This window comes from Paenibacillus phytorum (assembly GCF_013141715.1).
GTDB lineage: Bacteria > Bacillota > Bacilli > Paenibacillales > NBRC-103111 > Paenibacillus_E > Paenibacillus_E phytorum.
The window spans coordinates 1-57,671 of sequence record NZ_WHOA01000233.1 but is presented as its reverse complement, the minus strand read 5'-3'; the positions used below and the strand labels follow the sequence as shown (position 1 = coordinate 57,671).

The 57,671-nt window shown below is 43.3% G+C and carries 45 protein-coding genes and 6 pseudogenes (1 of these 51 running past the window's edge); 50 read left to right on the top strand and 1 reads right to left on the bottom strand.

What is annotated here, in order from left to right; translation table 11 throughout:
• The 29 genes and pseudogenes from GC098_RS31980 to GC098_RS40480 all read left to right on the top strand — a co-directional run.
• A protein-coding gene (locus tag GC098_RS31980; protein ID WP_171647825.1) for a sensor histidine kinase crosses the window boundary here: on the top strand, nucleotides 1-1,381 show its 3' portion. 428 nt of this gene lie to the left of the window's left edge; only the last 1,381 of its 1,809 coding nucleotides appear in the window; its start codon lies off the left edge, out of view; the stop codon is at nucleotides 1,379-1,381.
• A complete protein-coding gene (locus GC098_RS31975; RefSeq protein ID WP_171647823.1) occupies nucleotides 1,378-2,913 on the top strand; it encodes a response regulator transcription factor in 1,536 nt (511 codons plus the stop codon). Before GC098_RS31980 ends, GC098_RS31975 begins: the two co-directional genes overlap by 4 nt.
• A gap of 187 nt (nucleotides 2,914-3,100) precedes the next feature.
• Nucleotides 3,101-4,357: an ABC transporter substrate-binding protein gene (locus tag GC098_RS31970; protein ID WP_171647821.1), complete on the top strand. Its 1,257-nt coding sequence runs from the start codon at nucleotides 3,101-3,103 to the stop codon at nucleotides 4,355-4,357.
• A 78-nt stretch (nucleotides 4,358-4,435) separates the two neighbouring features.
• Nucleotides 4,436-5,383 (top strand): carbohydrate ABC transporter permease, encoded by a 948-nt coding sequence (locus GC098_RS31965; protein ID WP_171647819.1) that lies wholly within the window; start codon nucleotides 4,436-4,438, stop codon nucleotides 5,381-5,383.
• A 6-nt stretch (nucleotides 5,384-5,389) separates the two neighbouring features.
• Entirely contained in the window at nucleotides 5,390-6,214 is an 825-nt protein-coding gene (locus GC098_RS31960; protein ID WP_171647817.1) for a carbohydrate ABC transporter permease, read from the top strand.
• Between the two features lie 45 nt (nucleotides 6,215-6,259).
• On the top strand, nucleotides 6,260-8,344 hold the full coding sequence (locus tag GC098_RS31955) for an amylo-alpha-1,6-glucosidase (RefSeq protein WP_171647815.1): 2,085 nt from the start codon (nucleotides 6,260-6,262) through the stop codon (nucleotides 8,342-8,344).
• A gap of 4 nt (nucleotides 8,345-8,348) precedes the next feature.
• On the top strand, nucleotides 8,349-9,962 hold the full coding sequence (locus GC098_RS31950) for a glycoside hydrolase family 13 protein (protein WP_171647813.1): 1,614 nt from the start codon (nucleotides 8,349-8,351) through the stop codon (nucleotides 9,960-9,962).
• Nucleotides 9,956-10,161: pseudogene (locus GC098_RS40490) on the top strand (SulP family inorganic anion transporter); the annotation flags it as partial. The gene GC098_RS31950 and the pseudogene GC098_RS40490, both read left to right, overlap by 7 nt.
• Before the next feature lie 7 nt (nucleotides 10,162-10,168).
• Nucleotides 10,169-10,309, top strand: coding sequence for a hypothetical protein (locus tag GC098_RS39670; RefSeq protein ID WP_216625495.1), 141 nt, complete (start codon nucleotides 10,169-10,171; stop codon nucleotides 10,307-10,309).
• A 948-nt stretch (nucleotides 10,310-11,257) separates the two neighbouring features.
• Nucleotides 11,258-11,503 (top strand): annotated as a pseudogene (locus GC098_RS31945) (RNA polymerase subunit sigma-70); the annotation flags it as partial.
• Nucleotides 11,504-11,716: 213 nt separating this feature from the next.
• The gene (locus GC098_RS31940; protein ID WP_171647831.1) at nucleotides 11,717-13,048 is read left to right on the top strand and encodes an ABC transporter substrate-binding protein; all 1,332 of its coding nucleotides are present in this window, start codon (nucleotides 11,717-11,719) and stop codon (nucleotides 13,046-13,048) included.
• 13 nt (nucleotides 13,049-13,061) lie between these two features.
• Entirely contained in the window at nucleotides 13,062-13,943 is an 882-nt protein-coding gene (locus GC098_RS31935) for a carbohydrate ABC transporter permease (protein ID WP_171647811.1), read from the top strand.
• Nucleotides 13,943-14,767, top strand: a complete 825-nt coding sequence (locus GC098_RS31930; protein WP_171647829.1) for a carbohydrate ABC transporter permease — start codon at nucleotides 13,943-13,945, stop codon at nucleotides 14,765-14,767. The genes GC098_RS31935 and GC098_RS31930 overlap by 1 nt, the downstream gene beginning before the upstream one ends.
• An 85-nt stretch (nucleotides 14,768-14,852) precedes the next feature.
• Nucleotides 14,853-15,842 (top strand): LacI family DNA-binding transcriptional regulator, encoded by a 990-nt coding sequence (locus GC098_RS31925; RefSeq protein ID WP_171647809.1) that lies wholly within the window; start codon nucleotides 14,853-14,855, stop codon nucleotides 15,840-15,842.
• A gap of 20 nt (nucleotides 15,843-15,862) precedes the next feature.
• A complete protein-coding gene (locus GC098_RS31920; RefSeq protein WP_171647807.1) occupies nucleotides 15,863-16,795 on the top strand; it encodes an alpha/beta hydrolase in 933 nt (310 codons plus the stop codon).
• A gap of 104 nt (nucleotides 16,796-16,899) precedes the next feature.
• Nucleotides 16,900-18,618: a sensor histidine kinase gene (locus tag GC098_RS31915; protein WP_171647805.1), complete on the top strand. Its 1,719-nt coding sequence runs from the start codon at nucleotides 16,900-16,902 to the stop codon at nucleotides 18,616-18,618.
• Nucleotides 18,619-18,629: 11 nt separating this feature from the next.
• Nucleotides 18,630-20,219 (top strand): response regulator transcription factor, encoded by a 1,590-nt coding sequence (locus tag GC098_RS31910; RefSeq protein ID WP_171647803.1) that lies wholly within the window; start codon nucleotides 18,630-18,632, stop codon nucleotides 20,217-20,219.
• 148 nt (nucleotides 20,220-20,367) lie between these two features.
• Nucleotides 20,368-21,918, top strand: coding sequence for an ABC transporter substrate-binding protein (locus tag GC098_RS31905; protein WP_171647801.1), 1,551 nt, complete (start codon nucleotides 20,368-20,370; stop codon nucleotides 21,916-21,918).
• Between the two features lie 62 nt (nucleotides 21,919-21,980).
• A complete protein-coding gene (locus tag GC098_RS31900; protein ID WP_171647799.1) occupies nucleotides 21,981-22,910 on the top strand; it encodes an ABC transporter permease in 930 nt (309 codons plus the stop codon).
• Nucleotides 22,911-22,922: 12 nt separating this feature from the next.
• The gene (locus GC098_RS31895) at nucleotides 22,923-23,822 is read left to right on the top strand and encodes a carbohydrate ABC transporter permease (protein WP_171647797.1); all 900 of its coding nucleotides are present in this window, start codon (nucleotides 22,923-22,925) and stop codon (nucleotides 23,820-23,822) included.
• A gap of 30 nt (nucleotides 23,823-23,852) precedes the next feature.
• On the top strand, nucleotides 23,853-24,659 hold the full coding sequence (locus GC098_RS31890) for a Nif3-like dinuclear metal center hexameric protein (RefSeq protein WP_171647795.1): 807 nt from the start codon (nucleotides 23,853-23,855) through the stop codon (nucleotides 24,657-24,659).
• A gap of 44 nt (nucleotides 24,660-24,703) precedes the next feature.
• On the top strand, nucleotides 24,704-25,495 hold the full coding sequence (locus GC098_RS31885) for an alpha/beta hydrolase (RefSeq protein WP_171647794.1): 792 nt from the start codon (nucleotides 24,704-24,706) through the stop codon (nucleotides 25,493-25,495).
• A gap of 18 nt (nucleotides 25,496-25,513) precedes the next feature.
• The gene (locus GC098_RS31880) at nucleotides 25,514-26,470 is read left to right on the top strand and encodes a carbohydrate kinase family protein (RefSeq protein WP_171647792.1); all 957 of its coding nucleotides are present in this window, start codon (nucleotides 25,514-25,516) and stop codon (nucleotides 26,468-26,470) included.
• 11 nt (nucleotides 26,471-26,481) lie between these two features.
• Nucleotides 26,482-27,951: a sucrose phosphorylase gene (gene gtfA / locus GC098_RS31875; protein WP_171647790.1), complete on the top strand. Its 1,470-nt coding sequence runs from the start codon at nucleotides 26,482-26,484 to the stop codon at nucleotides 27,949-27,951.
• Between the two features lie 6 nt (nucleotides 27,952-27,957).
• Nucleotides 27,958-28,455, top strand: coding sequence for a hypothetical protein (locus GC098_RS31870; RefSeq protein WP_171647788.1), 498 nt, complete (start codon nucleotides 27,958-27,960; stop codon nucleotides 28,453-28,455).
• 67 nt (nucleotides 28,456-28,522) lie between these two features.
• Nucleotides 28,523-28,645 (top strand): annotated as a pseudogene (locus GC098_RS31865) (IS3 family transposase); the annotation flags it as partial.
• A 612-nt stretch (nucleotides 28,646-29,257) separates the two neighbouring features.
• Nucleotides 29,258-29,470: a hypothetical protein gene (locus GC098_RS31860; RefSeq protein WP_171647786.1), complete on the top strand. Its 213-nt coding sequence runs from the start codon at nucleotides 29,258-29,260 to the stop codon at nucleotides 29,468-29,470.
• The gene (locus GC098_RS40485; protein ID WP_246359092.1) at nucleotides 29,467-29,934 is read left to right on the top strand and encodes a glycoside hydrolase family 2 TIM barrel-domain containing protein; all 468 of its coding nucleotides are present in this window, start codon (nucleotides 29,467-29,469) and stop codon (nucleotides 29,932-29,934) included. The genes GC098_RS31860 and GC098_RS40485 overlap by 4 nt, the downstream gene beginning before the upstream one ends.
• Nucleotides 29,935-30,033: 99 nt before the next feature.
• Nucleotides 30,034-30,384 (top strand): hypothetical protein, encoded by a 351-nt coding sequence (locus GC098_RS40480; RefSeq protein WP_246359091.1) that lies wholly within the window; start codon nucleotides 30,034-30,036, stop codon nucleotides 30,382-30,384.
• A gap of 108 nt (nucleotides 30,385-30,492) precedes the next feature.
• Here GC098_RS40480 and GC098_RS31850 read toward each other — a convergent pair whose 3' ends face one another.
• Nucleotides 30,493-31,395: an AraC family transcriptional regulator gene (locus tag GC098_RS31850; protein ID WP_171647784.1), complete on the bottom strand. Its 903-nt coding sequence runs from the start codon at nucleotides 31,393-31,395 to the stop codon at nucleotides 30,493-30,495.
• Nucleotides 31,396-31,558: 163 nt separating this feature from the next.
• Between GC098_RS31850 and GC098_RS31845 the strand changes: the two genes are divergently transcribed.
• From GC098_RS31845 to GC098_RS31745, 21 genes and pseudogenes are all read left to right on the top strand, one after another.
• Nucleotides 31,559-33,325 (top strand): glycoside hydrolase family 35 protein, encoded by a 1,767-nt coding sequence (locus GC098_RS31845; protein WP_171647782.1) that lies wholly within the window; start codon nucleotides 31,559-31,561, stop codon nucleotides 33,323-33,325.
• 125 nt (nucleotides 33,326-33,450) lie between these two features.
• Nucleotides 33,451-34,145, top strand: a pseudogene (locus GC098_RS31840) (IS6 family transposase).
• 285 nt (nucleotides 34,146-34,430) lie between these two features.
• Nucleotides 34,431-35,372, top strand: coding sequence for an ABC transporter permease (locus tag GC098_RS31835; RefSeq protein WP_171647780.1), 942 nt, complete (start codon nucleotides 34,431-34,433; stop codon nucleotides 35,370-35,372).
• Nucleotides 35,373-35,376: 4 nt separating this feature from the next.
• Nucleotides 35,377-36,270 (top strand): carbohydrate ABC transporter permease, encoded by an 894-nt coding sequence (locus GC098_RS31830; protein WP_171647778.1) that lies wholly within the window; start codon nucleotides 35,377-35,379, stop codon nucleotides 36,268-36,270.
• Nucleotides 36,271-36,303: 33 nt separating this feature from the next.
• Nucleotides 36,304-37,914 carry an extracellular solute-binding protein gene (locus tag GC098_RS31825; protein WP_171647776.1) on the top strand — a complete coding sequence of 537 codons (1,611 nt, stop codon included), beginning with the start codon at nucleotides 36,304-36,306 and terminating at the stop codon, nucleotides 37,912-37,914.
• A gap of 156 nt (nucleotides 37,915-38,070) precedes the next feature.
• The gene (locus GC098_RS31820) at nucleotides 38,071-38,829 is read left to right on the top strand and encodes a sugar phosphate isomerase/epimerase family protein (protein WP_171647773.1); all 759 of its coding nucleotides are present in this window, start codon (nucleotides 38,071-38,073) and stop codon (nucleotides 38,827-38,829) included.
• A gap of 137 nt (nucleotides 38,830-38,966) precedes the next feature.
• Nucleotides 38,967-39,368: a glycoside hydrolase family 95 protein gene (locus tag GC098_RS31815; RefSeq protein ID WP_171647771.1), complete on the top strand. Its 402-nt coding sequence runs from the start codon at nucleotides 38,967-38,969 to the stop codon at nucleotides 39,366-39,368.
• Nucleotides 39,334-39,909: a glycosyl hydrolase family 95 catalytic domain-containing protein gene (locus GC098_RS31810; RefSeq protein ID WP_171647769.1), complete on the top strand. Its 576-nt coding sequence runs from the start codon at nucleotides 39,334-39,336 to the stop codon at nucleotides 39,907-39,909. The genes GC098_RS31815 and GC098_RS31810 overlap by 35 nt, the downstream gene beginning before the upstream one ends.
• Before the next feature lie 150 nt (nucleotides 39,910-40,059).
• Nucleotides 40,060-41,331, top strand: coding sequence for a Gfo/Idh/MocA family protein (locus GC098_RS31805; RefSeq protein ID WP_171647767.1), 1,272 nt, complete (start codon nucleotides 40,060-40,062; stop codon nucleotides 41,329-41,331).
• Complete coding sequence (locus GC098_RS31800) at nucleotides 41,328-43,616, top strand: family 43 glycosylhydrolase (RefSeq protein ID WP_171647764.1); 2,289 nt, start codon at nucleotides 41,328-41,330, stop codon at nucleotides 43,614-43,616. The genes GC098_RS31805 and GC098_RS31800 overlap by 4 nt, the downstream gene beginning before the upstream one ends.
• A 130-nt stretch (nucleotides 43,617-43,746) precedes the next feature.
• Nucleotides 43,747-46,932 carry a discoidin domain-containing protein gene (locus GC098_RS31795; RefSeq protein WP_171647762.1) on the top strand — a complete coding sequence of 1,062 codons (3,186 nt, stop codon included), beginning with the start codon at nucleotides 43,747-43,749 and terminating at the stop codon, nucleotides 46,930-46,932.
• A 174-nt stretch (nucleotides 46,933-47,106) separates the two neighbouring features.
• Nucleotides 47,107-48,021, top strand: a complete 915-nt coding sequence (locus tag GC098_RS31790) for an ABC transporter permease (RefSeq protein ID WP_171647760.1) — start codon at nucleotides 47,107-47,109, stop codon at nucleotides 48,019-48,021.
• Between the two features lie 25 nt (nucleotides 48,022-48,046).
• Entirely contained in the window at nucleotides 48,047-48,940 is an 894-nt protein-coding gene (locus GC098_RS31785) for a carbohydrate ABC transporter permease (protein WP_171647758.1), read from the top strand.
• Between the two features lie 67 nt (nucleotides 48,941-49,007).
• Nucleotides 49,008-50,636, top strand: coding sequence for an extracellular solute-binding protein (locus tag GC098_RS31780; RefSeq protein WP_171647756.1), 1,629 nt, complete (start codon nucleotides 49,008-49,010; stop codon nucleotides 50,634-50,636).
• 77 nt (nucleotides 50,637-50,713) lie between these two features.
• Nucleotides 50,714-52,288, top strand: coding sequence for a response regulator (locus tag GC098_RS31775; protein WP_171647754.1), 1,575 nt, complete (start codon nucleotides 50,714-50,716; stop codon nucleotides 52,286-52,288).
• Between the two features lie 10 nt (nucleotides 52,289-52,298).
• Entirely contained in the window at nucleotides 52,299-54,044 is a 1,746-nt protein-coding gene (locus tag GC098_RS31770; RefSeq protein ID WP_171647752.1) for a sensor histidine kinase, read from the top strand.
• Nucleotides 54,045-54,233: 189 nt separating this feature from the next.
• Nucleotides 54,234-54,755: pseudogene (gene sigK, locus GC098_RS31765) on the top strand (RNA polymerase sporulation sigma factor SigK); the annotation flags it as partial.
• A 63-nt stretch (nucleotides 54,756-54,818) separates the two neighbouring features.
• Nucleotides 54,819-55,483: pseudogene (locus tag GC098_RS31760) on the top strand (ABC transporter ATP-binding protein).
• Nucleotides 55,484-55,849: 366 nt separating this feature from the next.
• Nucleotides 55,850-56,557, top strand: coding sequence for a TniQ family protein (locus GC098_RS31755; RefSeq protein WP_171647750.1), 708 nt, complete (start codon nucleotides 55,850-55,852; stop codon nucleotides 56,555-56,557).
• Entirely contained in the window at nucleotides 56,487-56,945 is a 459-nt protein-coding gene (locus GC098_RS41860) for a TnsD family Tn7-like transposition protein (RefSeq protein WP_171647748.1), read from the top strand. Before GC098_RS31755 ends, GC098_RS41860 begins: the two co-directional genes overlap by 71 nt.
• Nucleotides 56,882-57,184 carry a TnsD family Tn7-like transposition protein gene (locus GC098_RS31745; protein WP_246359090.1) on the top strand — a complete coding sequence of 101 codons (303 nt, stop codon included), beginning with the start codon at nucleotides 56,882-56,884 and terminating at the stop codon, nucleotides 57,182-57,184. Before GC098_RS41860 ends, GC098_RS31745 begins: the two co-directional genes overlap by 64 nt.
• Nucleotides 57,185-57,671: the final 487 nt, after the last annotated feature.

Here is a 57,671-nt window from a genome sequence, read left to right as displayed (position 1 = left end):
TTACATGAATCATGCGTATTTGGAAACTGAGTTTCAACAAGAACCTTATGTCCGGAAGATCATTGAAAATAAAGGATTATTTGTACCGATCGGGGTGCATCCCGAAAAATTGATGTCCTATGACAATACTCCGGTCGTCTCCATCGGCCGGGCGATCGTCGACCCCTATTCGAAAGAAAATCTGGGTTTTATTTTGCTTAATATTAGTGTGGACAAGTTGAAGACGTTATGGAGCGACATTCGTTTTACGACGCACACCGGATTCTATTTGATCGATGAGGACAGAAGGATCATATACAGCAAAAATAAGCGAGAAATCGGAGAATGGGCAGCTGATGTTATCGGCAATGACTTTGTCCACATGGACGGGGAGCAAAAAGGATTACTGGAAAACAATAACGAGTATTTTATCGCCTCTACCTCTCATATTTCGAATTGGATGGCCGTTACGATTATCCCTAAGAACGAATTATTCGCTTTCGTCAACACGATCGTAAGAACGATAGCCATTTCCCTTTTGGTTCTGTTGGGTCTATCCATGCTCAGTTCGATTTATATTGCCACGGGCATTACTAAGCCTTTATTAAATCTTCAAAGAAAGATGAAGTTGGTCTCTCAAGGGAACTTGGATGTTACAATCGATATCCAGAAAGGGGAAGTCGGTAAAATCAGTGTTACGATCGACAATATGCTCAAGGAAATTCGCAGGCTGATTCAACAGATTTATCAAGATGAACAGGAGAAAAGGAATTTGGAAGCGCTGGCGCTTCAATCCCAAATCAAGCCTCATTTTATTTACAACACGCTTAATGTCATCAAGTGGATGGCGAAGATTCAGGGGGCATCGGGAATCGAAGAAGCGCTTACCGCTTTTACCTCCGTGATCAAGTTTACGGCCAAGACGGAGAGTGATTATGTAACCATTTCCGACGAAGTGGTGTTCATCAAAAGCTATACGAAAATTTTGGAGTTTCGTTATTTCAATAAATTCGAGGTTTCTTTCAACATAGATCCGGCTGTTATGGATTACAAAACATTGAAGTTTCTGCTGCAGCCTTTAATCGAAAATGCAGTATTCCATGGGTTTGATGAAATCCCTTATAAAGGTGAATTAACGGTTAGCATTTTTGAAGATTCCGGCAGCTTAAACATGATTGTTGCTGATAACGGCAGAGGATTTAATGCCGAACGCCGGAAAGATGAGCCCAGCAAAACAGGTGATCAGTTAAATGAGATCGGTGTGAAAAATATACGCAAACGGATTAAACTCCATTTTGGGGAAGATTATGGTTTATGGATCACAAGCGAAGAGGGGAGTGGTACAGTGGCTAAGATTGTTGTGCCTGTCATCAATAACAATCATGAAGGTGAAACGAAATGAAATTGATTATCGTAGATGATGAGCCACTTATTCAGATCGGAATTAAATCATCGATAGGCTGGCAGGGCTCTGGAGTGGAGATTGTTGGGGAAGCAGCTGACGGCGAAGAGGCGTTAAAGCTGATAGAGGAGAAGAACCCTGACGTCGTTCTGCTGGATATCAAAATGCCGAAAAAAGACGGCCTCGAGGTGCTGTCAGAAATGAAAGCCAAAGGAATGAAGGCGAAAGTCATCGTTCTCAGCAGCTTTGATGATTTCGCTTACGTGAAGAAGGCTATGAAACTGGGAGCCGTTGATTATTTTCATAAACCAAGCATGAGCATTGAGGAAATTCTAGACGTTTTAAATAGCCTCAAAGAAGATATCACAACGGATGACGAAAGCGAGCCTCAGGAGCCGAATGCCGAACAGGAACGGGACAGGCTGCTTCATCATTTGTTGGCAGGTAAAACGGATGATGCCCGACTGACCAAATTAAAGGAAGGCAATCTGTACGTAATCGTATTTACGGTAAAACAATACTACCAGGTTATGAAACGGTATACCAAAGAAAGTCCGGCGTTTCTGCCGAATACGATCCAAAACCTAATGAACGGGCTGCTCTCCAAAGAGAGCGAGATTGAATGTGTGCGGATGGAAGAAAATTTGTATGCAGTCATGGTTAGCTACAGCCGTTCCAAGAGTGTTAAGGAATCCTTCTCCCGCGTAAACGATATTCTGTATATGATCCATTCTTCACTTAAAAGGTTTATCAATATCGATACGGTATTCGGAATCAGCGAGGCGTTTCACTCTTTTGGAAACTTCAGTCAAGCGTTCAGACAGTCAAAGCAAGCTTTGGAAATGAAATTTTATCAACCGAACGATCTGGTTTTCTATTACCGTGCCCGAAATGAGGATGAAGAGCAGAAGCTCGAACAGATTCATGATTATGTCGTAGCTATGAAAAACGGATTAAAGGAAGAGAAATACGAAATGTTTGCCGTGAATTTGGAAGCGTGGGAGCAATATGTTGAGCAGCATGAATGTCTGACAGAGCGAGATGTGAAAAAAATTTATGAAGGACTTCATTTTATGCTGCAGGAAGGCGAAACTTATTCCGGAAATAACACGGATCAGCAAGAGATTGAGGATTTTGTTGAATTATCCACTTACTATCACGCGTTATTCAATGAAAAGCTGAAAGCTAAACTTTCCAGTACGAATAAGGAATATAATCCGCTCATAAGGAACATCATTCAATATATCGAAACGAACTATCAACAATCGATTTCATTAAAAATGTTAGGCGACATCTTTAAGGCCAGTCCGAATTATATTAGCCGTCTATTCAAACAAGAAGTGGACCGAGGTCTATTTGACTATCTAAATGAAATTAGAATTCGCAGGGCCAAAGAGTTACTGAAGGACTCCAATTATAAAATTTATGAAATCGCCGAAATGGTCGGATTCAACAGCCAGGTCCATTTCGCGATTGTGTTCCATAAATATGTCGGCATGGCTCCGAAAGAGTATCGCAAGGAGATAGGTTGATTACGATAAATAAAAGTAAATTTAAATAAATAATGCGCTTTTATGATGAACCCACTAGAGATCATGAGAAATAAGAATACTCCATTATATTAAATTAATCATAATTTGATTAATTTTTTTTTGTTTGCACAACCTTTAACATTACATGTAGAAAGTAAATACTCATCTTCATATAGGGGGAAGCATCATGAGAAAAAAAATAAAGCTAACGGCAATGCTTATGCTTTGTTTTACTTTAATCTTCGTTCTGGCGGCTTGCGGCGCCAACAAAGACAACGGCGGCAACGGTAACCAAGCCGGAGCTGACGGAAATGCAGGCAACAAAAAAACTACGGTAACGATGGGCTTCTGGGGTACCGCAGAGGATTTAAAGATTTATCAAACGGCGGCTGGTTCCATTTCGGAGCAGTATCCGAACATTGAGCTCAAAATAAAACAATACCCGAGCAGCGATCAATTCTGGAACGCGCTTCCAGGTGAAATCGCAGCGAAAGTGGCGCCTGACTTTATTAAAATCTCGAATGAAGGCTCTTATGAGTATATCAACAAAGGTTTGTTCGCCGCGCTGGACGATTTGATTCAACCCGCAGGCGTGGATATGAACAAATTCAGCAACGCATCGACTGATATTTGGAAAGTGGACGGCAAGTCATACGGTATTCCTAACAGCAGTTCTCCGGCCATGTTCTTCATCAACGAAGAGATGTGGAAGAATGCGGGACTGGGCGCTTATCCGACAACTTGGGAAGAAGTTCAGGCTGCAGCGAAAAAGTTGACAACGAAAGACGTACACGGTATCACAATCAATCTTGATCCTTACCATATTACAAATTACGCAAAAAGCTTCGGCGGTGGATGGGGTAACGGTAAAACGATCAACTCTCCGGAAAACGTACAAGCGCTGCAATCGATTTTTGACATGTATAAAGACGGTGTCGCAGTGACTCCTAAATCCGTCGGCTTTGGCTGGGATGGGGAGGTATTCGCGAACGGAAAAGCCGCTATGACAACGGGCGGGCATTGGTACAAAAGCTTCTTGAAAAATGCTGCTCCTGGCTTGAAATACGCGGTAGTTCCCGTACCGAAAGGAACCGTTGCAGGAAGCACGATGATCGCTGATGCTTATGTGGTCCTTCAAGATGCGAAGAACAAAGAAGCGGCAGTACAGGCAGCTTACTATATGACTAATGAGAAAACGCAAGCAGAATTCATGAAATTGGGGAGCAACTCGGCGGTAACAAGCCTTTCCTCCAAGTATTTCGCGGAAAACCCGGAATTCAAAGCGGTTGAACCTGCTCTTGCTTACAGCACGGACTTCGGATACCCGGCGGAAACGAAGAAATTCAAAGACGAGCTGGTGAATAAGTTAGAAGCGAACATTCTAGGCGGAGCGAAGAAATCGGCTCAAGAAATTCTCGAAAGCATTCAGTCGCAATTCAAATAATTGATCGGTTTCCGTTTCCATTTGTGAAACGGGAACCTTTTTTTCCACAGAACATTACAAGGTGAATGGAGGAATATAATGGCTGGCTATGAAAAACAGATTGCAAATGTTAGCGTAAATAGCGCAAAGAAGCAGTCATGGTTCCGTTCCGTCACGGATTCGGATATGGCAGTCGGCTGGTTGTTCTCTTTGCCTTTTTTAATATTATGGGCATGGTGGTTTTTTTATCCCTTTTTACAGTCTTTTATCAGAAGCTTTCAGGACGCGAATTTCGCTGCTTTGGATGAAGCGAATTTTATAGGTTTGCAAAACTATATCAACATATTGCAGGACTCGGAATTTTACAGGGCGGTTCTTCATTCCCTGCAAATTGTCTTGATTGCGGTACCGGTTCAAACAGCCCTCGGTTTGCTTATGGCGATTTTGGTCAATCAGAAGGTGAAAGGAAAGGGATTGTTCAGAACCATCTTTTTCATTCCCTATATCACTTCGCAAATCGCGGTGACAACCGTATTTATGACGCTGTTCAAAAAGGGCACTTTCGTCACTGAATTTTTTGCTCTTTTCGGTTTTGAGAATGTTACCTGGTATGCCAGTACCAGTTATGCCTTATTGTTCGTTGCGATCCTGTTCATTTTCCAACAGAGCGGATTCAGCATGATCGTGTATTTATCGGCCCTTCAGGAAGTGCCGAAAGATCTTTATGAAGCGGGACAAATCGACGGGGCATCGAAATGGTCTCAGTTCCGTTATATTACCGTGCCTTATTTGAGGCCGATCACCTTCTTTGTCGTTTCCGTCTCCACGATTCTCGGTTTTCAAATCTACGACCAAATTGCGGCGATTTCAAGGTATGGCGCCCTGGGGTCTCCGGCAGGCGCAACGAGCACGGTCGTAACTTATTTCTACCAAAACGGAATCCGTTATTTGAATATCGGTTACGGTAGTGCGGCCGTCGTCTTATTTTTCTTTATCATCATAATCATTACGTTTCTTCAGAAGAAACTGCTGGATGAAAAGGGGTGACGTTGAATGTCAGCTAAAAAAAGGGTTTCTAGTATTACAAATTACGCACTGCTTATCCTATTTGGATTTATCTTTGCCCTTCCGTTCTTGTACACGATATACACGTCGCTTGTCAGTTTGCAGGACGTCAACAAGTTTACGGCATTATCGGATTTGACCTTAAAAAATTACGCGCTGTTTTTTACGAATGAAGCCTATAACGTTCCGCAATGGCTAATTAATACCGTAATTATAACCGGTTTGGTTATTCTCGGAAATTTGATTATAAATCCGATGGCTGCGTTTGCTCTTGCGAAATTGGACTTTGCCGGAAAGCAAATCGTTTACTGGATTGTTGTTGGAACGATGATGGTTCCGTATCACATGATCCTCATTCCGGTTTACGTGAATGTAGCCCACTTGGGGTGGTTGAACACCTTTACGGCTTTGACGGTTCCTTTTCTTTATCAATGTTTGTACATTTTCATGTTAAGGCAGTTTTTCGTCAGCGTACCGGGTGAATTTATTGAAGCGGCCCGATTGGACGGACTGTCGAAAATGGGTGCCTTCTGGCGGATTGTTTATCCGCTCGCTAAATCGTCGTTGATTACGATGTCGATTCTTGCTTTTGCAGGGACGTGGAACAGTTACCTGATTCCGAGTACGTTGGTTAATATTCCGGAGAAATATGTGCTCGTTGTCGGTTTGAACAGCCTTAAAGACGCATTCTTCGAAAATACGCCGCTTATTATGGCAGGTGTAGTGCTGACCACGCTTCCGATTTTGGTCTTCTTCTTCATTTTCCAAAAACAATATATCGAAGGCGTATCCAGCACCGGTATCAAAGGATGAGCTAATGCTTGACTACATGAATTTACAGAGGAATGAGGGCGACAGATGGATTATCGTGTCATAAAAGAAGGCGGGTTATTTTTTCTTACAGATTTGAATGGCGATGTAGCCGGTAACGATGAAAAAGGACATGGGCTATATACGAACGATACCCGTTTTTTAAGCCGTATGGAGCTTTATATCGACGGAGAAAAACCGTCGCTGCTGTCTTCAGAAGCGGACAAGAGCTATTTTGCTGCCATTCGGCTTATGAAGTTGGAGAAAGATGCAGGCGCCATTGAAATTATCAGGGAACGTTATATCTATGACGGCACCCTGTACGAGAATGTGTCGCTCACCAATTATTTTCCTGCCGCGGTACAGTTTGATTTCGCTGTTCACTTTGATGTTGATTTCCAGGACATGTTTATCGTCCGGAAATACCGTACAGGTGACGTTGGGCATATAAGCGGCAGGGAACTGAACGAACAAAAGCTGTCCATCCGTTATGAAGGAAAGGACAACATTCAAAGAGAAACGCTTATCCGCTGGGATGAGAAGGAAACGGCAGCTGCTTTGAATGGGGAGATTCATTTCACCGTTGCGCTGGAGCCGAAGCAAACGAAGCAAATATGCTTCTTTATTGCACCTATATTGCAGGATCAACGTAAGACGAGTAAAAGAACATTCGAGGACGGGCTTCAGCTTCTGGAAACATCATACGAAGAATGGTATAAAGCAACAACCAGCGTTACGACGGACTCCGGCATTTTCAACGGATTATACCGGCGCGGAGTGCAGGATTTACGGATGCTTATGACCGACGTAGGCTATGGCGACATACCGGTGGCCGGGCTGCCATGGTTCGCCGTTCCTTTCGGACGGGACAGCCTGATCACATCATTGTTCATGCTTCCTCTCAATCCGGACAGCGTGAAGGGAACGCTTCGCACGCTGGCGGCTTATCAGGGAACGGCAAACGATGCTTGGCGGGATGAGCAGCCAGGAAAAATTATGCACGAAATCCGTTTCGGCGAACTTGCGAATACGAACCAGTCGCCGTTTTCCCCGTATTACGGTTCTGTAGATTCCACTCCGTTGTTTCTAGTGGTGATTGTAGAGTATGTACGCTGGACAGGTGATCTTGCTCTTGTGGAAGAGTTAATGCCGAATGTGATCCGTGCGTTGGAATGGATCGATGCAGCCGATCAGGCTGGCAATGGGTTCCTCACCTACCATCAAGAGGCGGAAAAAGGCTTTCCGAATCAGGGATGGAAAGACTCTGCAAATTCGATCGTGCATGATACGGGAGCGTATGCTGCTACTCCCATTGCACTTTCTGAGGTGCAAGGCTACGTATACCAAGCACGAAAAGGGCTGGCTCCGATTATGGAGAGGCTTGGAAAACAAGAATTAGCGGTTAAATTGCAGCGCGAAGCCGAGGCGGGCAAAGCTCATTTTGAAAGGTCCTTTTGGATGGAAGACGAACGATATTATGCGATCGCTCTCGATAAGGAGCAGCGCCAGGTACGTTCCGTTACATCCAATCCGGGACATTTGCTTCTGGCTGAGCTTCCCGATTCGGCACGTGCCGACTACCTTGTGAAAAGGCTGATCGCACCGGATATGTTTAACGGATATGGCATTCGTACGATGAGCACGGAGTCGACCGGTTACTATCCGATGAGCTATCATAACGGCAGTGTCTGGCCGCACGATAATGCGATGATATTGTTAGGCTTAAGCCGAATGGGCTATAACCGAGAAGCAGCCGAGCTTATGACAGGACTGCTTGCTTCATCGACTTTCTTTGAATACCAACGATTGCCGGAATTGTTTTGTGGCTATGATTCGGGTCTAGGCAGTCCTGTACCATATCCTACTACTTGCTCTCCGCAGGCTTGGTCGGCGGGAACGTCCATCGTCTTCTTACAAGTGATTTTAGGACTGATTCCGGATGCGTTAACCAAAACCTTTACCCTTGATCCGTTTCTGCCCAATACACTTAACGAGTTTAAAGCGGAGCATATCGGCGTCGGTGAAGGGCGCTTATCGGTTAAGCTGACACGGACAATCGATTCGGATCGTCCGACCGTTGAAATTATTGAAAATACAACCGGTTATCAATTGATAATGGGAATGGGAGCATAAATGTATGAAAAAAACATGGTGGAAGGAAGCCGTTGTTTATCAGGTATATTGGCGCAGCTTTTATGATACCGACGGAGATGGATATGGAGATTTGGAAGGTGTCATCCAAAAGTTGGATTATATTCGTGAATTAGGCGCTGATGTCATTTGGCTGAATCCATGCTACGGTTCCCCGGACGTCGATAACGGATACGATATCTCCGATTACCGGTCCATTATGCCGAAGGCAGGGACAATGGATACTTTCGAGCGGCTGTTGAAGGAAGTCCATGCCCGCGGAATGAAGCTGATCATGGACCTTGTTGTGAACCATACCTCGGATCAGCATCCATGGTTTATCGAATCACGCTCCTCCAAGGATAACCCGAAAAGGGACTATTACATTTGGCGGAAAGAAACCAACAATTGGCGGTCCTACTTCACTCCATCCACGTGGGAGTACGATCCGCGTACCGATGAATCGTATTTTCACTCTTTTGCGGTGGAACAACCGGACTTGAATTGGGAAAATCCGCAGGTGCGGGAAGAAATTTATGACATGATGCGCTTTTGGTTGGACAAGGGCATTGACGGATTCCGCATGGATGTCATCAACCTGCTCGCTAAACAGCAAGGCTTTCCTGACGCGGAACAACCGGAAAACATCTCGTATTTAGGGAACAACCCGGGTATACATGAATATTTGCAGGAAATGAATGAAAAGGTATTAAAGCATTATGACATTTTCGCCGTAGGCGAAATTCCTTTTGTCACACCTGAGGACGGGCTTCTTTATGTTGGGGAAGATCGGGCGGAACTTGATACCCTATTTCATTTTGAAGTATGCGACTACATGCCGCACTGGGACATGCACCGTTTCAAAGAGATTCAGAAGAGATGGTATGACGGGATGTGGGGAAAAGGGTGGAATTCGCAGTTTCTCAATAACCATGATCATACAAGACTCGTGACCAGGTTCGGCAACGACAGCACCTACAGGGTCGAATCGGCTAAATGCTTTGCTACATTGCTTCATACGCTCCCTGGCATGCCTTACATTTATCAAGGGGAAGAAATCGGGATGACGGGCGTGCGTTTCGAGTCGATTGATGACTACGACGATATTGCTATGAAGAATAAATATAAAGAGGAGGTGGAGAAAGGCCGCGATCCGCAAATGGTGTTCGAGGAACTTCTCCATCTATCGAGAGATAATTCCCGCACGCCGATGCAGTGGGATACGTTGGATCAGGCCGGCTTTACCCAAGGAACGCCCTGGATTAAAATGAATCCGAACTATATGAGCATTAACGTGGAACAGGCGCTGGCCGACCCGGATTCGATATTTTACTATTACCAAAACCTGATTCGGCTGCGGAAAGAAAATGAAGTTATGATTTACGGTTCTTATGAGCCATTGGTGGAACAAGACCCGGAAATTTACGCTTACTTACGGGTTTTGGGACAAGAACGTTGGTTGGTGCTGCTGAATATATCGGATCAGTCCGTCAAATTCGAGCTACCCGGGTCGTTATCTGGAAAGTTAGGAGAAATGCTTATTTGTAATTATTCTCAGCCGGAAGAGGATGATCTTAGATCAAGACCTTATGAAGCCCGCATATACCGGGTATCGGTTTGATTGTAGGGATTATAGCCATTCCACTCGGAAGGGATTTTTTCTCATTGCTTCGGGATTCAAGCCGGAGTATGGAATATACACAACGATCGTGACCGGGATCTTGATTTCCGTGTTAGACGATTCGAGATATAAGATTGGCGGGCCGACCGGGGCGTTTGTACCCTTACTCTTTGCGATTGTAATGAAGCATGGTTATGAGGGAAGTGATGGCAATAGACGGAATTCGCGAAGCCTTAGACCAACTCGAAATGTCGGATGGCTGGCAGATCGTACATCCTGTAGGTATTAGGCTACTGATATTTGGCCATAATGGAAAATATAATTACTTATTTTTAAAAGTGGAATAATTTATATGTCTACTGATCTCAAAATGAATTTTGAAAATTTTCTTAATTGCTCACCAGCTAGTTTCATGTTTGTCGATGGTTACTCAGGATTGGAACAACATCTTTTGCAAGGGAAATCATAAGAGAATTTAATTATATAAATGATGGCGAAATAATAGTTAGGTTAACCCAAGCTCCTTATATCGATAAAATGAAAGAGATTTTATAATTTCTTTATTAAGAGAAGACGGGATATATTCATGAAATATTCCTACCTCAGATTTGAAAACAATTTTATTAAGAAAATTATCGAGTTGTAAGTATGTGATAGTTGATGATTCACAAAATCTATTAAATTCATTTAAGCTAATGAAGAATCATTTCATGTTTATGTCATGGCTCGTAATATTAAAGTTTTGTACTTAGGTGGTACAGTTCCATTTCTACCCATGCTTGAAAATTACGAAACAATTAAAAGAAGAAGTATAATATACAATTTAAAGGTATCTTAGGATCACATTGATGAAAATTTAAACACGAACCAATTCGGTATCGTGTTTTTTTGTGCAGCGAAACACGATTTTAAGACAATTCATCTTACAATAATCATGCGAAACGACAAAAAATAATACAGAAGGCGCCAAAACCATATTACAAAAACATCAAAATTAGTGTAATAAAAACGACAAAACAAGTTACAGTTATCATTTTTTTTTTTTTTTTTTTATGTGTATTTCTATAATTCTTATTTCTCTTACAATGAATTATCTTTTCAGTAAATAAGCTCATTATTTAAGGAGTAAACCGACTTGGTTTACTTCTTCTTCTTTTTGTGAACTATGATGAATATACTTTCCTAGAAAGCTCATTTGGAGGATTTTGGTGCTTTTTATCGAATAATACTTAATATTGTTGAATTCGGAGGTTTAACTTATGAATGCCAGTATTCGCTGAAGTGTTGGCGACAAACATCTTCGCTCCTTGAAAAAAACGCGCAAAGATGTGTCCTTGCATGATCCCATCGGAACGGACAAAGAGGGGAATGAGATTACATTGATTGACATCCTCGGAACTGAAGCGGATGATGTCGCGGATAAGGTTCAGCTTAAGATAGAGAAGAGCAAAATCTATCGCAATTTGGAGATATTGGACGATCGAAAGAAGGAAGTTGTTGTTGGGCGGTTTGGGTTAGAGCTTGGCGGGGAAGAGCGGACGCACTATAGCTTTTGGCTGCTTAATGATGTTCAAAGATATAAAAGTGATGCCATAGGGATGCGAGAAAGCTCTCCACGTGCTTGTCAGAAATAAAGGTACCAAATAAAAACTAAGTGTATGTCAACCGGTTGACATACACTTAGTCAATCGGTTATCATAATTTTGGTAGCGCATTCAAAATACAGTTTCAAGGGGGAAAAGGGTTTGAAAAAGATGAAGAGTATCACCGCTGCGGGAATTTGTTCGATTTTGTTGCTTTCCTCATTGGTGGCATGTTCCCAGAACAAGGCCCCAAACTCCTCGCCGGGCGCCAGTCAACAAGCAAAAGGCGTCAAGCTTACTTTCTTTAATACTTCAGCTGAAGTAAACAACGTGTTCGAGGACCTTTTTAAAACTTATCACGAGCAGAATCCTAACGTAACGATTGAATTGATTCCGACGCCAATCGGAGGAGCGCAGTTAGAGAAATTTCAATCCCTGTTAGCATCCGGCAACCCGGCCACAATAGCCAATCTTGACCCGGGAACGATTCTTCAATATAAAGATAAGTTTATGGACTTAGAGACGGAGAAGGCGAAGTTTGAAAAACTAACGAAGCCTGGGGCGGTTGACGGTGCTTTGCTGGACGGAAAATTCCTTGGCGTTCCATGGACTGCTCAAGGCTATGGCTTGTTATATAACAAACGGGTAGTTGAGGAATCGATCGGGGGGGCTTTCGATCCGGCTTCCATCAAAACCCGTAACGATTTGGAAGCATTGTTCAAAAAAATCGAAGCTGCCGGCAAGGCGCCTGTGATGATTCACGGGGCGGATTGGTCCTTAGGCGCTCACTATCTGGGATTGGCCTATTCTTTGCAATCGCCAAAAGTGGAAGAGAACCGTAAGTTTGTAGAGGATATGAAAAATGGCAAGGCGAATTTGGCTGACAATCAGCCATTCAACGGTTTGATGGATACATTCGACTTATTAAAGAAATACAATGCCAGAAAAAATGATCCGCTTGTCGCAGATTACAATAAAGACAGCACTGATTTTGCAAAAGGTAATGCCGCGTTTTATTTTATGGGGGATTGGACCTGGGCTGTAATTGGCACTCTTGAAGGAAGAGATAAAGAATTTGGAATCATTCCTGTACCGATTAGCAACAATCCGGCTGATTACGGCAATGCTCAAGTGGCTTACACGGAACCGAAGTTGTTCGCTATCGATAAATCCGGATCTACTCCCGAGCAGCAGGCAGCGGCTAAAGCATTCGTCGAATGGATGGTTACAAGCGAGCAGGGGCAAAGTGCGATTGTGACCAAGATGGGCCTGTCCTTGCCCTACAAGGATGTAAAGGCAAAAGGGTCGAATGTGATTTCTGATGCCATAACGAAATATGTCGACCAAGGGAAGGTCCTGAATATCAGTGTCATTAATTATTTTCCGCAAGACTATTGGTCCAAGACAGGAGCTTCCATGCAAAAATATATGGTAGGAAAAACCGACCGAAAGGCTTTCACGACAGAGGTTCAGGATTATTGGAAATCGAATGCTGGGAAATAGGGGTTAAGGCGATATGAGGAGTAAGACTTATATAAGGAATACGGGGACCTTTCTGCTTTTTGGGGCTCCTTCCGTATTGGCATTTGCTGCTGTTGTTTTGATCCCGTTCCTGGTTGGATTATACTTGACGTTTACGAATTGGGATGTTCGAACGGCCGACATGTCAATTGTCGGCTTGTCGAATTATACGAAAGTTTTTCATGATAAAGTTTTTCTCGCCCAATTGTGGTTTACCATTAAGTATGTAGTGTTTACGGTATTGATCTCCAATGTGGCGGCTTTCTTTATAGCACTGGCGTTGACCAACGGGGTTAAAGGAGAGAAATGGCTTCGAACGGGCTTTTTTACTCCAAACTTAATCGGCGGAATCGTGTTAGGGTACTTGTGGCAGACGCTATTCTCGCAGATCATGCCCTATATAGGGAATAAATACGGCTGGGCATTGTTTAAATCGTCGTGGTTAACGGATACGGATACCGCATTTTGGGCGCTCGTCATCGCAACAGCTTGGCAATTAGTCGGCTATCTCATGATCATTTATATTGCCGGATTCTCAGGTGTTCCTAATGATGTGTTGGAAGCTGCGAGCATTGACGGGGCGAACGGTTATGCAAGACTTCGCAGAATCATATTGCCGCTTTCGATTCCGGCTATCGTCATCTGTATTTTTATTTCCATCTCTCGCTCATTTTTAACTTACGATATCAACCTTGCCCTAACGAAAGGCGGACCTTTTCATTCCACCGAATTAGCTTCCTATCATATCGTTCAAAAAGCTTTCTTGTCCAATCAATATGGAATCGGACAGGCGGAAGCAGTTGTCTTATTTGCTGTCGTAGCCTTGGTTGCGCTTACTCAATCTTACTTACTTAAAAAATTGGAGGTCGAATCGTGATGTCTTTTCGACAGTCCATATCAAGAATCAAAGCCGTAATCCTGTATGTAATTTTATTTGTATTTTTAATTCCTTTTTTGCTGGTTGTCATGAACTCTTTCAAAAAAACGCAGCAGTTCGTCGAAAATCCATTATCGATACCTGGTAATATTCATTTCGAGAACTACACCGCTGCATTTACCAACATGAAATTCATGCAAGGACTCTCCAATTCTATCTTCATTACAGTCGCTGCAGTTTTCATTATTGTTATTTTCTCGTCAATGACCGGGTATTTGTTTGTTCGTTATAAATGGAAACTGAATACTGTGCTATTTTTCATGATGCTTGGCTCCATGGCGCTTCCTTTCCAGGTTATCATGATTCCTTTGGTCATGCTGTACGGAAAGCTGGGTCTGCTTAATATGAAGGGAACGCTGCTGTTTTTATATTTGGGGTTTGGCGTTCCCTTCGGCGTTTTTACTTTCCATGGGTTTATCAAAGGGATTCCTTACGAATTGGAAGAATCGGCTTTTATAGAGGGCAGCTCGAGGCTGCGAACTTTTTTCCAGATTGTATTGCCCCTATTGAAACCGGTTTTCGTAACGCTCATCGTACTCAATGTACTCTGGATCTGGAATGATTATTTATTGCCCAGCTTGGTCTTACTGTCGCCGGAACAAAGGACATTGCCTCTTTCTACGTTTACTTTCTTCTCGTCGTACACTGTTGATTACGCACCCTTGATGGCAGGATTAATCATGACGGTTATTCCTGTGTTAGTTTTATATCTTTTTGTTCAAAACCAAATCATCAAAGGAATAACGGAAGGGGCCTTGAAATAATGGTCCTGTAATATGGAACGGAGTTCGGCTGAAAAAATTGCAAATTAAGCGTATAATGGCTTTAAAAAAGTCAGGTGGTCAAGCAATGCCTAAAATTGATGATGTAGCAGAAAAAGCCGGGGTTTCTGTTACTACGGTGTCCCGCGTGCTCAATAACCGGGGATATATCAGCCAGACGACACGGGATAAGGTATATCAGGTTATGAAGGAGCTAAATTATCATCCCAATGAAATGGCTCGTTCTTTGTTCAGAAAAAAATCGAATATGATCGGCCTCATTATTCCTACAGTTTCTCATCCTTTTTTTAGTGAATTAGCTCACTATCTTGAATATTATGCTGACCAAAGCGGGTATAAGATTCTATTGTGCAATTCGAATCGGGATGTAACGAAAGAACGCAAATACATCGACATGCTGAAAAAGAATCAAGTGGACGGCATCATTATGGGCAGCATGGTTTTGGATGTCGAGCATTATCGGAATCTGAACCTTCCTATCGTAGCTTTCGATCGAGTCGTAGATGATACGATTCCTGTTATTAACTCCGATAATCTGATGGGTGGCAAACTTGCAGCGCTGTTACTTGTGGGCAAAGGTTGCCGAAAGCTGGCATATATTCAAGGTGGAGTTGGCGGGCCGCATCATCATGGTCTGCTTGCTGGAGGAAGGTTACAAGGGTTTGCTGAGGAACTGCAACATGCAGGGGTTGAATATGTTCACTTGAATTTAGAGGTACACGACCTAGATACTGGGGCAAGTGAGGATACAATTGTTCGTTTCCTTCTGGAGCATCCGGAAGTAGACGGTGTTTTTGCCAGCAGCGATGTGATCGCAACTATGGTTATGCAAGCCTGTTATCAATTAAAAAAGAGGATTCCGGAAGACATGAAAATCATCGGTTATGATGATGTGAAGATCGCATCTTTAGTGGTGCCGCGTCTTACAACCATTAGGCAGCCTATTCAAAAGATGAGCGAGTTAACGATCGAATTAATTACAAAACAAATTGAAGGGGAGGAGGTTCCGATGGTCAATTCTTTACCGGTTACATTAATTGAACGAAGTACTACGTAAGAATAGTGGAGGCTTGTAGAATGGACTTTAAGAACAGAGTGTTACCGGAAATTAGGGAATCTTTGACGTCCCTCCCGCTTTTTCGGCTTCCGGATGATTTGGCAATTGTAAGGCAAAGCCCCTTACCGCAAGCGTTAAAGTCTGAAATTGTTCGAATCATCGACCGTAAAATTACCGGTGTAGGCAATCAAGAGATGCTGATCAAAATATTCGAACCGGTTCAGAGGGATGGGAAGAACCTGCCTGTTTTACTTTGGATTCATGGCGGAGGGTATGTGTTAGGCCACCCTAACGGTGAACAAAGTCTCTGTGAAAGTTTTGTTAAGGCTGCCAACTGTATTGTCATTTCCCCCGATTACCGGCTTGCCCCTGAACACCCGTTTCCGGCGGCAATTGAAGACTGCTACACTGCTTTGAAGTGGATAATTGGTGCTGCGGAGGAATGGAATATCGATTTGTCGAGGATTGCGATCGGCGGAGGAAGCGCGGGCGGTGGGTTGACCGCAGCTTTAGCATTGCTGGCTCGTGATAGAGGGGGTCCGTCCATCTGTTTCCAAATGCCGCTATATCCGATGATCGACGATCGGAATATGACGCCTTCCAGCCACGAAATCACGGATCCTGCGGTTTGGAATAGGGAAAACAACCTGGCGGCTTGGAAGATGTATCTTGGCGAACATGCCGATGGCGATATTTCTCCGTATGCAGCGCCAATGAGAACGGAGAGCCTGACCGGCCTTCCACCGACATATACTTGTGTTGGACAGCTTGATCCGTTTCGCGATGAGACGATCGAGTATGTTGCACGGCTGGCGCAAGCCGGCGTCGACGTGGAATTTCAACTTTATCCAGGATGTTACCATGCCTTCGAACACGTTGTACCCAATGCGGAAATCAGCCAACGTGCCCGAAACGGATATTTGGATGCTTTGGCAAGAGCTTTTCGGCGGTGAAAGCTGTATGATGATTTTAATAGGTTGAATTAATGGAGAGAGGCTTACGCCTCTTTTCGCTTATTTTCGAATCGAAAAATGTTTTTTTAAAGAGGAAGGCTGATATGTTCAAGAGGACAAAGCCGGTTTCGTTCGTATACAAATTTTCGCTCCAAATTACGTTGGTATTGGCCATACTTGTCGCGGTTCTGATCATTAGCAATGTATATTCTTTCAATGTGGTCGAAACGAATATCGTGAATAGCTCCAAATACACGATGGGGATTCACATTACGAATATCCAAAATCGATTGAACAGCGTCTCCAAAGATCTAAACGAAGTTTTTGAAAATCATATCGACGATGTCGTTCTGTATCCGAAAAAAGACGAAAGCAGCAAATACTTTGATGCCTTGCGATTAAAAAATGCATTGCTCTCGAAGGTGTCAAATAACGAAAGTATTGACGCGTTATTTATTTTGGAGCCCAGTGAACATCTCTTTTTGATGCAGTTCGGCAAAAACATACGTTCAAATGAAAATCAAACTTTATCCGATTATTTAAAGAGTGAACAATTCGCGAGAAATAAGATGATCGGAAGGGAATGGTCCTCGATTCAATTGAATGGAATTGATTATGAAATCAAATGCTTCAAATTGTCGGACATTATGATTGGCGCAGCTGTAAAAGCGGACACCCTGATGAATGTTGTGAAAAAAACGTCAGATTCCCAAAACCATTATGGATTAACCGATAAAAACGGAAGGTTGCTTTCTGCGACCGATCCATCCCTTATTCGTTTGAGCCCGCTACCGGACAACGGTAAGACTACGTACAAGCTCGATGGCAAATATTTTGTCATTTCAGAGGACATTCCGGAGATCGGGAAGCTTTCGAATATGATAGAACGGAAGAGCGTTTTATCGGGGTTGGATTTTATCCAATGGGTGATTATTTCTCTTGGAGTCGTTACCTTAATAATCGTGCCTGCTGTATTAACTTCGCTTTCACGCCAGATTATTAAGCCTGTTCTTGAACTTGTCAAAGCGACGAAAGAGTTGGAGAAGGGAAACTGGGACTACCAGCTGCCGCTGCATAAAGCATCCATCGAGTTCGCCAAGCTCTTTCATTCATTTACATCGATGATTAAAGAAATCAAACAATTAAAAATCCATTCCTATGAAGAGAAGCTGGAACGTAACAAAGCTGAGCTCAAGTATCTTCAAATGCAAATAAAACCACACTTTTTCTTGAATGCCATTACGACCATCTCAAGCCTTACGTATCACAATAAAAACGAAGAAATCAGGAAACTGATCAACTATTTGTCGGAGCATCTCAGATATATGTTCAAGGGAGGCTTAGTAAACGTAACGGTAAGGGAAGAAATCGATCACGTGACCAATTACATCCACATGCAAGAGATCAAATTTCCCAATCACATTTTCCATATGATCGATATCGAACCCAATTTGGAGCAACATAGGCTGCCGCAATTTCTTATCCAAACCTTTATTGAGAATACATTTAAGCATGCCTTAGTTTACGGTGATATTCTGTCGATATTTATGAAAGTGGAAACGTATTCGTATCATCAAGAGGACTTTGTCAAAATTACACTAGAGGATTACGGAGAAGGTTTTCCTGCGGAGATCATAGAAGAAGTGAATGCCACCGATACGAATGTCAATGATACGGGGCAAAGAATCGGCATTTCCAATATCAAAAAAACGTTGCGCTTACTTTATAAAAGGGATGGTTTATTAAAGATTTCCAACAACGAACCGTCCGGAGCAAAGGTGGAAATTTGGATTCCTTTTCAGTCATCCGTGGATCAGGCTTAGGAGGGAAAAGAATGAAGTGTCTCATGATTGATGATGATATTCCTACCATAGAGGTCATGTGTGATTTTATTAACTGGAATTCATTGGGAATTGGAGCCGTATCAACTGCGCATAATATTGCGGATGCCAAAGTTCTTATTAAAGCAGATAAACCGGATATCATCATTTGCGATATCGAAATGCCCAAGGGTTCTGGATTGGACATGATCAAATGGGTGCGGGATAACCATCATGACTGTGCATTTATTTTCTTTACTTGTCATGAAAATTTTGAATTCGCGTCGACGGCGATTTCTTACAATACGGACGCTTACTTAATCAAGCCTTTTGACAAAAGTAAGGTCGAAGCGGCTCTCGCCAAAACTGTAAATACGCTGAGGGCGAAAAATCGGCTGCAAGCATACAGCCAATTCGGTGCCAGTTGGTTAAAAAATAAATCGTTTGTCGAGCAAAGCTTTTGGAGGGATATTTTATTTGCCCAGATTTCCCCTCGTTTAGACCTGATTCATGGGGAAATTCGAAAGAGAGACTTACCTCTGGAGTTGGAACATGGTTACTTTCTAGTGCTAACGAGCATCGGCAAATCGGATATTGAGGATAACTGGAATGAAAGCACCTTCATCTATGCATTCTCCAACCTGACTTCAGAAACGATGCTGGACAATCTGCAACTCAGTCATGTTATCAATTATCAGCAAGACGATCGCTACTATATTGCGACGATCATCAGTGGAAGTAGTCCGCTGGAAGAGATTACAACGAGATGCCGTCAGCAAATCCGTTATTGCCGGGAGTATTTTCAGTGTACTGCGACCTGTTATATAAGCAAGAAAGTACCGATTGACGTATTGCATGCAACGAAAACTATCTTGGAGGTCATGGACAGGAATAACATTATTTATAAAGGTAATGTTCATTACCAGGAAGACCACTTTGATTATGAAACGAATGATTCCTATACGCTTGATGTGAACGGATTCGAGTCATTGTTTATCGAAGGCGAAAAAGTACAAATCGTGAACAAGCTAAAAAAAGATCTCGAATCGCTCACCAAAAGCAATAAACTTGACGCGGGCATCATGCATTCCATCAAACAGGACTTTATGCAGCTTGTTTATTCGATACTGTACAAAAATAAAATACATGCACATAAGTTGTTTTCCGATAACTTCTCCGGAATCTTGTTGCAGAAATCCGAACATAGTGTCATGGACATGATGAAATGGGCTGCTTTCATAACCAATAAAACAATCGATTATTTAAGAGAAGTGAAGCAGTCCGAAAGTGTTGTGGAGAAGGTGAAAACGTTTATCCACAATCATTACCATCAGGAACTGAGTCGTGAGGATGTTGCGGCAAGCGTTTATTTGTCACCCGATTATATGGCGAAAATGTTTAAAAACAAGACAGGATTATCGATGAAGGATTACCTGAATGAGTATCGTATTCTTATTGCAAAAGAACGGCTCATTCAAGGAAGCGAGAGCATCGGAACGATTGCCGTCGAGATTGGTTTTGACAGCATCTCTTATTTCTCAACGATTTTCAAAAAAATAACGGGTGAGACTCCGAATGCTTTTAGAGCCAAACATAAACAATAATGCAAAGAAGGCCGAAAGGGCCTTTTTCTTTTTCCGACATCACTGATTTTCACAAAAAAAGCGCTGATTTTTTAAAGATAAATATATCGATAAGGATTAAACTGAAATTGTATTCAGAAAGAGAAACTACTTCAGGAGGCTTCAAGATATGAAAAGGACAAGGGGTATCTTAGCATCAGTCATGTCTGTAACATTGTTCGGCACTGTCCTGACAGCTTGCTCGACCGGGACTGATAAATCGACCGAATCAACCGGTTCTAAGTCGGACGGGACCAGCAGTAAGATGGAAAAGGTTGTCATCGCCTTGCCATCATTCAATAAAATTCCCGATGATATGAGCAGCATAAATGAAGCGATCAACAAAATTACAACAAAGAAGATTAATGTGCAAGTAGACTTTAAAGTGTATGGACCTGCAGACTACGCGCAAAAAGTAAATTTGGCGCTACAAAGCGGCGAGCAACTGGATTTATTCACCAGCCCAGGTCAATTCCCGAGTTATGCTGCTAAAAAACAGCTGTATCCGCTGGAGGATTTAATCAGTAAATACGGTCAGGAAACAAAAACGATTCTGGACAAAGACTTCGGTGAGGGCCTGCTGAAAGCGACAACGATGAACGGGCATATTTATGGCATCCCCGCCAATAAAGGAATGTCGGTTCCGCTAAACTTTGTATATAACGCCGATTTGTTGAAAGAAAGCGGGTTAACGCCAGACGATATCAAGTCAGTCAGCGATTTACCGAAAATATTCGACGCTGTAAAGAAAAAGTACCCGGATGTGGTGCCTTTTGCTCCGATTAATGTCAATCCAAGCGATACCAATCTGGTTAGACTGTTAAGAGGAACAGGCGACATCGACCTGTTAACCGATGAGTCAGGGGTCGGTGTCGTTGTCGGAAATAATAATAAGGTAGTCAATCTTTATGAGACGGATGTTTTCAAAAATGGCGTTAACATGATGAGAGATTGGTACAATAAAGGCTATTTGCAAAAAGATGCGGCTACAACGTCAACCAATTATGCCGATTTAGTTTCGTCGGGGCGCGGATTCTCCACGCTAGGTGGTTATAGCGGTATGGAAGCCGGCAAAGCAGTAAGCGCACAGACCGGTAAGAATATCGCCATGAAACGAATTGCTCCGTTCTATTTTGATACACAAGCTGTGGATTTCGTTGTGTGGATGATGTCGAGTACAACCAAAGTACCTGATGCTGCCATGAAAGTTTTGAACTTGACTTATACGGATAAAGATCTGTTAAATACGATGCTCTATGGAGTCGAAGGCCGAGACTATGTCAAAGTGGACGATCATCACGTTAAATATCCGGATGGTAAGGATGCTGCAAGCGTACCGTATACTGCGCAGCTATCCTCCGGTATTCTCGGCTCCGAGTCGCTTCAATATCTGTTCGAAGGCGCGGATTGGAAGGATACCGAACTCAAACTGAAAGAAAACAAAGAAACGAAAAGATCGCCGTACTTCGGATTCATCTTCGACCAATCATCCGTAAAAACGGAGTTAAGTGCAGTAAACAATGTGGTTAACCAATACATTCCAGGCTTGGTCACCGGCGTGTTGGACCCTGAAACGACGATTACTAAATTTGTAAAAGCATTGAATGATGCCGGTGCTCAAACCATCATTCAGAAAAAGCAAGAGCAACTGGACAAATGGATTGCTGAGCAGAAAAAATAAAAAAATGGTGAAGAATGGAGCCGGAAACTGCTCCATTCTGTCTACCTTAAGGGGGGAGTGGCATGGAGAAGCCAATAAAAACATACAGGAAGAAAGTTAGCAATACGTTGCCGCTTTTACTAATTGCAGCTCCCGGTTTACTATATTTGTTGATCAATAATTACATTCCGATGTTCGGGGTATTTATCGCCTTTAAAGATGTTGATTTTGCCAAAGGCATATTCCGAAGCGATTGGGTTGGGTTGAAAAACTTCGAATTTTTATTCCGGACTTCCGATGCGTGGATTATGACAAGAAATACGATTCTATACAATGTCGCATTTATCATTCTCGGCACTATTGTTTCTATATTCATCGCGATTCTGATGGCAGAGCTTTTAAATAAGTTTTACTCGAAGTATTTCCAGTCAGGGCTAGTTCTTCCGAACCTGGTATCGATGGTCGTCGTATCTTTTCTCGTATTTGCTTACTTGAATGCCGATAGCGGGTTTATCAACCATTCGATTCTGGAGCCGCTTGGCATACCGGCTATTAATTGGTATTCGGAGCCTAAATACTGGCCCTTCATTCTTGTTATCATACAGCTTTGGAAGACGGCGGGATACGGCTCCATCGTATACTTCGGATTTATTGCGGGAATCGATAAGAGCATTTATGAAGCCGCCAAAATTGACGGCGCAGGCAAACTCAGACAAATTTCAATGATCACCTTGCCTTTGCTGACGCCAACCATTATCATACTGGGCTTAATGTCTGTAGGAAGAATATTCAATTCCGATTTCGGACTCTTTTATCAAGTGCCTTTAAATGCGGGTGCTTTGTACAGCACGACACAAACTATCGATACTTATGTCTATCGCGCTCTCGTGCAGGTTAATGATATTGGCATGTCGGCGGCTGCCGGCCTGTATCAGTCACTGGTAGGCTTTATTCTGGTCATTGTAGCCAATGGTATTGTAAGGAAAGTAAATTCCGACAATGCACTGTTTTAGGGGGGATCCATCATGACGAGTTTACAATCAAGAGGAGAACGGGCATTTACGATATTCTCTGCCGCAGCCATGTCCTTGGTGACCGTATTTGCCTTTTTGCCTTTTATATTGATGCTGCTGGCATCGTTTACCGACGAAAAGACGCTAATCAGAGATGGATATAGCTATTTCCCAAATAAAATGAGCATCGATGCCTATGTATCCTTGTTCAGCAATGTGTCGACTTTTGTGCGGGCATACGGAGTCTCAATCTTTGTGACTGTTGTTGGAACGGTCATCAGCCTCGCGATAACGGCAATGCTGGCCTATCCAATGTCACGAAAAGATTTCAAGTACCATAATGTCCTTGCATTTCTCGTATTTTTCACCATGTTGTTTAACGGAGGCATCGTGCCTTCCTACATGATGTGGACCAAAGTGTTTTCGATTAAGGATACGTTGGCCGCATTGATCGTACCGAACCTGCTCATGAATGGATTCAATGTTCTGCTGGTAAGGAATTTCTATAAGCATAATGTGCCTGCCGCGCTTATCGAATCGGCTCAGATCGACGGAGCTAGCGAAATAAGAACGTTCTACAGCATTATGCTGCCGCTTTCGGTTCCGGTTATGGCAACAGTCGGTTTGTTTACGGGACTTGCCTACTGGAACGATTGGATTAATGCCTTATACTTCGTCACGAAGCCTCAATATTACGGTATACAGAATTTGTTGATCCGTCTGATGAATAATATTCAATTTTTAAAATCGAGCCAGGCAAGCAGCTTGCTAGGAGCCGGTGCAGCCGAGCTTCCGACCACAGCGGTGCGGATGGCTATGGGGATTATCGGAGTCGTTCCAATCTTGATTGTACTTCCTTTTCTGCAGAAATATCTCACGAAGGGCGTCGTTGTCGGTGCCGTAAAAGGTTAATTGCTTTACGAAACGAAGGAGGGCAATAGCATGAATGTTCAGCAGGTCATAGATGCGATTATTACGGATTCTTGCGACAATTTCAGACTGGAAAAAACCGGCGATGTACTCGTGTCCGGAAGTCCGGATACAGAGGTAACCGGTATTGTAACGACGTTTATGGCGACGGTCGATGTGATTCGTCAGGCTGTAGCTTGCGGGGCCAATATGATTATCACACACGAACCTACCTTCTATACTGGAATAGACGAATTGGAATGGTTGCAGGACGACCCTGTATATCAAGCAAAGCGAAAATTGTTAGAGGATCACCAGATTGCTGTATGGCGGTACCATGATTACATGCATATGGCCAAGACAGACCGAATTTACGATGGACTGATTAAAGAGATCGGCTGGGAAGACAATTTGCTGGAAAAGCATCCGCCGCACACGTACCAAATTGATGAGGTCACTTTGACAGAATTGGCCGGTTTCTTTAAAGACAAAATGGATATGAACATCCTGCAAATCGTAGGCGATCCCGAGATGGTGTGTTCTAGAGTCGGAATTTTGGTAGGCGGAGGCAGTTTGGGTCTTGGCAGAGAGCAAATGCCGATGGAACTGATGCGAAATAAGAACCTGGATGTCATCGTCTGCGGTGAAATCGTAGAATGGACACTTTGCGCTTATGTCAACGATGCTCGTATGCTCGGACTTCATAAAGCTATGATCGTCGTAGGTCATGAGCGGAGCGAGGAATGGGGAATGAAGTTTATGGCCGAATGGCTGAAGCCATTGGCTAGTGGACTCCCGGTTACTTTTGTCGATGCGAAGGAGCCGTTTCTTTATTTGTAAGAGAGGACATAGTCCTGAAATGAGAGAAAAGGAGAATGGATACCATGGCGACACTGCAGGTTAATTTTTACTCAAAGGCTCTACGGAGAGAAGTCACGTTCAATGCACTTGTTCCGTTGGATGATTTTGAATTTCCAGGGATGCCGAAGGCGGAGAAGAAGCCGCTTAAAGCGATCTATTTGTTGAACGGATACTCAGGCAGCCATTCGGATTGGATCAGCTTCTCGAGAATTCGGGAGTTATCCGACAAACATCGTATTGCGGTTTTTATGCCAGCCGGAGAGAACCACTTTTATATGGATGATGTTGATAAAGGGTCATTATACGGAGAATACGTTGGAAAAGAATTGGTTGAGTTTACACGGAAAATGTTCCCTCTATCGGAGCGGAGAGAAGACACCTTCATCGGCGGTTTATCCATGGGGGGGTACGGAGCCATTCGGAACGGTTTAAAATATGCAGAGCATTTTAGCCGGATCATCGCGTTGTCATCGGCCATTATTACCTATAAAATCGTTAACGCAAATCCCGATTATAATGACGGCATAGCGGATTATAAGTACTTTACGAGAGTGTTCGGTGATTTGGCCCAGCTTCAAGGAAGCGATAAAGACCCGGAGGCTCTGGTTCTGGGCTTGAAAGAGAAGAAGTCGGCAATTCCAGCGATCTACATGGCTTGCGGTACCGAAGATTTTTTGCTCGACGTCAATCAGCGGTTTCACGATTTCTTAGTTTCGGAACAGCTTGAGAACACGTATGTGGAAAGCAAGGGAGGGCATACCTGGGATTTTTGGAATGAATACATTGAAAAAGCTTTATTATGGGCGATGCAATAAAAGTCGGGAGATGGAAACGTGTTTGAATTCGAGGCTAGTATACCGTTGAGTGATAAGAAGCATGATATTTTGACTGTCGGTGAGCTTCTGATCGATATGATGACAACGGAATATGACGATAGCGATCAATGTGATACGTACCAAAAGTTGTTTGGAGGTTCTCCTTCCAATATTGCTTTGAATGTTAAAAATTTAGGGATCAACCCGCTTGTCGCTTCCGCAGTCGGAGATGACGGGTTGGGTAGATTTCTCGTAAATCAGCTGCAACAAGCGGATATCGCTACGAATCTCATTCAGAGTGTCGATGATTCAACGAGCATGGTCGTCATAACCAAGAGTGTAGCTACGCCGATTCCAATATTTTATCGGGGTGCGGATTATCAATTAGCTTACACATCCGGGTTGGCGGATGCAGCAATCAACTCCAAAATCGTCCATTTCTCCTGTTGGCCTATATCAAGAGTTCCGTCCCGTTATACGATTGAAAGTGTGATGGATACGGTGCGAAAACATGGTATATTGCTCGGTTTCGACCCTAACTATCATCCGATGATATGGCAAAAGGGCGAGAGTGGAATCGACTATGTAAAATCGATGATCGGTAAAGTTGATATTGTCAAGCCTTCAGAGGACGATGCAGAGAGATTGTTTGGGAAAGCGTCACCTGAGCGTTATCTCGAACATTTCTTAGAGCTAGGTGCTAAGCTGGTTATTTTGACATTAGGGAAGGAAGGGGCCATCGTTTCTAATGGAAAAGAGACGATTGTATTCGACTCTTTGGCTACGCAGGTTGTGGATACTACGGGTGCCGGCGATGCATTTTGGTCGGGATTTTATGCGGCGCTCGTTAAAGGTTATCCATTGAAACAAGCTCTTTTCCTGGGATTTGCCGTCAGTGCCTATAAATTAAAGTATACCGGAGCCATCGTGGATTTACCGCATCTCGAGGTTATCAAAGAAAAATACGGACTATAGGGGATTATTTTATGCCAATAAAAAATCAAGTGCAGCTGATCACGTATCCCGACTCCTTGGGTGGTGATTTAAAAGCGCTGAAACAGGTGCTCTTTCAATATTTTTCCGATGTATTTAAGGGCGGCGTTCATATTTTGCCTCCTTTCCCGTCTTCCGGAGATAGAGGCTTTGCCCCGCTTACCTATCTGGAAATTGAGACGGGCTTCGGCACATGGGATGATATTAGAGCTATTGGAGAACGGTTTGATATATTGGTCGATGTGATGGTCAACCATATTTCGAGCCAGTCCGAATATTTCCGGGATTTCCTCAAAAAAGGTCGTCAATCGGCATATGCAGATTTCTTTTTGACTTTGGATAAAATATGGGCGGATGGGAAGCCGGTTCAAGAAGATATTGACAATATGTTCCTTCGCAGACCCGTCCCCTATTCTACTTTTACCATTGAAGAAACCGGTGAGGAAGAGAAGGTTTGGACGACGTTCGGCAAGCAGGATCCATCCGAACAGATTGATCTGGATGTCCGGTCGTATGCTGTAAAGCAGTTATTAATCGATATTTTCAACAATTTCAGGCAGCAAAATGTCAAGATCGTTCGCTTGGATGCAGTCGGGTACATCGTCAAGAAGCTGGGAACAAGCTGCTTTTTTGTTGAGCCAGACATCTACGAATTCCTGGATTGGATGATGGTAGTTGCGAAATCGCTGGAAATCGAATTGCTGCCTGAGGTTCACGCACATTACACTATTCAGTATAAGCTAGCGGAGCACGGCTACTGGATTTATGATTTTATACTGCCATATACGGTGCTCGATACTTTGACCAATAAATCTAGCGAGCGTCTCTATGATTATTTGAAGACTCGACCTGAGAAGCAGTTTACTATGCTGGATTGTCATGATGGTATACCTGTTAAGCCTGACATGGACGATTTGATCGATACGAAAGAAGCCAGAAACTTGGTTGATCTGTGCGTGGAGAGAGGCTCGAACCTCAGTCTTATTGTATCGGATAAACATAAGGCCGCAGACGGCTTCGACGTTCATCAAATTCGATGCTCCTATTATTCTGTGCTCAATTGTAACGACGATGCCTATTTAGCGGCAAGAGCAATTCAATTCTTCGTACCGGGAATCCCTCAAGTGTACTATGTCGGCCTTCTGGCAGGTGAGAATGATCTGGAGAATGTGAAGAAGACCGGGGAAGGGCGGGAAATCAATCGGCATAACTTCAGCCTTGAGGAAATCGAACAATCGCTGGAGAAGGAAGTTGTTCAAAGATTGATTAAGCTTATTCGATTCAGAAATGAATATGATGCTTTTGGCGGCGAGTTTGTTGTTATTCCTTCGGCGCAAGACGAAGTTCGGTTGGCTTGGCGCAAGGACGATAAGGAGTGCCGCCTTTTTATTGATCTGCAAACCTGCAAGACATTAATTGAATATATCGGACAGAACGGTGAATTAGCTCAACTTGCCGTATAGTTCAAATTGAAGAAACGCGGTCATAATGTCCATTTTTTAGGCCATGCGAAATTCTGCATCGCTTCGTGTTCACAATGTCAAAAGGTTGTGTACAACAAGCAACGCGCCAATAAATTAGAATTGAATTTCATCAAAGTAGAGAATAAAATCGTACTTTCTATTGCAACAAGAATTAATGCGGAAGTATATATGATACAGAAAATAAAAGATCCAAGTTTTGTTTCGAGTATTAATAGTAATCAAACAGGTAAGCTATTTGGTCGGTTTAAAAATAACTTTAGTAGAGAGACAGAGGCAATTAAGATACTGGAGAAGGTCAATTTAATGACTCCCGAGAACATACATTTGAACTCATTCATGTATGAACCAATATTAGATTTATCTGAGCAGCATTTAAAAGATTTATATAAAAGTATAAAGGAATTGATATATGCAGAAGAAATTACCCTAGAAAACGTTGCAGTAGCAGCCGAAAATCTTGAAAATGATCAAAAGAAGCACTAATTATTTGTGGAATTGGAAAATCGTTTTTTTTTGATATCTGAAGAAGAAACAACAATATTTAAATTGTATCGAACATTTCAAAGTAGAACTGGAAACATACATCGAATACTACAATCACAAACGAATTAAGGCAAAACTAAAAAGCAAGAGCCCAGTACAGTACCGGACTCTTGCCCTCGAAGCTGCCTAACCATATAATGTCTAACTTTTTGGGGTCAGTTCAGTTTACGGGCTCCGTTTTCTTATTATTTTTGGAATATCACAAGGCAAAATCACTTGTATATTTATGCATATGTTGAATAATGTTGTGTATTTAACTACAAACAATTTTGAAACAGTCAAGATGCTTAGCTGGGTCTATCGGTAATATTTAATTTATTATGAAACAAAACAAACGGAGTCACGCGGGTTTGCGGGCTCCGTTTTATAATTATTTATGAAACATCACATTCTTTTTTGTGAGTTGTAATTTAAAATGTCGCTGATTTGAAGATAAAATGTCGCTGAGATTGAACTTAAATGTCGCAAGCCCATGCCTTGATGGTATGGGCTTTTTTAAAGTTTAACCTTAATTTTATCGAAATTAATTATGTTGAAAACCTTGATTAGAAATCGGAAAGTAATCATTTTAAAATTGTAATTTAAAATGTCATTTATCCATAATAATTTGTACCCACTACACGCAACTACGTCAAATAGAGTGGTTCCTTTAAGGCTGTTAAAGGGTTTTGGGAATTATTGTCGAATTGAAATGTTGAATGCATATTACAGTTCGGGTATTAGGCTCAGGAGGGACTACATAATGATTTACGATAATCCTCCTTTAGAAAATGATCGTGCATATTTTATTAACAAGGAAGTAGTTATTACAAAAATTGTATCGACATTCCATCTTGCAGAAGTCCGTTACCCTAGTTCTTCTAAGACATTTGTTGTCGATCTAAGATTGTTGCAAAGTGTTGAAGATAAACGAAATTCAATTTCAATAAAGCTATTAGGTGGAGTGTTTTCATGATATTAGAATTTATTGACGGTCCATTGGATGGAGATTCGTGGGAGAAATTATGTAATTCTTGCTATCGAATAAAGTATCAAGATGAGCATTTTACAGAAATTCCTGCTGTACATGGAGGTGACGCAGGAATTGAGGGTTTCACTAGGGCAGGGAGAGTTTACCAGTGTTATTGTCCGGAACGTGAGTATTCTGATGATGAGTTGTATGATCATTTACGAGATAAAATGACAAAAGATATAAACAAACTTACCTCGCAAAAGTATGCAAAAAGGTTGAAAGAGATGGGTGTTCCTACCATAAAAGAATGGCACCTTGTTATACCGCATTATAGAGATTCAAGAATTATCGCACATGCTGAAACAAAGCAAAACGTTACGGAAATGATCCAACGGGACTGGAACCATCCGTCCATCGTATTATGGGGCATACGCATTAACGAGTCGCAAGGCGATCACGACTTTTAGGAAGCAATCAATGCGCTGGCACGGCAAACGGATCCTTCACGGCAGACAGGCGGCGTTCGGTGCCTGAATAACAGCGAATTGCTAGAAGACGTCTATACGATGAATGACTTCATTCATGAAGGCGGCGAAATTGTGTTGCGCGACCAGAGGGATATAACGGGTTTATCCGATTACGTTCCTTATTTGGTTACGGAATACAATGGACACATGTATCCGACCAAAAGATTTGACAACGAAGAAAGACAGTTGGAGCATTGTTTAAGACATCTAAGAATCATGAATTCGGCTGCATTGGATCAACATATCAGCGGCGCGATAGGTTGGTGCGCCTTCGACTATAATACCCATAAAGACTTTGGTTCGGGTGATCGAATTTGCCACCATGGTGTGATGGACATGTTTCGGATACCTAAGTTCGCCTCAACTTGCTGCGGGGATAGCTTGAGGTGACGAGTGGTGTGCCATCACCGGCTAGTGTCAAAGCGCCCATATCCCCTAGCAGACCGGTTTCGCCGAAACGGAAACGATCTGGGAATGAAAGAATTCCAGCAAGCTATTTTATTCCTGCCTCATGGAATAGTGCTTCGGCTTGAATTCGGACGGAGATTGACCGGTCCAGCGCCGGAATTGCCGCGAGAAATGGCTTGCGGAGTGGAATCCGAGCTTCTCGGCGATGTCGGTCATCGGCAAATTCGTCGTGACAAGCAGCTCCTTCGCCATGTTCAGCTTATGGCGGCTGACGTATTGTCTCGGCGACAAGCCATATACTTTGGAAAAGAGCTTGCTGCATTGGCTGCGGCTCAAGTTTAGCTCTTTGGCGACGCTTGAAACCGACGCCTCCTCGTTCAGCCCGAGCGACAGCTTCTCTTCCATCGCATGCGCGACATCGGCCGCAAATAGCGAAGTGTCCCCGTCGGATGCGGATGCCGGCTTGAGCGGCACGGCGTGTTCCCGCACTAATGCTAGCACGTTATGGACGATCAGCAGCGTATAGGACTGCAGCAGCAGCTTGTCCTCGAAGCGCAGAGTCTGCTGCGGAACTGCTAGCACTTCCTCCGATTGATTGCGCCGCATGATCGCCTCGAGCTCACCTACATAGAAGCGGAGCTTGCTTTGCTGCGCCTCCTGGCGGCGAATATGCCGATAGGGTGTGGCGGCAAGCAAGCTGCGAATTTCCGTATCGTCGAGATCGAAATGCACATTGAAGTAGCCGTACGGTACAGCAGCCAGGTTCGAAGACTGGTGTCGTACGCCGGATTTGATGAGCAGCCAGTCGCCCTCCCTCATCGTGATCGACTCGCGGTTCATTTCTTGCACGACTTCGCCATCCATGCAGCAAAGCAGCTCAAACAGATGGTGATGATGACGCGGGTAGGTCCAGCCCGAAGGCTGCAAGCCGAAATGGCAGCCAACGATCTGCAATGTATTGATCACATTCGGGAAAAAATAATAATCATCCATGTTTTTTTCCTTTCGTTTATACATCATAGTTCCATGATATCATCGATTTGGCACATTTGGTATAGAAAATACTCGTTTTGGAGATTGAAGTTCCGGTCTATTTTCAGCGATGATAGGAATAGACAAGATTAATTACTAGCATTCTTATGCCGGAGGGATTAGCATGGCCATTTTACAAGCCGAAAACAAGCAGTTTCATTTAGACGGAAAGCCTTTTCAAATCATATCCGGGGCTATACATTATTTTCGGGTCGTGCCCGAGTATTGGGAAGACCGGTTGCTTAAACTGAAGGCTTGCGGGTTCAATACGGTAGAAACCTACGTAGCCTGGAATTTGCATGAGCCTAAGGAGAATGAATTCAACTTTGAAGGTATTGCGGACGTGGAACGTTTTATCAAGCTGGCCGGGGATATTGGGCTGCATGTGATCGTGCGTCCGAGCCCTTACATTTGTGCAGAGTGGGAGTTCGGCGGGTTTCCGGCGTGGCTGCTGCAATACCCGGACATCCGGCTTCGCTGCATGGACAACACGTATCTGGAAAAAGTAGACCGTTATTATGACGCTTTGATCCCTCGCTTCACTCCGCTGCTCAGCACGAACGGCGGGCCGATCATCGCCATGCAAATCGAGAACGAGTATGGCAGCTATGGCAATGACAAGAACTACTTAGCCCATTTGCGCGACGGCCTTGTAAATCGTGGCGTGGATGTGCTGCTGTTTACTTCCGATGGTCCCGGAGACTTTATGCTGCAAGGGGGAACGCTCCCGGATACGCTTGGAACGGTCAATTTCGGTTCAAGACAGGAAGAAGCGTTCGAGAAGTTCCGCGAGTATCGTACCGATGAGCCGCTCGTATGTATGGAGTATTGGAACGGCTGGTTCGACCACTGGCTGAAGCCGCATCATACGCGCGATGCGGGCGATGTCGCCGACGTATTCGACCGCATGCTGCGGGCGGGAGCGTCCGTTAACTTTTACATGTTCCACGGCGGGACGAACTTCGGATTCTACAATGGAGCTAACTGTAGCAATGATGTTGATTATGGGGCGACGATCACCAGCTACGACTATGATTCTCCGCTGTCCGAATGCGGCGATGTAACGGAGAAATACCGCGCTGTACGGAACGTCATTGGGAACTATCTGGGCACAGATGTGAGTGAATTCCCGGACCTGCCTGCGCCGATTGCCAAGAAGAGCTACGGCCGCGTTGCCATGAGCGAAAAAGCGGACCTGCTCGATCATTTGCAGCAGCTTTCCGAGCCTGTGAAAAGCGTCTGTCCGGAGCCGATGGAAAAGTTCGGACAAAGCTACGGCTTTATCGTCTATTCGACGCATGTTTCCGGACCGCGTACCGGCGATCAGCTGCATTTGCAGGATGTTCACGACCGTGCGCAAATATTCCTGGACGGCGTCTATCAAGGCACTGTTGAGCGTTGGAACCAACAGCCGCTGCCGCTTGAAATTCCGGCCGGTGGGGCAAGGCTCGACATCGTCGTCGAGAACATGGGCCGCGTCAACTACGGGCCTCGATTGAAAGATTTTAAAGGCATCACTGAAGGGGTTCGGATGAGTAACCAGTTTTTGTTCGACTGGACCATCTATCCGCTTCCTCTTGACAATACGGCTTCGGTTCCATTCGGGCGCATCCCGGAGAGCAATCCAAGACAAGACCGTCCGGCATTTTACCGCGGCGAGTTTACGGCGGATTCTTTGGGCGATACATTCGTTCGATTGGACGGCTGGTCGAAGGGCGTAGTCTGGATCAACGGCTTCAACCTGGGGCGTTATTGGGAACAAGGACCTCAGAAGACCTTATACTTGCCGGCGCCTCTGCTTCGCGAAGGAAAGAACGAAATCGTCATTCTGGAATTGCATCATACGGAAAATGCGGTCATCGAGTTGACCGACAAGCCGGATTTAGGATAACCGGCTGAACCGAAAGGACAGTACGAGCGATCATGACTCGTCTGTCCTTTTTTCGGTTGTGGTGCAAACCTCTAATTCATGATAACGTAACTGATTATAAAGTCATGGGATGGGAGCAACTTAGTATGGAAACCAACTTGGATTTATTTAAATGGAAGCAGTATGAATCAGCAATCATTTTACTAACAGTACGATGGTATTTAAAATATAGTTTAAGCTATCGAGACATCGTAGAATGGGATTAGAGATTTCCCATACGACAATCATGAGATGGGTCCATGAGTTTGGGCCCGAAATAGACAAACGAATCCGCCCCTATTTAAAACCCAAAAATGATTCGTACAGAACGGACGAAACGTACATTAAAGTCAAAGGTCAATGGAAGTATTTATATAGAGCGGTTGATTCTATGGGGAAAACGATTGATTTTATGTTATCTGAAAATCGAGATATGCCAGCAGCTAAGCGTTTCTTTACAAAAGCATTTACTTCACCACATAACCAATTACCACGTGTGATCACTTTGGATAAAAAACCGGCATATCCACCAGCCATACAAGAATTAAAAAATGAAAAAGCCATGCCAAAAGAAACTTTGGTTAGAAAGACAAAGTATTTAAACAACATTGTGGAACAAGATCATCGATTCATAAAGAAAATCACGAAAGCAATGCTTGGATTCAAAACGTTTAACACTGCAGAACAGACGTTGAAGGGAATCGAGGCCATGCATATGATTAGTAAAGGGCAGGCGGAAAATAATTCGTCTGTCCTATCTGCTGTTGAATGGCTCAATAAAATATTTGGTATAGTGGCATAGTTAAATCACAATTTCTGGGTATTTGCTATCCATTTTATATTCTTGCCCACAACCCTTTACAGTGATAAAGTAGCTTTGTTTCGAGGGTCTGAAGAAGTAGGGGTTGTCCTTAGTGACACTCCTGCTTTTTTCGTGTGCGGTACAAGTTCGTTGATATAGTACACTTTTCGTTGGTTTGATAACTAGGAATATCTCCCACTCCTATATTACGATTTATATATCGGCTGCTTGCCGAAAAGCTGTTTCGAAATTGCGCGTAAACAAAATAAGGAAAAGAGGGAGCTCTTGTCGGCGAATATCAAAAAAATATCTAAAACCTCAATCGTTTCTAAGTTTAATTATGATTGGAAATGTAATCGCTTTATTTTGCTAATGTCGTTGCCAGGGTTAATCATGATTGCTTTGTTTGCTTATTATCCCATGGTCGGTATCGTAACTGCTTTTCAAAATTACAGTTTGTTTTTAGGGATCAGTGGCTCTGAATGGATTGGATTTGATAACTTTATCCGTTTTTTTAATGATCCAAACTTTTTTAGAATTATTAAAAACACATTTGTTCTTGGCCTTGTTAACTTGCTGTGGTCTTTTCCCGCACCTATTATTCTGGCTTTGTTGATTAACGAAGTGGTACATCCTAAAATTAAGAAATTTGTTCAAACCGCTACGTATTTACCTTATTTTATTTCGGTTGTTGTCATTGTGGGCATTATGAAATCCATTTTTGGTAGTACTGGTATTGTAAATGACTTGTTAGCGAATTTCGGTGTTGTCCCGATCCAATTTTTTAACGAATCCGGTTTCTTTAGAAGCTTGTATGTTGGCTCAGGTATTTGGCATGGAGTTGGCTATTCCAGCATCCTCTACTTGGCGGCCATTGTAGGGATTGACGCAGAAATGTATGATGCGGCCAAGATCGATGGCTGTTCTAAGTTAAAACAGATTATTCACATCACCTTGCCCAGCATCCGCCCTACCATCATTACATTGTTTATTTTATCCATTGGCGGTATTATCAGCGTCGGATTCGATAAAATTCTGTTAATGTACAGCCCTGCCACTTATGATGTTGCCGATGTTATTTCTACCTATGTTTACCGTAAAGGTATATTGGACCAAGATTATGGATTTTCAAGTGCTATTGGGTTGTTTAACAGTTTGGTTTCCATTGTTTTTTTATTAGGAGCAAACTATGTTTCCAGAAGACTCCTAAAAGAAAGTTTATGGTGATGTCATGAAAAAGAATTCTTACAAAATCAAAGCACCAATAGGAGATCGGGTCTTTCTTTCCGTTGTGTACATCATATTGGCTATTGTTGTACTGGTTATGCTCTATCCCTTTGCGTACGCTGTGTCTGTGTCTATTAGCGATCCAGCAGAAGTCATTGCGGGGAAAGTTACTTTTTATCCTAAAGGTTTTGACCTAGGTTCATTCAAGATCATGATCAACCATCCTATTTTTTTCACGGCATATAAAAACACGATTTTGTATACGGTCCTGGGAACGTTCTTTACCTTATTTTTCACAGCCCTAACCGCATATCCGCTTTCCAAAGATAAGTTTCAAATGCGTTCATTTATCTCCAAGGTGTACATTATAACCATGTTTTTTGAGGGCGGAATGATTCCAACCTATTTGGCTTATAAGTCCCTGCATATGATAGACACCATTTGGGTTATGGTTCTTCCGGGGGCGTTGTCCGCATGGAACATTATCCTCATGAGAACCTTCTTTAGGAATATACCGGAAAGCCTAACTGAATCCGCATACATTGATGGGGCCACTGATCTTCAAATATTAGTAAAAATCATTCTGCCGCTTTCCAAGCCCATCATGGCAACTATCGGCTTATTTACAGCTGTTGGCATTTGGAATGGGTATTTCAATGCGCTGCTTTATTTAAATGACACCATGAAGTATCCTTTGCAGATGATTTTAAGAAGTATTTTGGTAGCTGCAACCTTCGATCCAAGCGAAAAAGGCGCTTATGCTGAATTAACTCACTCGGCTACGGAATCTTTAAAAATGGCATCCATTATCATCACTACCCTTCCTGTTATGTGTATTTATCCTTTTATACAAAAGTACTTTGTCAAGGGTACTATGGTTGGCTCAATAAAAGGATGATCAATAAGATTTATTGAAAAGGAGAGATTTATCATGAAAAAATTATTGGTCTTATCTGTAATTACTTCTATTTTGTTTGTTGCAGGGTGCAGTGGCAATTCAAGCGAATCTCCCAAAAATACAGAACCGGCATCAACCTCTGCGGCTTCTGTTAAACCACAGACATCAGCAGACCCATATGCCATCGCACCAGAAAAAATTAGCGCAAAACCAATTGAAGTTACCTGGTTTCTTACATCTCCTAACACATACACGGGTGACGAAGAAATTTTTAAGACCATTCAAAAGTATACAAATATTAAAATAAAACCCACAGTCGTAGCCCGTGCAGACTATACACAAAAATTGAATACCTTGTTAGCATCTGGATCACTACCGGATTTGATTACGCTTTCAGCCGATAATGCGGACCGTTATGGTCCACAAGGAGCATTCTTAGATTTAACGCCTTATACGAAAGCGGGGAAGCTTGATGCTTACAAAGCAATGTTGGAAAAATATCCGCCTGCTACGAAACTAACTCGTTCGCCTGACGGCAAATATTATGGCGCCCCAAGAATGTATGATGTGCCAGCTCGTGCCGACGAAGTGATGCTCGGCAGAACGGATATTTTTGCAAAAAACAACCTATCCACGAAGTTCGAATCGTTCGACGATTTATACAAGACCTTAGTTCAACTGAAGAAACTTTACCCGGATTCTTACCCATATTTCGTAAGATGGGGGGCGTCTCACCTACTTATCAACCAAGCTTACTATAGAGGATCGTCTAACACTTTCTATCTTGACGATGCTAAGCACAAATATGGATACGGTCCAGAAAGCCAAGCCTACAAGGATACGTTGGTTTACTTGAATAAATTGTATTCCGAAGGCTTGCTGAATCCAAACTTTGCTACGATTACAGATGATGAATGGAATGAACTCTTAGCCACAAACAAAGGCTTTGTGACCATTGACTACCCGCAAGTTGGCGACGAGATTGTTCAACAAATGGGAAGCAAAATTCCACAGGGCTTTGAATTTACGGCGATGCTTCAACCGGCTTACAACAATAATAGAATGGGTACCGGTGTTATAAGCGGCTATTTCGGAAGTTACAAAGTGATTTCAAATCAATCTAAATACAAAGATGAATTGGTTAATTTCCTAAACTGGATGTACAGCCCACAAGGCATCAATGCCATGCAATTTGGTATCGAAGGCGAATCTTATCAAAAGACTTCCAATGATGTTGTGAAATTTTTAAAGGATTTTCAAACTCCTGCTACTCCAAATGGTACCATCAAGGGTTCGGGGCTAAACGAACAAAACCTTTTCAGTGTTGTAAATCAAGCGGCTATCAATACTTATGAGTTAAATGGAGCTGCCATGAAAAAATCGGTATCATTTTTGCAAGAAAACAAAGCCTTTGGCAAGGCATCCTTTGATGCAAAATTTAGCGATGCTAAAGCGAAAAAAGAATATAACGACCTCAAAACTGCTATTGATACCTACGTAGAGGAAGCTTCGGTAAATGTGATTATCGGTAAGCAAAGCATTGATACCTGGGATTCAAAAGTTATTCCACAGGTTAAAAAGCTTGGCTCTGACCGAGCTCTGGAGCTGCTCAATAAAGCCTATGACGAGACTTTTAATAAATAACGGATATAACTTTGTTGAACGTAGGAGCGTGATGTTTTCACGCTCTTACGTTCAATTGGAGGAAAGTATGTTAATTAAAGGAACAGAAGGGTCAAAAGTAGCCGTGGGGATTCCCGATTATGATGATGTGGATGTACAAAGGAGGGTTAACAGGCAATGAGGTCGAAATTTGCGGCTCAATTATTTACATTGCGAGATGAGCTAGAGAAAGATTATTTCGGGACGCTGCGTAAAGTACGGGAGATGGGGTGGCAGGCCGTACAAATATCCGGACTTTTTGGGAACAATCCAGCTGATATAGCAAAAGTTCTTCAAGAAACCGGACTGTTAACGGCCGGAATACACGTCGGACTTGCGGAGCTGAAAAACCAGCTGGATGAAGTTGTCAAAAGGGCTGACCTGTTCGGCACGAAGGATATCGTCGTCCCTTATTTCCCAGCGGATCAACAGCATGAGCAGGGCTATAGGCAGCTAAGAAGCGATTTGAATAACATTGCTAGGATGCTGGAAAGCAAAGGATACCGCATCAGCTATCACAATCATGCTTTTGAATTCAATACCATGATAGACGGGGAATCGGCCCTGGAATATATCCTTGAACCTGTACCGGGTAATCGTGTATTCGCAGAGATTGATGTTTATTGGGTGAAACGGGGAGGTCGTGATCCCCTGTCTTTCATCCAGCCTTATGCGAACCGGATGCCAATCATTCATCTGAAAGATATGTCGGATGATGGTAAGCAGTCGACCGTAGAGGTGGGTACCGGCCAAATTGATTTTATCCCGATTCTTCGATGGGGCGAGCAAAACGGAATCGAGTGGTATGCTGTTGAACAGGATCAGTGCCAGAGAGATCCACTGGATTGCCTGGCAACCAGCCTGGAAAACTTGAACGCCATGGTTGAAAAGCTGTAAAGCCTTGTTTCCAGCTAAATGCGCGTAACATAAACCGCGGTTTATAGGAGAGCCCCGAGCCTCAAACGAGGTGAGGGGCTAATCTTTTCATTCATTCCGGTCAACCCAACACAACCAGGCTCGAAGGAGGCTGTCATATGAAACGTTTAACTTATCGAAAGGCTGCGGTGCAGTGGGCGGAGGCGCTGCCGCTCGGCAACGGAAGAATAGGAGCCATGCATTATGGCGGCGTCGAGCGAGAGCTGTTCCAGTTGAACGAGGATACTTTATGGTCCGGTCCCCCGAATCGGGACCGGTCTTATGATGACAAAGAGTCGCTGCGTAAGGTGAGGCAGCTCATCGACGAGCAGAAATATGGCGAGGCAACCGACGAAACGAAAAACATGTTCGGCCCCTATGCGCAAGGATATATGCCTCTCGGCGATTTGATGATTCATCACTTTCAAGGAAATGACTGCCGGCGTTACGAGCGGATGTTAAACATCGAGGAAGCGATCTCATCGATTGTATACCATTGGTCAGGTCCAACGGCGTGGTGATGCGGGATCGGGGTGGAGCCTCGGATGGAAGGTCTGTCTGTGGGCGCGTTTGAAAGACGGGGAGCGGTGCAAGGAGCTTCTTCGCTGGTTTTTTAATGTCGTAAGAGAGCGTTCGGGAGTATTCGGTTCAAACGGAGGCGTTTTTCCGAATCTGCTGGGAGCCCATCCTCCATTTCAAATCGACGGCAATTTCGGCTATTCGGCAGGCATAGCGGAGATGCTCGTTCAATCCCACAAAGGCTATGTCGAATTATTGCCTGCCCTTCCTTCAGCATGGCAGAGCGGGACGCTATCCGGCATACGCGTTCGTGGTGGCTTCGAAATATCGCTTTCCTGGGAGCGTCAGCAAGCAAGTAGACTGGATGTCTCATGTATCATCGACAACATGTTTATTTTGAGGTCCGAAAAAGCGGTTGTTGTTCGTGAGGCAGGAAAAGAAGACCTGTTGGTCGAGCCGGTTGAAGGATATCTTACTTTTGAAGTTAGAAAAAAGTATTCGGTTTCTTTACTATTTCAGTTGAACTTTTCGAAATCTTTATAAATTCGTTGATATTGTACACTTTTCGTTGGTTTGATAACTAGAACTATCTCCCCCTCCTTTAATACAATTTGTAGGAGGGCTGCTTGCCGAAAAGCAGTTTTGAAATGGAGATTTCCGATACGCTTTGACACATAAAGGAGATAGATGAAAATGACTCAATTAACCGCTATATTGATCGGCGCAGGCGCCAGAGGCGCTCAAAGTTACGCACCTTATGCACTTGATTATCCGCATGAACTGAAATTTGTCGCCGTTGCCGAAGCCAGTGAAAGCCGAAGAAATAAATTCGCAGAGCAACATCATATACCGTCTGATTGTTGCTTTGAATCTTGGGAGCAGCTGTTGGATCGACCGCAAATGGCCGATATCGCAGTCATTTGCACACAGGACCAGATGCATTACAAACCGACTATACAGGCATTGGCGAAAAAATATCATGTTTTGCTGGAGAAGCCGATGTCGCCATCTCCGATGGAGTGTATCGAAATGGAGCTAGTGGCAAAGGAAAACGAACGTCTGTTAACGATTTGCCATGTGCTTCGCTATACGCCTTTCTGGTCTGCAATAAAACGAGTTATTTCCGATGGCAAAATAGGACAAGTTGTGTCGATCCAATTAAACGAAAATGTAGGGTATTGGCATATCGCCCATAGCTTTGTTCGAGGCAATTGGAACAACTCGGAGACGTCGAGTCCGATGATATTGGCCAAATCGTGCCACGATATGGACGTTTTATCCTGGCTGATGGATCAGCCGTGCATGCGCGTCAGCTCATACGGTTCACTGATGCATTTCCGTTCGGAGAATGCGCCCGAGGGAGCTGCCGACTATTGTCTCAGTGGATGCGCTGTCGAGTCTAAATGCACATATTCCGCTCCCCGGTTTTATCTCGGGGAAGGCAAGGGCTGGGCGCGCCACTTCGTCGATGAGCTGACCAAAGAAAATATCGTCAAGGGTCTTCAAGAGACAAACTACGGGCGCTGTGTTTATAAAAGCGATAATAACGTGGTCGATCATCAAGTGGTCAATATGGAATTTGCGAACGGCGCTACCGCCATGTTCAGCATGTGCGGCTTTACAAGGCACCAGGAGCGGAGAATTCAAATCATGGGAACGGGTGGCGAAATCCGAGCTGAGGACAGTAAAATCGTGGTGCGCGATTTCTTGACCCATGAGGAAACCGTCATTGAAATTCCGGAGCAAGCAAGCGGTCACGGCGGAGGGGACAGCGGCATTGTACGGAGTTTCTTAAGCGAGATCCGAAACTTTGCAGGCGGAGAAAGCCTTACCTCGGCCTCCGCTTCCGTAAGAAGCCATATGATGGCCTTTGCTGCCGAGCATTCGAGACTTCATAATGGCAAGTCGGTAGAGCTGGACGAATTTTATAAAAGCATCATGAACACAGAGGTCTATGAGCAATGAGAAGAAATATTACAGAAACTGCAAATGGATGGCTTGCTGACAATGGAAACGGCACCTATACAAATCCAATTATGTGGGGAGACTATCCGGATAATGATGTGATAAGAGTTGGCGATACGTACTATATGTCTTCAACGAGTATGCATTTATTTCCAAGTACTCCTATTATGAGCTCTAAGGACTTGGTGAATTGGGAATATGAAAGTTATGCTGTCGATCGGATGGAAGGTGATCAATACGACCTTATCAATGGCGAAGTTTATGATGAGGGTACATGGGCAACGAGTTTAAGGTATCATAACGGAAAATTTTATCTTATGTTTAATATCAATAAAGATGCTGCCTATGTAAGTATTGCAGATCAAGCTAAGGGACCTTGGACACTCTATAAACTTGAAGACGAGCTTTATGATCCGGGTTTATTTTTTGACGATGATGGTAAAGTTTATGTTGTGCATGGACAAGGAGAACTCTATTTAAGCGAGTTAGAGATCGTAGATGAAGAGACAGGCCGATTATCGATCCGATCCAAGAGAGAACCTGGCGCCACAAAAAACGGCAAGAAGATTTACTCTTATCCATGTCCCGGTCATCGTTACCATGGGTATAATGAGGGTTCTCATGTATATAAAATCAATGGCTTTTACTATATTTTAACGACGCCGATTTGGAAGCATGGCTCCAAAAAAGAAGTTGCCATTCGAACCAAGGATTTAGCCCATGGACCTTATGAAGCCCAGGATATTATGGCAAGCTTTATGAATTTCTGGGGCAATGGCATTCATCAAGGAGGGATTGTCGATGTTCCTCAAGAGGATGGTTCATTAGAATGGTGGGCGATCATTTTCCAAGATCGGTCGAAGCTTGGCAGGGTGCCTACTTTGCAGCCGGTAACATGGAAGAACGGTTGGCCGTACATGGGGGAGGTCGACGGAGAAAAAGCTGTCGTTACGTATAGAAAGCCTAACATCCCGAATTTAGGACATGTTGAACCGAAGGCACTTCCAACTTCGGATGATTTTAATGCGACTGTGTTAGGGCTACAGTGGCAATGGAATCACAATCCAGATAACAGCAAATGGAGTCTTGAAGAAAGACCAGGATTTATGAGACTTAAAACATCAAGCGTAACAGACAACTTGACCTATGCAAGAAATACGCTTACACAGCGGGTTGTTGGTCCGGATTGTGCAGGGACTGTGAAGTTAGATGTGAGTCATATGGCCGATGGCGATACGGCAGGTCTATGTATCATGCAAAGAGAATTTACCTTTATCGGGATAAAAAATGAAGCGGGTCATAAATCCATTGTCATTAATGATAATAAGACCGAACATGTATCTGTTGATGTATCTTCAGATATTCAAAACGTATGGTTCAGAGCCGAGATTCCACGACATGAATATCGAATGGAGTTTTCCTATAGTGTAGACGGCATCCTTTTTACACGTCTTGGCGGAAGATACGAGATGCGCTATGGAACCTATGTTGGAATGAGATTTGGCATTTTCAACTATGCATCAATGAAGCTTGGCGGGTATGTAGATGCAGATTCCTTTGAACTGACAACGACAGAAAATCAAGGCAATCTGTTTGGAATAAATAAGAGAATCGATGCTGCGCGCTACGATGATCAAAAGTTTGTTTCAGATAAGGAGCTCCAAATAAACCCAAAAACCGAATGGATATATGCTGATCCAAACCGTGAATACGATCTATGCATATCGAATCTAAAAGACGGAGATTGGCTGCAATATGATCAAGTCGATTTTGGCGGCGGCGATGCTGCCTGGTTTCATGCAAGAGTAGCAAGTTCATTCACCGGGGGTACGATTGAGGTAAGAATCGATCACATGGGCGGCGATTTGATAAGCACACTTTCTATTCCAAATACAGGCGATATAAATCAGTATGTAAATGTGAAGAGTGACCTTGCAAAAAAAGTGACTGGAAAGCAAAAGTTATTTCTTGTGTTTCATGGCGCGAGTCAAAATATGTGCAAACTGAACTGGTTCATGTTCGGTTCTGGAGAATTTCCTCAAATACCGCCTATTCCGGAAAAATTGACGGTTGTGCGTAATAACAAATCCATTGTCAATATGAAGTGGGACGATTCGCCTGGAGCACTGCAATACGACATTATGTTTGATGACAAAGTCATAAGCAATGTGACTAGCGAATTCACGCAAACAGGTCTGGAACCGCACTCTAGCCATACTGTAAAAGTAAGAGCTGGCAATTTTGCAGGCTATAGTGAATGGAGCAATGAAGTTAAAGTGTTATAGATGATCTTTTTCACAGGGGGAGCAGTTGCCACGGCAGCTGCTCCATTTTAGCTAGCTACCCCTGAAAAAATCGGGGATGTTTCATTATAATATTGATATAAAAACTTTAAGCAAATGAGGTTTCTATCCTATGAAGAAAATGAATGGGACAGATGAAAGAAACATATTGAACTTTAACAATGATTGGGGATTTTATCGAGGCGATCTGGAAGGCGCAGAAGCAGTTGCCTTCAACGATAGCGCTTTTGCCCAGATTACACTTCCGCATACCATGAGACTTGAAAAAAAACATGCAAATGGAGGGGACTCTGTTTATCAAGGGATCGGCTGGTACAGACGTTATTTCACGGTTGATGAGCAGTACAGAGGAAAAACGATCAATATTGATTTTGATGGTGTCATGACGGATAGTGAAGTTTACTTGAACGGAGAGAAGATTTACACTCGCAATGGCGGATATGTAGGTTTTTCAACAGATATAACAAGTAAGGTGAAGTATGGCGAGAGCAATGTTTTGGCGGTAAAGGTATACAGCTATGACAGTCCCGATACGCCGCCGGGAAAACCTCTTGCGAATCTTGACTTCCATTACTTTGGCGGCGTATATCGGAATGTAAAAATGAGAATGACGAACCATTTGCACATTTCCGATGCCTTACAGACCGATCAAACAGCTAGCGGCGGTATATTTGCAACCTACCCTGACGTAACAAATTTAAGAGCAACGGTTCATGTGAAAACTCATGTTGTGAATAAAAATAATGTTTCCGTACAAGCCAAAGTAATCAGCAAGCTCGTGAATAAGGACGGAACTATTGCTGCACAAGGCGAAACCGATTCAATAAGATTAGAAGCAAGTGGAGATCACCAATTCAATCAAAACTTAACTGTAATAAATCCCAATTTGTGGAGTCCTGATACTCCGTACTTATATTCTCTGGTAAGCGAGGTTTATAACGCAACCGATTTAGTCGATTCAATCACGACCAAAGTAGGCATCCGAACTATACAGTACAAACCGGATGGTCTATATCTCAATGGACAGAGGATATTCGTACGTGGAGCAAATCGCCATCAAGCCTTTCAAAATGTCGGGGATGCTGCTCCTGGCTCCATGCAATATCGTGATGCATTGCAAATGAAAGAAAATGGATTCAATGCGGTACGCGCTACTCATTATCCGAATGATCCTTCATTTCTGGATGCAACCGATGAAATTGGTTTGTTGGTCATTGAGTGTCAGCCTGGATGGCAAAACTTTACAAAAAGCGCTAAATTTTATGATCTAACATTTAGGGATATACGCGAAATGATAAGACGCGATCGAAACAGGCCTTCAGTCGTCTTATGGGAAACATCGTTGAATGAAACGAGGTATTCGGCGGAATGGGCGCAAGAAGCCGTTCAAATTGCTCATTTGGAATATCCGGGCAACCAGATGTATACAGCGGCAGACTACGGGCTTCAAGGTTCATTTTATGACGTTAATTACAAGGTAGTTGATACGGGATGGAATGCGGATCCAAGTAAATGGACGGATTTTGATCCGAATAAACCGTTCTTTACTCGTGAATGGGGAGATTTTGAGGAGCCGAGCAAAGCTTTGAGACAACAAGGCGAAGCTGCGATGAACACGCAAATTGTTACCCGTCAGAGATACCTGAATGGAGATGGTTATTCCGACTGGGGCGGGCTTGATGCCAATCATCGAATAGGCGGTTATTTCCTGTGGAGTTGGAATGACTATGCCCGAGGGTCAACGACTCAGACATTAGGCAGCGGAACGGTAGATATAGACAGATATGAAAAATACAATTACTACTGGTTTCAGTCCATGCAGTCTGCGAAAGATCCTGTATATGGGCCGGTGGTATTTATTGCAAGCACTTTTTCACCTGCATCCAGCCTTGCTGTAAATGTATTCAGCAATTGTGATGCTGTTAAACTATATCAAAACAATGAATTGGTGAAAGAAATTACAAGAGAAGAGGCTTCAAGCGCTGTTCCTCATATCGTAAGAAAAGGCGGCAGCCCGATATTTACTTTTGAATTGAGCCGGTTTGATTCGGGAGAACTGAGAGCAGAGGCTATTCTGGATGGAAAAGTTGTAAAAACCCACACTGTGAAGACACCTGGCCAGACCAAGCGGATAGAAATTGAAATACGTCTTAGAGGTATAGAACCTGTAGCTAATGGTTACGATTTAATTCCTGTATATTTCAAGGTTGTTGATGAAAACGGAACCATAGTGCCAACTAATCATCGTACCATCAAAATCTCTGTAACGGGTGAAGGGCAGCTTGTAGGTAAAGATATTCCAAGAATTGGCGTTGAAGAACAGCATGTAGAAGGAGGAATAGGCTTCGCATTTGTAAGAACTTCTAACATAAGCGGGACTATACAAATTGCGGCAACTTCAGATGGCCTGATTTCTGCGGTAGAAAGCGTAAGTACATTACCTTACCTCGGACAGTATGTGCCGGATGGAAACAGCACTCCATGGGTTGGCGGCGTTGAGAAGCTGGAATCTGACGAAGGATTGTATCGAAACATTGCCGCCGGAAAACCTGTTACTGTATCATCCGAGCAGCAAGGAAACCTTTGGTTGATGGTTGATTTAGAGGCGAGTTTTTCAATATTAGGCTTCCAGATTCAATGGGAAAAATCAAAAAATGTAAATAAGTATTACATTGAAATTTCGAAGGATGGAGTCAATTGGTCTAAGGTTATCGATCGATCAGCCCATACGTCTCCTAATGGGAGTGAAGAGACAGTTTTGGTTAACACTCGAGGCAGATATGTAAGGTTAACCATGGTAGACAGCATGACGAAGGGAGACTGGGAATCCCTAGTAGAATTTAAGGTTATACCTTTAAACGTTCAAGAGCCAGGCGATGTTATTGATAATGATGCCATTGAAAGTATAGAAGTATCATCGGAAAGTGAAGATGGGCGAGGCACGGATAAGTTGAGGGATGGAATTACAACAATAGGAACCGGCTGGCTCGCAAAATCAACGGCATTGCCGCAGTCCGTTACCGTTAAGTTCAAGAAGCCTCAAACGGTATCGGGGAGCCGTATCTTCTGGGAAAAGGATAGCAACTGGTACACCTATGATTTAGAAGTTTCAACCGATGGCGTTGTATGGCAAAAAGCGCTTATTAACCACCTTGTAGGGGGGCAACACTTCACACCGGAAGCTTTTGTTACTCCATATAAGAATATCAATTATGTTCGGATAACGATAAACAATATAACGGCCGGCGGTGGATATAGAGTAGGTATGGCTGAACTGATTTTGTATGGCCAAGAGTAATTTTTCAAAAAAGTCTGAGAAATCAGGCTTTTTATTTTTTAAACTGTCAAGCATATAATGCAACAAACTTTGTTGATAAAGTGCAGGTTTTGTTGATAGCGGCAGTATTATTCATTTTGGATAACCGCTAGAATTAGATTAGATACAGCAAGAAGGAATAATGAGGTGAGCATGATGGCAAGACGTTTTCTACAGCAATGGGATTTGCAAATTATGGTGATTCCGGCCATTCTCCTGATCGTCCTCTTTTCCTATATTCCGATGTGGGGTGTGCTGACGGCATTTCAGGACTACAGTCCGGCAAAAGGATTTCTGGGGAGCAATTGGGTCGGATTTAAACATTTCCGGTTGTTTTTCAATGCTCCTGAATTTTGGGTGATTATGCGCAATACGGTAGTGATCAGTTTGCTTAAGCTGCTTGTGGCTTTTCCCGCGCCCATCATTCTCGCTTTAATGCTGAACGAGATCAAAAATGGCGCGTTTAAGCGCATTGTTCAAACGATCAGTTATTTGCCGCATTTTATATCCTGGGTAATCGTCTCGGGATTCGTCATTTCGATGCTGTCCGTCGATAACGGGAGCTTGAACATGATGCTGCAAAAGATGGACTTGATTAAGGAACCGGTTAACTGGCTGTCGATTCCCGAATATTTCTGGACGATCTTGATTGCTTCAGGCGTATGGAAAGAGATCGGGTTCGGCGCGATCGTCTATTTAGCGGCTATTGCCGGCGTCGATCTCCACTTGTACGAGGCGGCCTCGATCGACGGCGCCGGACGGTTGAGGAAGTTATTTTCGATTACGATTCCGTCGATCTCCCCGGTTATTGTCATCTTCTTGATTTTGTCGGTGAGTCAAATTTTAAATGCAGGATTTGAAGAAATTTTACTGTTGACGAATCAGGGAACGAACGTGGTCTTGAGACCCGTATCTGAAATCATCGATACGTACGTTTATCGTGTAGGGATTGAAAACTACCGCTATTCCTATGCGACGGCCGCCGGATTTTTCAAGGGTGTCATCAGTGTCGGACTGCTCGTTATCGCCAACTGGGTAGCCAGAAGGCTGGGTAGGACCAGTTTATGGTAAGCGCGTTCAGAAAGGAGGAGACAGCTTGAAGCGCTCAACTGAGGATTATGTAATTGATATTGTGATTTATTTCAGTTTGACTATTCTCGCTTTCTTAACCTTGTATCCGTTCTGGAATTCACTTGTTATTTCATTTAACGACGGCAATGACACAGCTGCGGGAGGCATCACCTTTTGGCCGCGGGAATTTACGCTGGAAAATTACCGGTACGTTTTCAAGGATAACCGAATGATTCATGCCTTATTTGTCACCGTTGCGAGAACGGTTGTAGGCACCTTTCTATCCATCATGTTTACTTCCATGTTCGCCTATGCGATGGCCAAACGGGATTTGATCGGCAAAAAGTTTTACATGATCGTTTGCGTGATCACGATGTATTTTGGCGGAGGACTTATTCCGACCTACTTGTTGATCAAAGAGCTGCATTTGATGAATACGTTTTGGGTGCTTGTCATACCTGGTATGATCAGCGTCTGGAATATGATTATATTCCGCACGTTTTTCCAGGGGCTTCCCGATGGGCTTGAAGAATCGGCCAAGATCGATGGCTGCAATCATCTCGGGATCTTTTTCCGGATCGTCCTTCCTGTATCCGGGCCTGTCATCGCCACCTTGTCGCTGTTCACGGCAGTAGGCCATTGGAACGCCTGGTTTGACGCTTCGATTTATATTACGAATCAGAAGCTGCTTCCCATCCAGGTGCTCTTGAACCAAACGATCCGCTCGATTGTTGCCGTCGAGTCTTCTACTCAAGTAAGTGCAACGAAGCAGGAGTTTTTGCTCGGCTTGCAGAGCGTAACGCACAAATCGATCGTGATGTCCACGACGATGGTAGCGACCATCCCGATTATGCTCGTCTATCCGTTTGTGCAAAAGTACTTCGTCAAAGGTGTGCTTGTCGGTTCGCTGAAAGAATAATGCTTGTTGTTAGATGCCGGTGACGGCTTTAACATATACTAGTGATTACGAAAGGGGATAGTGTCACATGAGAAAGAAAACATGGTTCGCTGGTTCAGCAGCAGCTGCGCTAGTGCTTGGCACGCTGCTTACCGGATGCGGGAGCGACAATGGCGCTGCCAAACCGGCAGAAGGGAAAGAAACCGCTTCGCCTACGAAGGAAATGGATAAGCCGCTTTCCTTTAGCTATTACAATTTCGACGACGACTGGCAGCCCGCACCTTGGGGAGAGACGGTCACAACCAAATGGATTCAGGAAAACAAGAAAGTTTCGCTGGGCTACGTGCCTACGAACGGCAACGCCAAGCAAAAGTTTAACGCCATGTACGCCAGCGGCGATCTGCCGGACGTAATTGCACTGGGTGCGGGCCCGGAGCTGGACCGCTTGATCAGCGAAGGCCAAGTGGTCCCACTTGATCAATATCTCGACAAATACCCGAATCTGAAAAAGTCGGCCGGCGATAAAATCATCAACATCAACCGCTCGAGTGATGGCAAGCTGTATCTGATTCCAGATTGGTACGTAGGCGGCGATCATTTGAATGGCAATGGCGGCTATGCCGTCAACCGGAAAATGTATAAAGAACTCGGTTCTCCGAAACTTGACACTTTAGCGGATTTGGAAAGCTACTTGCGCACGGTCAAAGAGAAATATCCGAACGTCATCCCGCTTGAAGTCGGCAATCCTAGCGCGATTAAAATGATGTATTCGGCGTTCAAGGAAAGCAGCCCATCCTACTTTGTAAACAAAATGTTCTATTCGGAAGGCAATACGCTGAAGCCGATTACGGAAGATCCGGCCTTCAAGGATTTCATGCTCTTCGCCAGCAAGATGTTCCGCGACAAGCTGATGACGCAGGACGTCTTTACCCAAAAAACTGATCAAATGATCGAAAAGCTCAGCCAAGGCAAAGTAGCTGTCGCGATCGAATCGAATCTTTCCAGCAGGGCCCGCGTTCCGAACTCGAAGCTCAGAGCACAGGATCCTGAAAGCGGATACGAATTTATTTGGCCGGTGCATAAGGAGGGTCTAGATAAAAACAAAATTTATCCGAACTATACGGGGAGAGAAGGCGGCGGCAAAATCGTCATCACAAAGAAAGCAAAAGATCCGGAACGTATTTTCGCTTTCCTCGATTGGGCGACCAGCGATGAAGGGCAAGCCGTCCTTTGGTTCGGCCCTCCGGGATTGCTTTGGGACAAAAAAGATGAGAACGGCATTCCGGTTCCGAACGACAAATATAAAGCGATGGACAAGGCAGAGCTCGACAAATTGCACATTTCCGATAATATGATGGTTGGCAACGCTACCTGGGTTGACATGTCCAAGGTGGCCAGAGACAAACTGCTTCCTGAAGCCCAGAGGGATTTCACAACGACGCAGCAGGTGAACTTTACCTGGAAAACGTCCATGGATATTACCGCCTTTGCCAATACGGACCCGCAGGGCGATTCCGATGAAGGCATTGTCTTGCAGGCCGCGAAAGATATTTTTGACCAGGGATTCTCTAAAATGATTTATGCGAAGAACGATGACGAGGTCCTGTCGATTTTGTCCAAAACGAACGACGATATGAAAAAAGCCGGCTTTCCGAAGGTTATCGATTTTGTCCAGAAGAAATGGCAGGATAATCTAAAGAAAATTGGTGGCAAATAAATAATTTGTTCGGCTCACCTTAGGAGGGTATACTTTTAAAGTATACTCTCCATATTCAATTTATAGGGATGATAATCATGTACAACGTGTTACTGGTAGACGATGAACAATTAGACTTGGAAGTGCTGCAGCGGTTCATGCCTTGGGCGAAGCTGGACATGACGATCGTCGGGATAGCGAACAGCGGATTTGCCGCAATGAAAGTGCTGCAGGAACACAAGGTGGACGTCCTGATAACCGACATCAAGATGCCGATTATGACCGGACTTGAGCTTGCAGAACAGGCTAGAAGTTTAGCACCCGAGCTGAAAATTATTTTTATAAGCGGACACGACGAATTCCAATTTGCCCAAAAGGCGATTAAGATGAATGCCAGCTCTTATATTCTGAAGCCGGTGGACGATCGGGAACTGCTCAATACGCTGCAGCTGGTCAAAGAGCAATTAAATTACGAACGGGAACGGCAAAAGAAAGAATCGCAAATCGAGGAGACGATCCCGCTGCTGCAAAACGAAATGCTGCTTCAGTGGTTGAAGGGTGCCATCGATTTTAAGAAGCTTGACTTTCTATACGACGGGCGCCGCATTCGCCTGCAGGTCGGGCAAGGCAGCGTCGGTATTATTGAAATCGACGATCGGGCGTGGAAGCTGAAGCAGTTTTCCGACGATCAGAAATCGTACGCAATTGAACATGTTCTTCGTTTGGTCACCGATTTTATTCACATGCATCAGCTTGGGTTTTATTGCAATACGGATGATGACAAAATTGTGCTCGTCTTATCCGATGCGTATATCGATCCGGTAACATCAATGCAGTCTCTGGTCGATCATGTGCGAACGCATTCGAGCCAGACCATTACGGTCGGACTGGGCTCGCCGGTATCGGACATCCAGGACATGCCGAGCTCTTACCGGCAAGCGGGGGATGCGCTCGCCACCAAAATGTTTCTTGGCAAATGCAGAGTGATCACGCTGGAAAGTACGGAGAGGGAGATCGTCAAATCGACATCCGACCTTGAACAAATTATGGAAGTGATGCTGACGGCTACCGCAAATTACGAGCTTGTCGGCATTTACGATTGTTTAGAGCAACTGTTCAATCTGGTCCATAGATTAAAGGATAAGCTCACCGTTTATAACTTTGCTTTGTACGTGATTTCTAAAATTGATTTTTTTCTACGGTCGCTTAATGCCAATTTCTATGATTTGCTAAGCTTAGAGCTGAATAGCTTGAATGCGCTTTATGAATTTGAAACGATCGACGATATCAAAGACTGGCTGCGCCGGCGGCTGTTTGAAGTTTCCGAGCATCTGCATTTAAAAAAGAAAAATCCGAATCGGAAGCTGATCGGCGAAATCGAGCATTATGTCGCAGAGCATCTTGAGAATTCGCTGCAGCTGAGAGATGTCGCGAAGCAATTCGGTTTCTCGCCCAATTATCTGGGTTACGTGTTTAAAGAGGCAACGCATGAGTCATTTGGTGATTTCGTGACTAGGAAACGGATGGAGAGGGCGAAAGAGCTTTTGCACGATCCAAAACTAAAAATATACGAAGCGGCAAACCAGGTGGGGTACCAGAATCTGACCTTATTTAGCCGGCATTTTAAGACGACCTTCGGTCTTGCACCGATAGACTATCGCAAGCAAAGTTAGGTGTAAAAGGATGAAATGGTTTCCCCATATTACGAATTCGTTTGGATATAAACTGATGATTTCTTATTTCCTGCTGGTGATGATTCCGGTCGTTTCGATCGGCTATTATGCGTATACGACATCCGTCCAGTATGTAAAAGAGCAGACAATTCAAAATGCAACCGGAACGTTGAAGCAGGTTCGCGACAATATCCTCGAGAAGATGAAAGTGGTCGAACGTGTCGACAAACAAGTCTACCTGGATCAATCGCTCCAGCAGGCATTAATTAAAAGGGTGGAGCCTTACGACAGCTATCAAATAACCTCCAACAATGTAGTTCCGCGATTGGAGGCCGCTTTAAATTTGACATCGAACCATATCGCATTGGATTTGTTTTTGCATAACAATACGCTCCCTGAGATTTTTTTCGGTAACGCTGAACAAGACCCGTTGTCAGGAAAGAAATACGAGCTGTTTCATTTTGAGCGAATCGAAGGCCTCGATTGGACTCGCATGTTCAGTGCTTTGAAGACGGATTCGTTGTGGGAGCAAGTGGATACGGACGCCAAATTCGGCAACGTTTCGCTTCTTAGAAAAATGATGGATTTTCATACAGTCTCCCCAATAGGCTTCATGCGCATTACGGTCAAAATGGATGATCTGTTTGAAAACTTGAACTACGGCAACAGCAATACGGGTGTCCCGAGCTACTTAGCCGTAACGGACGAACGGAATACCCCTATTTATCAAAGCATTCAGAATCCTCTGCCCCATGACTGGACCACGCAGCCCGAGCGTTATTTGCAAATTCGCGAGCCGCTCGAGGGATTGAATTGGGAGGTTATGGCGCTTGTCCCGCTCCATGAGCTGGAGAAAGGGGCCAATAAGGTTAGAAACGTCACATTGCTTGTATGTTTGCTTAGCCTCGCGATCTTTTTGGTGATCGGCGCGTTCATATCCGCCTATTTCACCAAGCATATCAGAAGAATTGTTCATTCGCTTCAATCCTTTCAAGAAGGCAATTTTTCCAAACGCATCCGTTTTACCGGCACGGACGAGTTTGCCCGGATCGCGGGCGCGTTCAATGAGATGGCTGAAAATATTGAAGGACTGATTCAAGAGGTATACGTCAGCAACCTTCAGAAAAAAGAAGCGGAGCTTGAGGCGCTGCAGGCCCAGATCAAACCGCATTTTCTTTATAATACATTATCCTCGATCAGCAGGTTGGGCCGTTTGGGCGAAGCGGACAAGCTGCACAGGATGGTGAGCGGACTGGCCACATTTTACCGGTTGACCTTGAATCAAGGAAGATCGATCATCCCGATTCGAGAGGAAATCCGCCAGGTTCAATCTTATATCGATATTCAAAAGATTAAGCATGTCGATCGGTTGGATGTCAGCTATGACATTCATTTCTCCGTATTGGAGTATGACACGGTGAAGTTGATCTTGCAGCCTTTCGTTGAAAACGCGCTCGAGCATGCCATGTTAGAGGATCGTTTGCATATCCGAATTGTCGCGTATCTCGAAGAAGGAAATATTGTGTTCAAAGTGATCGATAATGGAATCGGGATGAGCCGGGAAACCGTTCAACGCATACTCGCGAATAAAGATCAACGCAGCGGTTACGGAATTCGGAACGTCAACGAGCGGATTAAGCTGCAATTCGGAGAATCGTTCGGCGTCACGCTGCACAGCGGTCTGGGGATCGGTACGACAGTTCGTATCGTCTTACCGGTATACAGAGAGGAATATCGTCAGCCATATGATACGTGAGGAAGATGGTCTCGGCCGCTGGGCGTAAAACGTTCGGCGGTCTACTCATGTTGGATTACTCATCTTGTTTTCAAATTGATATTGAGTTCTAAAGCGGTTAAGTAGAAGTTGCAGAGACCCACAACTACACTGAGCTTTAAATTTTAGCTGCCAAGGCATTCGGCAGTTCCGCAAGGGATTTTAACGTTGCTTTGTGTCTATATCGTCAAAAAATTCGATAATACGGGCGAAGATTTGGAAGATCTGATCTCCATCGGGACGATCGGATTGATCAAGGTCATAGAATCATTTTCGCCGAACAAAGGCACGAAGCTGGCGACATATGCGGCACGTTGTATCGAGAATGAGATCCTGATGCACCTGCGCTCCTTGAAGAAAACACGCAAAGATGTGTCTCTGCATGATCCCATTGGAACGGACAAAGAGGGTAATGAGATCACGCTGATCGATATCCTCGGCAGCGAAGCGGACGATGTGGTAGATGCGGTACAGCTCAAAATAGAGAAATCAAAGATATATAAAAATTTAGAGATATTGGATGACCGCGAGAAGGAAGTTGTCGTAGGCCGGTTCGGGCTCGAGCTCGGCGGCGAGGAGCGGACGCAGCGAGAGATCGCGAAGGAGCTGGGGATTTCGCGGTCGTACGTGTCGCGGATTGAGAAGCGGGCGCTGATGAAGCTGTATCATGAGTTTTATAAGGCGAAAAGGTAAGGGAATAGAATCGCAGACTTCATTTATTTGGGATCACGTGATCACGAAATGGAGGCGAAGAGAATGACCTTAATCCAAATTGAACATGTAAGTAAATTCTATTATATGGGCGGCGAAACCATTCGGGCATTAGATGATATTACGTTAGATATCTCACAAGGCGAATTTGTCGCTATTATGGGGCCGTCTGGCTCTGGTAAGTCCACACTCATGAACATTATTGGGTGTCTGGACGTTTCGGATGAGGGTTATATGTCCTCGATGGAAAGCAGATTCACTCGCTAAAGGATTCACAATTGGCCGAGATTCGTAATCGGAAGATCGGGTTCGTTTTTCAAAGCTTCAACCTGCTACCGAGATTAAGTGCGTATGAGAATGTGGATCTACCGTTGATCTATCGTGGATTGTCGAGAAAACAACGTGAGCCGCTGGTTCTACAAGCATTGGAAGCCGTGGATTTGCTTGATCGCAGGAAACACTTTCCTTCAGAACTATCTGGCGGACAACAACAACGCGTTGCGATTGCGCGCACGTTGGCTGGAGATCCACCAATCATCTTGGCGGATGAGCCAACAGGGGCATTGGATTCGAAGACCGGTGTGGAGATCATGGATATATTCAGGCGATTGAATGAGCAGGGCAGGACGATAATTGTGATTACGCATGATCGGCAGGTTGCGGAGCAGGCAAAGCGGGTTGTGCGGTTTCGGGATGGGCGGCTAATTTAAATGATGAATAATATTAGTGATAAAATCGGCCTTACGATATATATAAAATCGTAGGGTTTTTTATTTATTAATAATGGAAAATGAACTATATATATCTGAACTTTGGGGAACTTCATGATTGGTATCATTGATTACTAAAGTAAATTTTATTCATCACAGCAATGAAATATAGAGGGTATAATACAATATATGGGGACGAACACTCATGAGGGAAAATAGAGTGCTGCTGATCAAGGAAAATAAAGTTCGCTAGTGGAAAATAAAGTCCGTTAGTGAATGTTCACTTTTGTGAACATTCACTATTATTTTACGCAATGTGTTTAGGAACTCAATACCAACAATTCGATGGAGGGAGGATAAACAATAATGGACAAAATAGACTTATTTTCTGATATTTACCCGGAGGAAGACTACAGAAGTATAATTTCTCGACATCATAAGCTATCAGCAAATGAAACACTAAATAAAACTAATCATCAGCTTTTTAATAAAAACTCAGCAAAAATTGGGTTAATCCCAAATAACTTGAATTGGCTTATTTCTAAAGTTTATGATGCACGTAAAGTGCAAATAGAAAATCTACCTTATAAGAATACTTTAGTATCACTAGTCATTTCATTTTTAAATAAATCACAGATTGAAAAATTGAAAAATTATATGTTTAATGGTTATACTGTAAATCCGGTTGCGACATTATTAAGAAAATTCATTTCAAATAATATCAGGTTCTGTCTAATGTGTAATGCAGAAGACTATGATAATATCGGAGTTAATTACATTCATCGATTGCACCAGTTAAACTCACTAAGTTTATGTTATAAACATTTTGTACCACTTGTGGAGTCAGGAAATTCCATAACTAAAGTTGATATTCAAAGTCTTAAAGGAAATGATCTTTCTTTAGAATATATTAATTTTGAAAAAAATTTAATTATAGATATTATATATTTACTGAATCACCTTACAAATTCTGAATTAATTTACAATAAGTTTATTTCAATTTTTGGGATCAAAAGGGTATATCTCAAGAAAGGGAGAAATATACAAGACAGAATTAATTTTAGATTTTATTAAAGTAACTCCCAGAATTATTTTAGATAAATTCAATATAGAAATGCACTTAAGAAAAGACCAATTATTTTTATTGTTTTCAAAACCGTATCTTACAAGAAATATGTTTTTTTATATTCTACTAATGCGGTTTTTATGTAATTCATCAAAGAGCTTTTTTGAAAATAACTACGAGTATTCTACAAGAATTCCATTTGGAAATGGACCATGGGAATGTATTAATTCTGTTTGTGAATTCAAAAATAAAAAAACGATTAATAGAATTTCAAGAAAACCTAACACTCAAATAAAATTGAACAAATTTACTGCAGAGTTTCAATGTCCTGAATGTATGCTTTTATACACAAAGAACTCAATAGTGGATTGGCATCGAAATCTCCTGAAGATATAGCGCAAATATTACTTGACGAGAAAAAACATGTGAAGCAAAATCTGGGTATCTTTAAAAGAGATGCTTATCGTCAGGAACTATTATCAATACTAGAAGGGCTTGTGATTGAGGGAAAAACAAGGTATAAAATTCGTAAACTAAATAATAAAATCTATGTTTGGTTAATCGCAAATGACAGGAATTGGCTAGATGAGGTAGTACCATCAAGCCAACGTTCTAGTAGATCGATGGGCAATTAAATCGGGTATATGCAAGACATAGCAGTTTCAAATTATAGATAGCAAATCCCTCATTGGCCGTAGATGGATTATGGGGGATTTTTTTGTCTATAGGACTTGCATAGCTAATACGTGTTCAGTATATAAAAATTAATGAGAATATACGTTTGGATGTGACCTGAAAAATGCAGAATACCCAATATATCTCCATACACAACCATCTAGTTATCTTGCAATAAAGGTTTATTCAGACTTTGGGTTCTGTCTATTGTCAGAACCAGTAATAGGAAGTAGACAGAATGATTTAGAAGTGTGTTTGCCAATCCTAGAAAAGTATGTGCTCGTGAAGATTTTATTAAACTCCAAGTCTCTGAAGCACCAAAGAGCTTTTTGGATGCGGTATGTTCATCAAATATAAATCATTTTTAAGATATTCAAACAATAGGTAGAACTAATCGCTTGATGTATTGAGCTAACGAGGAACTTTAGTTGAATAGCGGCAGCTGCA

What these genes read in the sequence shown, in the direction of transcription:
- GC098_RS31975 (WP_171647823.1), top strand. Translation starts at nt 1,378, where the DNA reads ATGAAATTGATTATCGTAGATGATGAGCCACTTATTCAGATCGGAATT.
- GC098_RS31970 (WP_171647821.1), top strand. Translation starts at nt 3,101, where the DNA reads ATGAGAAAAAAAATAAAGCTAACGGCAATGCTTATGCTTTGTTTTACT.
- GC098_RS31965 (WP_171647819.1), top strand. Translation starts at nt 4,436, where the DNA reads ATGGCTGGCTATGAAAAACAGATTGCAAATGTTAGCGTAAATAGCGCA.
- GC098_RS31960 (WP_171647817.1), top strand. Translation starts at nt 5,390, where the DNA reads ATGTCAGCTAAAAAAAGGGTTTCTAGTATTACAAATTACGCACTGCTT.
- GC098_RS31955 (WP_171647815.1), top strand. Translation starts at nt 6,260, where the DNA reads ATGGATTATCGTGTCATAAAAGAAGGCGGGTTATTTTTTCTTACAGAT.
- GC098_RS31950 (WP_171647813.1), top strand. Translation starts at nt 8,349, where the DNA reads ATGAAAAAAACATGGTGGAAGGAAGCCGTTGTTTATCAGGTATATTGG.
- GC098_RS39670 (WP_216625495.1), top strand. Translation starts at nt 10,169, where the DNA reads ATGGCAATAGACGGAATTCGCGAAGCCTTAGACCAACTCGAAATGTCG.
- GC098_RS31940 (WP_171647831.1), top strand. Translation starts at nt 11,717, where the DNA reads ATGAAGAGTATCACCGCTGCGGGAATTTGTTCGATTTTGTTGCTTTCC.
- GC098_RS31935 (WP_171647811.1), top strand. Translation starts at nt 13,062, where the DNA reads ATGAGGAGTAAGACTTATATAAGGAATACGGGGACCTTTCTGCTTTTT.
- GC098_RS31930 (WP_171647829.1), top strand. Translation starts at nt 13,943, where the DNA reads ATGTCTTTTCGACAGTCCATATCAAGAATCAAAGCCGTAATCCTGTAT.
- GC098_RS31925 (WP_171647809.1), top strand. Translation starts at nt 14,853, where the DNA reads ATGCCTAAAATTGATGATGTAGCAGAAAAAGCCGGGGTTTCTGTTACT.
- GC098_RS31920 (WP_171647807.1), top strand. Translation starts at nt 15,863, where the DNA reads ATGGACTTTAAGAACAGAGTGTTACCGGAAATTAGGGAATCTTTGACG.
- GC098_RS31915 (WP_171647805.1), top strand. Translation starts at nt 16,900, where the DNA reads ATGTTCAAGAGGACAAAGCCGGTTTCGTTCGTATACAAATTTTCGCTC.
- GC098_RS31910 (WP_171647803.1), top strand. Translation starts at nt 18,630, where the DNA reads ATGAAGTGTCTCATGATTGATGATGATATTCCTACCATAGAGGTCATG.
- GC098_RS31905 (WP_171647801.1), top strand. Translation starts at nt 20,368, where the DNA reads ATGAAAAGGACAAGGGGTATCTTAGCATCAGTCATGTCTGTAACATTG.
- GC098_RS31900 (WP_171647799.1), top strand. Translation starts at nt 21,981, where the DNA reads ATGGAGAAGCCAATAAAAACATACAGGAAGAAAGTTAGCAATACGTTG.
- GC098_RS31895 (WP_171647797.1), top strand. Translation starts at nt 22,923, where the DNA reads ATGACGAGTTTACAATCAAGAGGAGAACGGGCATTTACGATATTCTCT.
- GC098_RS31890 (WP_171647795.1), top strand. Translation starts at nt 23,853, where the DNA reads ATGAATGTTCAGCAGGTCATAGATGCGATTATTACGGATTCTTGCGAC.
- GC098_RS31885 (WP_171647794.1), top strand. Translation starts at nt 24,704, where the DNA reads ATGGCGACACTGCAGGTTAATTTTTACTCAAAGGCTCTACGGAGAGAA.
- gtfA (WP_171647790.1), top strand. Translation starts at nt 26,482, where the DNA reads ATGCCAATAAAAAATCAAGTGCAGCTGATCACGTATCCCGACTCCTTG.
- GC098_RS31860 (WP_171647786.1), top strand. Translation starts at nt 29,258, where the DNA reads ATGATTTACGATAATCCTCCTTTAGAAAATGATCGTGCATATTTTATT.
- GC098_RS40485 (WP_246359092.1), top strand. Translation starts at nt 29,467, where the DNA reads ATGATATTAGAATTTATTGACGGTCCATTGGATGGAGATTCGTGGGAG.
- GC098_RS40480 (WP_246359091.1), top strand. Translation starts at nt 30,034, where the DNA reads ATGAATGACTTCATTCATGAAGGCGGCGAAATTGTGTTGCGCGACCAG.
- GC098_RS31850 (WP_171647784.1), bottom strand. Translation starts at nt 31,395, where the DNA reads ATGGATGATTATTATTTTTTCCCGAATGTGATCAATACATTGCAGATC.
- GC098_RS31845 (WP_171647782.1), top strand. Translation starts at nt 31,559, where the DNA reads ATGGCCATTTTACAAGCCGAAAACAAGCAGTTTCATTTAGACGGAAAG.
- GC098_RS31830 (WP_171647778.1), top strand. Translation starts at nt 35,377, where the DNA reads ATGAAAAAGAATTCTTACAAAATCAAAGCACCAATAGGAGATCGGGTC.
- GC098_RS31825 (WP_171647776.1), top strand. Translation starts at nt 36,304, where the DNA reads ATGAAAAAATTATTGGTCTTATCTGTAATTACTTCTATTTTGTTTGTT.
- GC098_RS31820 (WP_171647773.1), top strand. Translation starts at nt 38,071, where the DNA reads ATGAGGTCGAAATTTGCGGCTCAATTATTTACATTGCGAGATGAGCTA.
- GC098_RS31815 (WP_171647771.1), top strand. Translation starts at nt 38,967, where the DNA reads ATGAAACGTTTAACTTATCGAAAGGCTGCGGTGCAGTGGGCGGAGGCG.
- GC098_RS31805 (WP_171647767.1), top strand. Translation starts at nt 40,060, where the DNA reads ATGACTCAATTAACCGCTATATTGATCGGCGCAGGCGCCAGAGGCGCT.
- GC098_RS31800 (WP_171647764.1), top strand. Translation starts at nt 41,328, where the DNA reads ATGAGAAGAAATATTACAGAAACTGCAAATGGATGGCTTGCTGACAAT.
- GC098_RS31795 (WP_171647762.1), top strand. Translation starts at nt 43,747, where the DNA reads ATGAAGAAAATGAATGGGACAGATGAAAGAAACATATTGAACTTTAAC.
- GC098_RS31790 (WP_171647760.1), top strand. Translation starts at nt 47,107, where the DNA reads ATGGCAAGACGTTTTCTACAGCAATGGGATTTGCAAATTATGGTGATT.
- GC098_RS31780 (WP_171647756.1), top strand. Translation starts at nt 49,008, where the DNA reads ATGAGAAAGAAAACATGGTTCGCTGGTTCAGCAGCAGCTGCGCTAGTG.
- GC098_RS31775 (WP_171647754.1), top strand. Translation starts at nt 50,714, where the DNA reads ATGTACAACGTGTTACTGGTAGACGATGAACAATTAGACTTGGAAGTG.
- GC098_RS31770 (WP_171647752.1), top strand. Translation starts at nt 52,299, where the DNA reads ATGAAATGGTTTCCCCATATTACGAATTCGTTTGGATATAAACTGATG.
- GC098_RS31755 (WP_171647750.1), top strand. Translation starts at nt 55,850, where the DNA reads ATGGACAAAATAGACTTATTTTCTGATATTTACCCGGAGGAAGACTAC.
- GC098_RS31745 (WP_246359090.1), top strand. Translation starts at nt 56,882, where the DNA reads ATGTATGCTTTTATACACAAAGAACTCAATAGTGGATTGGCATCGAAA.